At 58.5% G+C, this 57,671-nt stretch carries 47 protein-coding genes and 1 pseudogene (2 of these 48 only partly in view); 22 read left to right on the top strand and 26 right to left on the bottom strand.

All coding sequences use genetic code 11. The features are described 5' to 3' along the window. Positions 1-140, bottom strand: partial view of a dipeptide/tripeptide permease DtpA gene (gene dtpA / locus F3I47_RS01910; protein ID WP_009090360.1) — the 5' end (the start) only. It extends 1,357 nt beyond the left edge of the window; only the first 140 of its 1,497 coding nucleotides appear in the window; the start codon lies at positions 138-140; its stop codon lies beyond the left edge, outside the window. Between the two features lie 578 nt (positions 141-718). Here dtpA and F3I47_RS01905 point away from each other — a divergent pair. Further along, complete coding sequence (locus tag F3I47_RS01905) at positions 719-1,420, top strand: CTP synthase (RefSeq protein WP_150029971.1); 702 nt, start codon at positions 719-721, stop codon at positions 1,418-1,420. A 38-nt stretch (positions 1,421-1,458) separates the two neighbouring features. Here F3I47_RS01905 and F3I47_RS01900 read toward each other — a convergent pair whose 3' ends face one another. From F3I47_RS01900 to ydgT, 10 genes are all read right to left on the bottom strand, one after another. After that, on the bottom strand, positions 1,459-2,145 hold the full coding sequence (locus F3I47_RS01900; RefSeq protein ID WP_150030056.1) for an HPP family protein: 687 nt from the start codon (positions 2,143-2,145) through the stop codon (positions 1,459-1,461). Between the two features lie 205 nt (positions 2,146-2,350). Continuing rightward, entirely contained in the window at positions 2,351-2,983 is a 633-nt protein-coding gene (gene nth, locus F3I47_RS01895; protein WP_009090357.1) for an endonuclease III, read from the bottom strand. Continuing rightward, a complete protein-coding gene (locus F3I47_RS01890; protein WP_009090356.1) occupies positions 2,980-3,684 on the bottom strand; it encodes an electron transport complex subunit E in 705 nt (234 codons plus the stop codon). The genes nth and F3I47_RS01890 overlap by 4 nt, the downstream gene beginning before the upstream one ends. Further along, positions 3,677-4,309, bottom strand: a complete 633-nt coding sequence (rsxG, locus tag F3I47_RS01885; protein WP_058956538.1) for an electron transport complex subunit RsxG — start codon at positions 4,307-4,309, stop codon at positions 3,677-3,679. Before rsxG ends, F3I47_RS01890 begins: the two co-directional genes overlap by 8 nt. Positions 4,310-4,312: 3 nt before the next feature. Beyond that, positions 4,313-5,371: an electron transport complex subunit RsxD gene (gene rsxD / locus F3I47_RS01880; protein ID WP_058956537.1), complete on the bottom strand. Its 1,059-nt coding sequence runs from the start codon at positions 5,369-5,371 to the stop codon at positions 4,313-4,315. Continuing rightward, positions 5,372-7,864 (bottom strand): electron transport complex subunit RsxC, encoded by a 2,493-nt coding sequence (gene rsxC / locus F3I47_RS01875; protein WP_150042049.1) that lies wholly within the window; start codon positions 7,862-7,864, stop codon positions 5,372-5,374. After that, complete coding sequence (gene rsxB, locus F3I47_RS01870; protein WP_009090345.1) at positions 7,857-8,435, bottom strand: electron transport complex subunit RsxB; 579 nt, start codon at positions 8,433-8,435, stop codon at positions 7,857-7,859. Before rsxB ends, rsxC begins: the two co-directional genes overlap by 8 nt. Beyond that, a complete protein-coding gene (rsxA, locus tag F3I47_RS01865) occupies positions 8,435-9,016 on the bottom strand; it encodes an electron transport complex subunit RsxA (protein WP_003853423.1) in 582 nt (193 codons plus the stop codon). Before rsxA ends, rsxB begins: the two co-directional genes overlap by 1 nt. A 123-nt stretch (positions 9,017-9,139) precedes the next feature. Then, positions 9,140-9,583, bottom strand: coding sequence for a DUF2569 domain-containing protein (locus tag F3I47_RS01860; RefSeq protein WP_009090340.1), 444 nt, complete (start codon positions 9,581-9,583; stop codon positions 9,140-9,142). Between the two features lie 109 nt (positions 9,584-9,692). Next, a complete protein-coding gene (gene ydgT / locus F3I47_RS01855) occupies positions 9,693-9,908 on the bottom strand; it encodes a transcription modulator YdgT (protein ID WP_046101771.1) in 216 nt (71 codons plus the stop codon). 685 nt (positions 9,909-10,593) lie between these two features. On the opposite strand from ydgT, the gene ytfQ reads away from it, so the two are divergent. The 4 genes from ytfQ (at position 10,594) to yjfF (ending at position 15,126) form a co-directional block, all read left to right on the top strand. Then, a complete protein-coding gene (ytfQ, locus tag F3I47_RS01850; RefSeq protein WP_046101772.1) occupies positions 10,594-11,550 on the top strand; it encodes a galactofuranose ABC transporter, galactofuranose-binding protein YtfQ in 957 nt (318 codons plus the stop codon). A 63-nt stretch (positions 11,551-11,613) separates the two neighbouring features. Next, on the top strand, positions 11,614-13,134 hold the full coding sequence (locus tag F3I47_RS01845) for a sugar ABC transporter ATP-binding protein (RefSeq protein WP_046101773.1): 1,521 nt from the start codon (positions 11,614-11,616) through the stop codon (positions 13,132-13,134). Then, positions 13,127-14,143 (top strand): galactofuranose ABC transporter, ATP-binding protein YtfT, encoded by a 1,017-nt coding sequence (gene ytfT, locus F3I47_RS01840; RefSeq protein WP_150029623.1) that lies wholly within the window; start codon positions 13,127-13,129, stop codon positions 14,141-14,143. The genes F3I47_RS01845 and ytfT overlap by 8 nt, the downstream gene beginning before the upstream one ends. Beyond that, positions 14,140-15,126, top strand: coding sequence for a galactofuranose ABC transporter, permease protein YjfF (yjfF, locus tag F3I47_RS01835; protein ID WP_140028500.1), 987 nt, complete (start codon positions 14,140-14,142; stop codon positions 15,124-15,126). Before ytfT ends, yjfF begins: the two co-directional genes overlap by 4 nt. A gap of 30 nt (positions 15,127-15,156) precedes the next feature. On the opposite strand, the pseudogene F3I47_RS01830 reads toward yjfF, so the two are convergent. The 3 genes and pseudogenes from F3I47_RS01830 to F3I47_RS01820 form a co-directional block, all read right to left on the bottom strand. Then, positions 15,157-15,444 (bottom strand): annotated as a pseudogene (locus F3I47_RS01830) (GNAT family N-acetyltransferase); the annotation flags it as partial. Between the two features lie 1,048 nt (positions 15,445-16,492). Further along, the gene (gene araA / locus F3I47_RS01825) at positions 16,493-17,992 is read right to left on the bottom strand and encodes an L-arabinose isomerase (protein WP_150029621.1); all 1,500 of its coding nucleotides are present in this window, start codon (positions 17,990-17,992) and stop codon (positions 16,493-16,495) included. 202 nt (positions 17,993-18,194) lie between these two features. Continuing rightward, positions 18,195-19,898: a ribulokinase gene (locus F3I47_RS01820; protein WP_150029620.1), complete on the bottom strand. Its 1,704-nt coding sequence runs from the start codon at positions 19,896-19,898 to the stop codon at positions 18,195-18,197. A 365-nt stretch (positions 19,899-20,263) separates the two neighbouring features. Between F3I47_RS01820 and F3I47_RS01815 the strand changes: the two genes are divergently transcribed. From F3I47_RS01815 to F3I47_RS01795, 5 genes are all read left to right on the top strand, one after another. After that, on the top strand, positions 20,264-21,247 hold the full coding sequence (locus F3I47_RS01815) for an arabinose ABC transporter substrate-binding protein (RefSeq protein ID WP_009090326.1): 984 nt from the start codon (positions 20,264-20,266) through the stop codon (positions 21,245-21,247). Between the two features lie 99 nt (positions 21,248-21,346). Next, positions 21,347-22,867, top strand: coding sequence for an L-arabinose ABC transporter ATP-binding protein AraG (gene araG, locus F3I47_RS01810; RefSeq protein ID WP_150029619.1), 1,521 nt, complete (start codon positions 21,347-21,349; stop codon positions 22,865-22,867). 12 nt (positions 22,868-22,879) lie between these two features. Next, positions 22,880-23,863, top strand: coding sequence for an L-arabinose ABC transporter permease AraH (araH, locus tag F3I47_RS01805; protein WP_009090322.1), 984 nt, complete (start codon positions 22,880-22,882; stop codon positions 23,861-23,863). A gap of 76 nt (positions 23,864-23,939) precedes the next feature. Then, positions 23,940-24,857, top strand: coding sequence for an arabinose operon transcriptional regulator AraC (gene araC, locus F3I47_RS01800; RefSeq protein WP_009090320.1), 918 nt, complete (start codon positions 23,940-23,942; stop codon positions 24,855-24,857). 79 nt (positions 24,858-24,936) lie between these two features. Beyond that, positions 24,937-25,983 carry an oxidoreductase gene (locus F3I47_RS01795; RefSeq protein ID WP_150029618.1) on the top strand — a complete coding sequence of 349 codons (1,047 nt, stop codon included), beginning with the start codon at positions 24,937-24,939 and terminating at the stop codon, positions 25,981-25,983. 70 nt (positions 25,984-26,053) lie between these two features. On the opposite strand, the gene add is transcribed toward F3I47_RS01795, so the two are convergent. The 3 genes from add to manA form a co-directional block, all read right to left on the bottom strand. Next, positions 26,054-27,049, bottom strand: a complete 996-nt coding sequence (gene add, locus F3I47_RS01790; protein ID WP_046101778.1) for an adenosine deaminase — start codon at positions 27,047-27,049, stop codon at positions 26,054-26,056. A 189-nt stretch (positions 27,050-27,238) separates the two neighbouring features. Next, a complete protein-coding gene (locus F3I47_RS01785; protein ID WP_150029617.1) occupies positions 27,239-28,738 on the bottom strand; it encodes a YdgA family protein in 1,500 nt (499 codons plus the stop codon). A gap of 131 nt (positions 28,739-28,869) precedes the next feature. Beyond that, a complete protein-coding gene (gene manA / locus F3I47_RS01780) occupies positions 28,870-30,045 on the bottom strand; it encodes a mannose-6-phosphate isomerase (protein ID WP_150029616.1) in 1,176 nt (391 codons plus the stop codon). 197 nt (positions 30,046-30,242) lie between these two features. On the opposite strand from manA, the gene fumC reads away from it, so the two are divergent. Continuing rightward, on the top strand, positions 30,243-31,640 hold the full coding sequence (fumC, locus tag F3I47_RS01775; RefSeq protein ID WP_009090312.1) for a class II fumarate hydratase: 1,398 nt from the start codon (positions 30,243-30,245) through the stop codon (positions 31,638-31,640). 39 nt (positions 31,641-31,679) lie between these two features. Here fumC and tus read toward each other — a convergent pair whose 3' ends face one another. Next, the gene (gene tus, locus F3I47_RS01770) at positions 31,680-32,609 is read right to left on the bottom strand and encodes a DNA replication terminus site-binding protein (protein WP_009090311.1); all 930 of its coding nucleotides are present in this window, start codon (positions 32,607-32,609) and stop codon (positions 31,680-31,682) included. 200 nt (positions 32,610-32,809) lie between these two features. On the opposite strand from tus, the gene F3I47_RS01765 reads away from it, so the two are divergent. The 4 genes from F3I47_RS01765 to F3I47_RS01750 all read left to right on the top strand — a co-directional run bounded on the left by F3I47_RS01765 (position 32,810) and on the right by F3I47_RS01750 (position 36,079). Beyond that, on the top strand, positions 32,810-33,994 hold the full coding sequence (locus F3I47_RS01765; RefSeq protein ID WP_150029615.1) for an MFS transporter: 1,185 nt from the start codon (positions 32,810-32,812) through the stop codon (positions 33,992-33,994). 207 nt (positions 33,995-34,201) lie between these two features. Then, positions 34,202-34,696: an Rrf2 family transcriptional regulator gene (locus F3I47_RS01760; RefSeq protein WP_046101782.1), complete on the top strand. Its 495-nt coding sequence runs from the start codon at positions 34,202-34,204 to the stop codon at positions 34,694-34,696. Positions 34,697-34,952: 256 nt separating this feature from the next. Continuing rightward, positions 34,953-35,771 (top strand): RNase A-like domain-containing protein, encoded by an 819-nt coding sequence (locus tag F3I47_RS01755; RefSeq protein ID WP_140925282.1) that lies wholly within the window; start codon positions 34,953-34,955, stop codon positions 35,769-35,771. 8 nt (positions 35,772-35,779) lie between these two features. Further along, the gene (locus F3I47_RS01750) at positions 35,780-36,079 is read left to right on the top strand and encodes a contact-dependent growth inhibition system immunity protein (protein WP_111208458.1); all 300 of its coding nucleotides are present in this window, start codon (positions 35,780-35,782) and stop codon (positions 36,077-36,079) included. Positions 36,080-36,222: 143 nt separating this feature from the next. Here the strand turns inward: F3I47_RS01750 and oqxB are convergent, their stop codons facing one another. Both oqxB and F3I47_RS01740 read right to left on the bottom strand, forming a co-directional pair. After that, positions 36,223-39,375: a multidrug efflux RND transporter permease subunit OqxB gene (gene oqxB, locus F3I47_RS01745; protein ID WP_150029614.1), complete on the bottom strand. Its 3,153-nt coding sequence runs from the start codon at positions 39,373-39,375 to the stop codon at positions 36,223-36,225. 12 nt (positions 39,376-39,387) lie between these two features. Beyond that, positions 39,388-40,542 carry an efflux RND transporter periplasmic adaptor subunit gene (locus F3I47_RS01740; protein WP_150029613.1) on the bottom strand — a complete coding sequence of 385 codons (1,155 nt, stop codon included), beginning with the start codon at positions 40,540-40,542 and terminating at the stop codon, positions 39,388-39,390. 302 nt (positions 40,543-40,844) lie between these two features. Here F3I47_RS01740 and F3I47_RS01735 point away from each other — a divergent pair, with 302 nt between their 5' ends. The 3 genes from F3I47_RS01735 to F3I47_RS01725 all read left to right on the top strand — a co-directional run bounded on the left by F3I47_RS01735 (position 40,845) and on the right by F3I47_RS01725 (position 41,970). Continuing rightward, positions 40,845-41,186: a helix-turn-helix domain-containing protein gene (locus F3I47_RS01735; RefSeq protein WP_009090299.1), complete on the top strand. Its 342-nt coding sequence runs from the start codon at positions 40,845-40,847 to the stop codon at positions 41,184-41,186. A gap of 86 nt (positions 41,187-41,272) precedes the next feature. Next, complete coding sequence (locus F3I47_RS01730) at positions 41,273-41,707, top strand: ribonuclease domain-containing protein (RefSeq protein WP_150029612.1); 435 nt, start codon at positions 41,273-41,275, stop codon at positions 41,705-41,707. Next, positions 41,707-41,970 carry a barstar family protein gene (locus F3I47_RS01725; protein ID WP_009090295.1) on the top strand — a complete coding sequence of 88 codons (264 nt, stop codon included), beginning with the start codon at positions 41,707-41,709 and terminating at the stop codon, positions 41,968-41,970. The genes F3I47_RS01730 and F3I47_RS01725 overlap by 1 nt, the downstream gene beginning before the upstream one ends. A 91-nt stretch (positions 41,971-42,061) precedes the next feature. On the opposite strand, the gene F3I47_RS01720 is transcribed toward F3I47_RS01725, so the two are convergent. The 4 genes from F3I47_RS01720 to F3I47_RS01705 all read right to left on the bottom strand — a co-directional run bounded on the left by F3I47_RS01720 (position 42,062) and on the right by F3I47_RS01705 (position 50,156). After that, positions 42,062-44,425 (bottom strand): virulence factor SrfC family protein, encoded by a 2,364-nt coding sequence (locus tag F3I47_RS01720; protein ID WP_150029611.1) that lies wholly within the window; start codon positions 44,423-44,425, stop codon positions 42,062-42,064. After that, a complete protein-coding gene (locus tag F3I47_RS01715; protein WP_150041126.1) occupies positions 44,422-47,385 on the bottom strand; it encodes a virulence factor SrfB in 2,964 nt (987 codons plus the stop codon). Before F3I47_RS01715 ends, F3I47_RS01720 begins: the two co-directional genes overlap by 4 nt. A gap of 2 nt (positions 47,386-47,387) precedes the next feature. Next, positions 47,388-48,809 (bottom strand): SrfA family protein, encoded by a 1,422-nt coding sequence (locus tag F3I47_RS01710; RefSeq protein WP_150029609.1) that lies wholly within the window; start codon positions 48,807-48,809, stop codon positions 47,388-47,390. 171 nt (positions 48,810-48,980) lie between these two features. Then, the gene (locus F3I47_RS01705; protein WP_009090288.1) at positions 48,981-50,156 is read right to left on the bottom strand and encodes a benzoate/H(+) symporter BenE family transporter; all 1,176 of its coding nucleotides are present in this window, start codon (positions 50,154-50,156) and stop codon (positions 48,981-48,983) included. A gap of 136 nt (positions 50,157-50,292) precedes the next feature. Here F3I47_RS01705 and F3I47_RS01700 point away from each other — a divergent pair, with 136 nt between their 5' ends. The 3 genes from F3I47_RS01700 (at position 50,293) to F3I47_RS01690 (ending at position 51,915) form a co-directional block, all read left to right on the top strand. Next, entirely contained in the window at positions 50,293-50,850 is a 558-nt protein-coding gene (locus F3I47_RS01700) for a helix-turn-helix domain-containing protein (RefSeq protein WP_150029608.1), read from the top strand. A 66-nt stretch (positions 50,851-50,916) separates the two neighbouring features. Continuing rightward, the gene (locus F3I47_RS01695) at positions 50,917-51,348 is read left to right on the top strand and encodes a MarR family winged helix-turn-helix transcriptional regulator (RefSeq protein WP_009090285.1); all 432 of its coding nucleotides are present in this window, start codon (positions 50,917-50,919) and stop codon (positions 51,346-51,348) included. A 9-nt stretch (positions 51,349-51,357) separates the two neighbouring features. Continuing rightward, complete coding sequence (locus F3I47_RS01690) at positions 51,358-51,915, top strand: isochorismatase family protein (protein WP_150029607.1); 558 nt, start codon at positions 51,358-51,360, stop codon at positions 51,913-51,915. Positions 51,916-51,988: 73 nt separating this feature from the next. Here F3I47_RS01690 and F3I47_RS01685 read toward each other — a convergent pair whose 3' ends face one another. After that, positions 51,989-54,814, bottom strand: coding sequence for an autotransporter outer membrane beta-barrel domain-containing protein (locus F3I47_RS01685; protein WP_150029606.1), 2,826 nt, complete (start codon positions 54,812-54,814; stop codon positions 51,989-51,991). 343 nt (positions 54,815-55,157) lie between these two features. Next, a complete protein-coding gene (gene pqqU, locus F3I47_RS01680; RefSeq protein WP_190311343.1) occupies positions 55,158-57,278 on the bottom strand; it encodes a TonB-dependent receptor PqqU in 2,121 nt (706 codons plus the stop codon). A gap of 195 nt (positions 57,279-57,473) precedes the next feature. Here pqqU and F3I47_RS01675 point away from each other — a divergent pair, with 195 nt between their 5' ends. Continuing rightward, positions 57,474-57,671, top strand: partial view of an NAD(P)-dependent oxidoreductase gene (locus F3I47_RS01675; RefSeq protein WP_150029605.1) — the 5' portion only. The gene runs 663 nt beyond the window's last position; the window shows 198 of its 861 coding nt (coding positions 1-198); the start codon lies at positions 57,474-57,476; its stop codon lies off the right edge, out of view.

Genomic DNA, 57,671 nt, shown 5'->3' with positions numbered 1-57,671 from the left:
TAAACCGCCATAATGGCCTGCAGGCCATAGAAGCCAAAACGTTCCCATAACTCAATCGAAAAGATTAAGTAGAACGCCTTTGGCTGTTTAAACGCATTGAGGCTGACAGCCTCATCAGTGTGTTTGTTTGCAGTTGACACTTGTACCTCAGTTTTGTCACATCCTGTTTCGGGACAGGAATTAAGTCTGCGTCATGTGAGTGTTCCATGCGCAAAATTGTTATCAGAAGGGAGGAGCGGCGACTAATTTGGCTGATTACGGGCAGCAGGGCAAGAGTTTTCTGACACCCCGTGTAACCTGATAATGTCAGGTTAAAAATCTTACAATAAACGATGAGGCAGATTTTAATATTGATCTGAAATATCAATTCAGTATAAAAATGCCAAATGAGGGCGGCTTACTGGATGAAATTAATATTAACTGCTAATGGCGCCTTATGCAGATTAAACGTTTGCCGGATGATAATTCAGCAGCACTAACCGGCAGAAGATGGCTACTTCCCAGGCGATCTGCCGAAAATTAAAACGTTAAGCCTGCCGCATTGATGAAAAAGCGTCCGGGTGACGATCCGGAACACAAAACGGCGATTTATTTCAGAAAGTAAAACAAGAAATCGATTGCGCGGGGCTGGCGGGTACGAAAACCCGTGTTGCTGAGCGCGCTCGACAGAATATTCACATTCCTGTAGCCTCTCAATTTCCCCTTACAGGAACCCGCTATGTCCTCCTCCCTGCGTTTATCACTGGTCGGTGATTACCGCGCCAGTGCGGTTGCCCATCAGGCTATTCCCCTTGCGATTGAACGTGCCGCCCGTCGGCTGAATATCACTGCGGAAGCAGAATGGATCCCCACAGAACAGCTTAGCGAGGCGCATCTGGCGCAGAGTGATGCTATCTGGGTCGTGCCGGGCAGTCCTTATCATAATGACGCGGGTGTCTTTGACACCATTCGCTGGGCGCGGGAAAGCGGCAAACCTTTCCTGGGCTCCTGCGGCGGATTTCAGTATGCGGTCATCGAATATGCGCGCAATGTGCTGGATTGGCAGGATGCGCGTCACGCCGAAACGGAGACGGGCGGGCGACAGGTGATTACGCCACTGAGTTGTTCGCTGGTGGAGAAGCGCGGCACAGTAAGATTTGAAGCGAACTCCCGTATCGCCCTGGCCTATGGGGCGCTCAGCAGCGATGAAGGCTACCACTGCAACTTTGGCGTCAACCCGGCATTCAGTACCGCACTGGGCGAGAACACGCTGCGCATTACCGCCTGGGACGAGGCGGGTGAGGTGCGCGGCGTAGAGCTGCCCGACCATCCCTTCTTTGTCGCGACGCTGTTTCAGTCAGAGCGCGCCGCCCTGCAGGAGAAGGACGCTCCGCTGGTGGTCGCGTGGATGCAGGCCGCGTTGGCGGGCTTCATCAGGTGACACCGTCACGGATAACCGGGCGGGCGCGATGATAACCGTCAGCGATTAAACTGGCGGCGCTGCGCGATCTGTTCAGCGCGCAGCAGCAGGGCCTGCAGATCCTCTTCATCGATATCCAGCAGTTCACCGCCCTGAATCGCCTGATGCAGATCGGCGCGGGTCAGCGGCACCGGCATCGCCACCGGCTCAGGATTACTCTCTGCGGGAGCCAGCGGATGCGGATAGCGGCGACCGGCCAGATTATTAAACAGCAGCGCCAGCAGCGCGAGCGTCAGAGAGTTGAGCAGAACCGGCGTCAGAACAAACTGATAGCCCAGCTGCTGCACCGCAGGTCCGCCCAGAATGGCGGTCAGCGCCACCGCGCCGCCGGGCGGATGCAGGCAGCGCAGCTGAAACATCAGCAGGATCGCCACACAGGCTGCCACGCCGCAGGCGATTGCCGGATCGGGGATCAGCAGGCTGACGGTCACGCCCGCCAGCGCTGACAGGCTGTTGCCGCCGACGATGGCCCACGGCTGCGCCAGCGGACTGGCGGGCACGCCAAACAGTAACACGGCCGAGGCGCCGACCGGCGCGACAAACCAGAGGTTCAGCTCACCCAGCATCCAGTGGCTCAGCAGGCTGGTCAGCATCAATCCGCAGCCGGCACCCAGCGCGGCGAACAGGATATGCTTTTGCGTGACCGCCAGCGGGTGCGGCCAGAATCGCGTCAGGAACTGGCGCAGAGGATGCCTCGCAGCAGGAGGCCGTTCATTCGTTGCTTTACTCACCGGGTCATAACATTTTCTTATCGTCAGGGGCGGCGATTTTCCATCATCAACAGCGAGGTAACAACCCGACAAACTGTGACGTTATTCAGAACGGCAGGAAGGGCGGTGGCTGAGAGAGACGCAGAGGGCAATCAGACGATAAAAAACCCGCCGCAGCGGGTCAGTCCGTTTTTTCAGGATACTCGCAGAGATCCTCAATCAGGCAGGAGCCACAGCGCGGTTTGCGCGCCACGCAGGTGTAGCGGCCGTGCAGAATCAGCCAGTGATGACAATCGACCTTATACGCCGCCGGAACCACTTTCAGCAGCTTCTGTTCGACCTCCTCCACGTTTTTACCGGGAGCAAACCGGGTGCGGTTGCTGACGCGAAAGATATGGGTGTCGACAGCGATGGTTGGCCAGCCAAAGGCGGTGTTGAGGACCACGTTGGCGGTTTTGCGGCCGACGCCTGGCAGCGCTTCCAGCGCCGCGCGATCTTCCGGCACCTCGCCGTTGTGCTGTTCCAGCAGAATGCGGCAGGTCTTGATGACGTTTTCCGCTTTGCTGTTAAACAGGCCGATGGTTTTGATATAGGACTTCACGCCATCCACTCCCAGCGCCAGCATGGCGGCAGGGGTGTTGGCCACCGGATAGAGTTTCGCGGTGGCTTTATTGACGCTGACATCGGTCGCCTGCGCGGAAAGCAGGACCGCAATCAGCAGTTCAAACGGCGAGCTGAAGTGAAGCTCGGTGGTCGGATGCGGATTATGTTCCTGCAGACGCCGCAGGATCTCGGTGCGTTTCGTCTGATTCACACGGCTTTCCCGGCTGCGCCCTGCGGTGCGGCGCTGGCCGCGGCTTCAGCACGCAGTGCCGCGCGCTGCTTCATCTTCTGATCGATCAGGTATTTGCCCGCCAGCATCATGCCGAGGCCAATAAACGCGCCAGGCGGCAGCATGGCCAGCAGCATCGGTGAATCAAAATGGACCACTTCAATGCGCAGCGATTTTGCCCACGGCCCCAGCAGCTGATCGGCGCCGTTAAACAGGGTGCCGCTGCCGATAATTTCGCGCAGCGAGCCCAGCACCACCATGGCGCAGGTCGCGCCCATGCCGATGGCGAAACCATCAAGCGCCGCCAGCGGAATGCTGCTTTTAGAGGCCACGGCTTCGGCACGGCCCACCACGATGCAGTTGGTCACGATCAGCGGGATAAAGATCCCCAGCGACTGATAGAGTCCATAGGCATAGGCGTTAATCAGCATCTGCACGCAGCTCACCACCGAAGCGATGATCATCACGTAGATCGGGATGCGGATTTCCGAAGGGACCCAGCGGCGCGAGGCGGAAATAAAACTGTTGGTCAGGGTCAGCACCAGCGTGGTCGCCAGCCCCAGACCGAGCGCATTGGTAGCCGTTGCGGTGACCGCCAGCAGCGGACAGAGGCCCAGCAGCTGCACCAGCGCCGAGTTGTTCTTCCACAATCCGCCAACCAGCAGACTTTTAGCTTCACTCATTTGCGTCTCCACATTGCGGTAACGAAGAAAGTTTCTCCGGCAGCGTTTTCATTAACAGCGCGGTGCGTTTGGTCGCATTGACCACCGCGCGCGGGGTAATGGTGGCGCCGGTAAACTGATCGAACTCGCCGCCATCTTTTTTCACAGCAAAGGCCTTATCGCCGGGTCCCTGAACCACTTTGCCGTTAAAGCTGTTGATCCAGTCAGAAATCCGCAGTTCGATCTTGTCGCCCAGGCCGGGCGTTTCATGATGTTCAATCACCCGCACGCCCAGTACTTTACCCTGGAAATCGGCACCGACCAGCATCTGTATGGCACCAGAATAGCCGTCAGGCGCGGTGGTCTCCAGTGCGGCAGCCACCGGCCGATCGCCTTTGCGCGCCAGATAGAGGTGATGGGGCGCGCTGTTACCCAGTGCCGGATCGGTGACAACGTAACAATCCTGCTGAATGTTATTGTCATAAAGCGTGGTCGGAACCACCTGATCCAGCAGGTTTTTCTGCTGTAACTGCGTCTGATGTTCAACCGTGGGTTTGGTCACGGTGTTTACTACGGCGGTCGCCGCGGTGGTGATCGCGGCAAACATCGCCAGCGTTACCCCATTTTTACGAATCGTCTCCAGCATCGCTTAATCCTTCTGATGGCCGTAAACGCGCGGCTGGGTATAGTAGTCGATAAGTGGCACGCAGATATTCGCCAGCAGCACGGCAAAGGCGACGCCATCGGGATAGCCGCCGAAGCTGCGGATCAGCCAGACCAGCAGGCCAATCAGCGCACCATAAATCAGGCGGCCCCGGTTAGTGGTTGAGGCTGTTACCGGATCGGTCGCAATAAAGAACGCGCCCAGCATGGTGGCACCGGAGAACAGGTGGATCAGCGGGCTGTTGAGCGAGTCCGGTGAGAAGAACCAGCCCAGCGTGGCGCAGACGGCCAGTGACAGCAGCATCGCCGCAGGAATATGCCAGCGGATAGCATTTTTCCACAGCAGGAACAGGCCGCCCGCCAGATAGCCGACGTTGACCCACTGCCAGCCAAGACCCGCCAGCACGCCGCTGTAAATCGGCTGGGCCAGCAGATGTTCAGCGCTGTGACCCGCGCGTAAGCCGGTTTTAAAAGTATCCAGCGGGGTCGCCTGGCTGATCCCATCCACACCCATCTGCAGCTGCTGCATGGTATCGCCCGCCAGGGTATGTCCGCGGAAAACCATGCTCAGGCTGTCGAGCAGGCTGGGTTTGATCGCCTGAAGGGTATCGGGCGGCAGCCAGCTGGTCATCTGCACCGGGAAGGAGATCAGCAGCACCACATAGCCAACCATTGCCGGATTAAAGGGGTTCTGACCCAGCCCGCCATACAGCTGTTTCGCAATGACCACGGCAAAAAGCGTACCGACGACCACCAGCCACCAGGGTGCCAGCGGCGGCAGGCTGATGCCGATCAGCACGGCGGTCAGCAGCGCTGAGTTATCTGCCAGCGTGCTGGCAACCGGCGCTTTGCGCAGCCGCAGAATCGCCGCTTCGGTCAGCCAGGCGGTGAGCGTCGCCAGTAAAACCTGTAACAGGGTGCCGTAGCCAAAGAAATAACACTGTGCGGCAAAACCGGGCAGCGCAGCCAGCACCACCAGCAGCATGATATTGCCGGTGCTGCGGCGGTTATGGGTGTAGGGAGAACTTGCGATACGAAAAGCCATTTAATCCTCAAGCGTCGTAGACGACTGCGCTTTACGCGCTTTGGCACGGGCGATGGCGGCAGCAATAGCGGCTTTGCGCGCATCATCGGGTTGATTCAGTTCAGGTGCCTGTTCAGGTTCGGCATTCGCATTGTTTGCCTGCTCCTGTGCCTGCTCCGCTTTCTCCACCGCAAAATGCGCGGCGGTCGCCAGCGCGGCGGCGTCGCGTGACGCGGCGTCCGCCTCCTGTTCCGCCTGTGAGGGCTCAGGGGCGCTGTCGGTGGCGGGCGTAGCGGGTTCAGCGTGCTGCGCCTGCGCGGCTTTCTTCGCTTTGGCACGGGCAATGGCGGCCTGCACGGCGGCCTTGCGCGGATCGCTTTCAGCCGGTGCGTCTGCGGTGCCGTCGGTGACAGCCTGCGTGGACGCTTCAGCATTCTCGGCCTGCGCGGCTTTCTTCGCTTTGGCGCGGGCAATGGCGGCCTGCACGGCGGCCTTGCGCGGATCGGTTTCAGCCGGTGCGTCTGCGGTGCCGTCGGTGACAGCCTGCGTGGACGCTTCCGCATTGTCCGCCTGCGCGGCTTTCTTCGCTTTGGCGCGGGCGATGGCGGCCTGCACGGCGGCTTTGCGCGGATCGGTTTCAGCCGGTGCGTCTGCGGTGCCGTCAGTGACAGCCTGCGTGGACGCTTCAGCATTCTCGGCCTGCGCGGCTTTCTTCGCTTTGGCGCGGGCGATGGCGGCCTGCACGGCGGCCTTGCGCGGGTCGGTTTCAGCCGGTACGTCTGGCGTGACTTCAGCAGCCGGTTGCGCTGTTTCCACCTCCGGCTGTGCCGCTTTCTTCGCTCTGGCGCGGGCAATCGCCGCTTCCACCGCCGCTTTACGCGGATCGGTGGTCTGACGCGTGACCGGCTGGGTTTCAGCCTGCGCCTCGGCCTGACGCAGACGCGCCTGCGCGTGGCGGGCTTCACGCTGCGCCTCAAGCGTCGCTTCATCCGGCTGGGCAGCCGGACGCGCGTTCACGCGCGCTTTTGCGGCGGCCAGTTCGCCGTTATCCGTACGAGCCACACGCTGCTTGGCCTCTTCGTGGCGTGCTTCGCGGGCCTGCTTTTCACGCTCCAGTCGCGCCTGACGCGCTTCAAAGCGCGCTTTCGCTTCGAGCGTGCGTTTGGCTTCCAGATCGATGGCGCGCAGTTCCGCTTTTTCCTGCCGGTAATATTGCACCAGCGGGATGTTACTCGGGCAGACATAGGCGCAGGCACCGCACTCAATGCAGTCATCGATATGGTGAGCGCGCGCTTTATCGTGATCGCCGCCCTGGCTGAACCAGTAGAGCTGCTGTGGCAGCAGCTTCGCCGGACAGGCATCGGCACAGGCTGAACAGCGAATGCAGGACTGCTCTTCGTCGTTGTTGCCCATCTCACTGGCAGAAGGCGCCAGAATACAGTTAGTAATCTTCACTACCGGCACATCCAGCGACGGCAGGGTAAAGCCCATCAGCGGACCGCCCATGATCACCATCTGGCGCGGCGCAGGGGTGAATCCCACCTGATGCAGCAGATGACTGATAGGCGTACCCAGACGGCTCCAGACGTTACGCGGCTGAGCAATCGCCTCACCGGTCAGGGTGACCACGCGTTCGGTAATCGGTTCGCCGTTGATAATGGCGCGCTTCACCGCCCACGCGGTGCCAACGTTCTGCATCAGCACGCCGATATCGGTTGAGCGCCCGCCGTGTGGCACTTCCTTGCCGGTCAGGATGCGGGTCAGCTGCTTGGCACCGCCCGAGGGGTATTTGGTCGGGATCACCCGGATTTGCAGATCACGCTCACTGCCCAGCGCCTGCTTCAGGGCGGCAATCGCTTCGGGTTTGTTATCTTCGATGCCGATCAGCACCCGCTCAGCCTGCAGCACCCAGCCGAGAATGCGGCTGCCTTCCAGAACCTCGGCGGCATAATCCTGCATCAGGCGATCGTCCGCGGTGATGTAAGGCTCGCACTCTGCCGCATTGATAATCAGGGTTTTTACCCCGCGCAGGCCACCTTTCAGTTTCGTGGCGGTCGGGAAGCCCGCGCCACCCAGGCCCGCCACGCCCGCATCGTGAATGCGCTGCACGATATCGGCGCGCGGATGCTGGCGATAGTCAGGCAGGGGATCGAGCGGCACCCAGCGATCTTCGCCATCGGGCGTCATAAAGATGCAGAGTTCGGACAGACCGGAAGGATGCGCGGTCATGTGCTGGCCAATCGCATCAATCACCCCGGAGGTGGGCGCATGAACCGGCAGCATACGGCCGGTTCCAAACGTCAGCGGCTGACCGCGCAGCACCTTATCGCCAGGCGCCACGCAGATCTCGCCTTCATGGCCGATATGCTGTTTTAACGGAATAACGAAACGGTCCGGCAGGGGCAGTTCGCTCAGCGGCGTGCCGTTGGACTGAGTTTTCATTTCGGGCGGATGAATGCCGCCCTGAAAATCCCAGACCCTCTCTTTTTTCAGGAAGTTAAACAGATTAAGCATGAGTTTCTACCGGGATCACCCGTACAGGAATGGTATTCAAATCCCACTTCCAGTTAGCTGGCGTGGTGGCAACCGGACGCATTTCGATGCAGTCAGTCGGGCAGGGGGCGACACAGAGATCGCAGCCGGTGCAGACATCGCTCAGCACGGTGTGCATGGCGCGGGTGGCCCCGACAATCGCATCCACCGGACAGGCCTGAATACATTTGGTGCAGCCAATACAGTTGGCTTCATCAATAAAGGCCACGGTGCGCACCGGCTCTTTCGCCGTTTCGTCGCCATCGATGGGCTGCGGTTCAACGTTAAGCAGGGCCGCCAGCTTGAGCATGGTCTGCTCACCGCCCGGCGCGCACTTGTTGATCGCTTCACCGTTGTTACCGACCGCATCGGCATAGGGACGGCAGCCAGGATAGCCGCACTGGCCGCACTGGCTCTGCGGCAGAACGGCATCAATCTGCTCAACAATGGGATCTTCTTCCACCTCAAAGCGGCGCGAGGCGTAACCCAGCAGGCCGCCGAACACCAGGCTCAGCGCACTCAGTACAGCAATAGCAATCCAGATCGCGGTCATCAGAATTTCACCAGCCCGCTGAAGCCCATAAAGGCCAGTGCCATCAGGCCCGCGGTAATCAGGGCGATGGAGTTACCTTTAAACGGGGCGGGAACATTGGCCAGCACCAGCCGCTCACGCATACCGGCGAACAGCACCATGACCAGCGAGAAGCCGATAGAAGCGCTGAAGCCATAGAGCGCGGCCTGCATAAAGGTGTGGTTGAGGTTGACGCTCAGCAGGGGCACGCCCAGTACCGCACAGTTGGTGGTGATGAGCGGCAGAAAGATCCCCAGCAGACGATAGAGCGACGGGCTGGTTTTACGCACCACCATCTCGGTGAACTGCACAACGACGGCGATCACCAGGATATAGGCCATAGTACGTAGATAGACCAGATCCAGCGGCAGCAGGATCAGATGGTTGACCAGCCAGGCGCAGATCGAGGCCAGCGTGATCACGAAAGTCGTGGCGAGGCCCATGCCAATCGCCGTTTCCAGTTTTTTGGAAACGCCCATAAAGGGACAGAGGCCGAGAAACTTCACTAAAACGAAGTTATTTACCAGCACGGTGCCAACAAAGAGAAGCAGATAATCGGTCATTTTTTCGCCTGGGAGCCAGAAAGCGGCTTATTATCATTGATAGCGCGGCGTATCTCAACACCCGCGCCATCGGCAGAGCGGCAGACCGCACTCAGAATTAAATTCCTGACATAACTCACAGCGTTACGGCGCAATGAAGGTCGCTTTCACCCGCTTTGAACGTTTGAAATAGGGCGCGAAAACCGCAGCGGCCAGCAGCGACAACAGCAGCGTCTGCAGCGCACGGCTGTCGGCAACCGGCGTGAACGCAAAGGTTTTCAGCGCTAACAGCACCGTAATCAGCAGCCAGAGCAGGTAGTGACGCGGCAGGCGATGCGATCGCTTAAAGAACAGCCAGCTGATCCAGAGGCTGTAGGCCCAGACCGCGACGGCCGTAAGCAGGGAAATGGCCCAGTAGGAGAAGAGTGTGCTGCCGTGCGAAAACAGCGCCACACGCCATTCAGCATTGAACAGCGGGGTGAGATACATCGCCAGCACCAGAACGGTGGTTAACAGAGTCATTATCAGCCAGGCCAGCGGCAGCAAAAGCCAGCCGCCAATACGTGGCGCAGCAACCTGTTCATTCATCGGGAGTTATTCCTGTCTCGGAGAGTCGAAGCGCAGCAGGATAACATGTCCGGAAGGGCTCGCCCATCCGGACAGGTCAGGGGGTAAAAGAGCGGTTAACAGCAGAAAGTCAGACCACGTAACGCCACACTGTTTTCGGGACACAGCCGAGATCGTACAGGCGTCCGCCGGAGACCAGCTCAGCACGCCGGTGGTCGGCAGCCCGATACATGTTGATGATCTCGATATCATTCGTCAGTGAGTAGTTGAGGTGGTCGAAAAGCTTTTCCAGACTGTCTGAATTATTTACTTTGCGGAATTTAAGCAGGTAATCGTGCGCAGTCATCATTGCCATAACAGATAGAAGTAACAAAGGAGTGCTCAGTATAGGGGGCGGGCCTTGCCTGTCCAGATCGGGCAGGTAAGAAAAGGTGAAAATCAGACTAACGCACCGTAAACGTAATGAAAATTCGTAGTTTTATTTTTTTACCACTGTCCACAGCCATTACCCCGTCTCTGGCTGCGCGTGAATGTTTCATCCTCAACGGCAGAAGCGGCAAAAAACCGCTTTGCCTGCCACGATAAAAGCCGGTTTTTGCGCTCCCGGGGCGAATCGCCTGTCAGTGGCTTTTTTTTGTGGTTTTTACTCCAGCGTTATCCTGAACCTTTTCGTTGTCGTCAGAGAAACGTTTCGCTCCCGGACAGTGTCACCAGGCGACTGTGCGGGCAGTCACAAAACCTGTTTTTTGTTGCGGCTCAGCGTCATAACCCGTTTTGTACGCCTTGCTGTAATCGTTTCCAGCACCATTACACATAAGCGATTCTGTTTATTACAATTATTTAACCGCAAAGTTTTTATTTCTCAGCAGTTCTCTCCATAACGCCACGGCCAGCAACCCCCTCTCGTTACACGTAACTCCTTTAAATTGCTCTGTTTTGTGAGGCACGTCGCCATTATGCACCCTTTTTTAGTCCAGGCTAAGCGTGCTCTCTACCCTAAACAGCAAACGCCCTTCAGAGGAATGAAAACTATGTGGAAACGTTTACTTCTGACCACGCTGGTCAGCGCCGCATTAACCGGCCCGGTGCTCGCGGCAGACATGACGGTCGGCTTCTCGCAGGTCGGTTCAGAATCTGGCTGGCGCTCGGCGGAAACCAATGTGGCGAAAAGCGAAGCGAAAAAACGCGGCATCACCCTGAAAATCGCCGACGGACAGCAGAAGCAGGAGAATCAGATCAAGGCCGTACGTTCATTCATCGCGCAGGGCGTGGATGCCATCTTCATCGCGCCAGTGGTGCAGACGGGCTGGGAACCGGTGCTGGAAGAAGCCAAAGACGCCAAAATTCCGGTCTATCTGCTGGACCGGGCCATCGTTGTGAAAGACAAGTCGCTTTATCAGGCGGTGGTTACGGCGGATAACGTGCTGGAGGGCAAGCTGATCGGTGACTGGCTGGTGAAAACCGTCGGCGACAAGCAGTGTAACGTGGTGGAACTGCAGGGCACCGTCGGGGCCAGCGTCGCGATCGATCGCAAGAAAGGTTTTGCTGAAGCGATCAGCAACCATCCAAACATTAAAGTGATCCGTTCTCAGTCCGGTGACTTTACCCGCAGTAAAGGTAAAGAGGTGATGGAGAGCTTCATCAAGGCGGAGAACAACGGCAAGAATATCTGCATGGTCTATGCGCACAACGATGATATGGCGATCGGTGCCATTCAGGCTATTAAAGAGGCGGGTCTGAAACCGGGCAAAGATATCCTGACCGGCTCGATTGACGGGGTGCCGGATATCTACAAAGCGATGCTGGCGGGTGAGGCAAATGCCAACGTGGAGCTGACGCCGAACATGGCTGGCCCGGCGTTTGATGCGCTGGAGAAATTCAAAAAAGATGGCACGCTGCCGCCAAAAGTGATCAAGACCGAGTCGAAACTGTTCCTGCCTGCTGACGCTGAGAAGGAGCTGGAGAGGAAAAAAGGCATGGGCTACTGATCCGCAGACCAGCCGCAGACCGCCCTGTGGGGCGGTTTTTTATGACCAGGCGGAGTGAGCAGAATGACCACGCAAAATGAAGCACCGCTGCTGTCCATCAGCGGCGTCAGCAAAGGGTTTCCCGGCGTCAAAGCACTGAACAACGTCTCCTTCGATATCCGCAAAGGGGAGATTATGGCGCTGCTGGGTGAGAATGGTGCCGGTAAATCGACCCTGATCAAAGTGCTGACGGGTGTCTACAGCCGGGATGCCGGCACCATCATCCTGAATGGCGAGGCGATTACGCCGCACAACACCGCGCAGGCGCAGGAGATGGGCATCGGCACCGTCTATCAGGAAGTGAATATGCTGCCGAACATGTCGGTGGCGGATAACCTCTATATTGGCCGTGAACCACGGCGTTTCGGTATGATCGATCGCCGCCGGATGGTGCGTGATGCCGATGCGCTGATGCGCAATTACGGTTTTTCGCTCGATGTCACCCGTCCGCTGGGCCACTATTCGGTGGCGATGCAGCAGATTATCGCGATCTGTCGGGCGGTCGATCTCTCGGCGCAGGTGCTGATCCTGGATGAGCCAACGGCCAGCCTGGACGCCAGCGAGGTGGAGATGCTTTTTACCCTGATGGCGCAGCTGAAAGCCCGCGGGATGAGCCTGATTTTTGTTACCCACTTTCTCGATCAGGTTTACCGCATCACCGATCGGATTACCGTGCTGCGCAACGGGCAGTTTATTGCCACCCGCGACACCGCCACGCTGCCGCAGATTGAGCTGATCAAGCTGATGCTGGGACGCGAACTGCTGGAGACGGCGCTGCAGCGGCAGGGCAGCACGCTGCGCAGCAATCAGCCGGTCGTCTCGTTTGAAGATTACGGCAGAAAAGGCACCATTGAACCCTTTAACCTGGCGGTCCGCCCTGGCGAAGTGGTCGGGCTGGCGGGGCTGTTAGGATCCGGACGCACCGAAACCGCTGAAGTGCTGTTTGGCATCCGGCGCGCCGATCGCGGCACGGCGAAGATCAAAGGTAAAGTGCAGCGCATTACCAACCCGGCCAGAGCCTCACAGCTGGGAATGGGTTTTTGCCCGGAGGATCGGAAGACCGACGGGATTATTGGCGCGGCCTCGGTTCGCGAAAACATCATCCTGGCGTTGCAGGCGCAGCGTGGCTGGCTACGCCCGATTAAAAAGCGCGAGCAGCAGGCGATTGCCGACCGTTTCATTAAAAGTCTGGGCATCCGCACACCGCACGCGGAGCAGCCGGTAGAGCTGTTATCGGGCGGCAACCAGCAGAAGGTGCTGCTGTCGCGCTGGCTGGTGACGAAACCGCAGTTTTTGATCCTCGACGAGCCGACGCGCGGCATTGATGTGGGCGCGCACGCCGAGATTATCCGTTTAATCGAATCCCTGTGCGCCGACGGTCTGGCGCTGCTGGTGATCTCCTCTGAACTCGAAGAGCTGGTGGGCTATGCCGATCGGGTGTTGATCATGCGCGATCTGAAGCAGGTGGCAGAAATCCCCCTGGAGCAGCTTTCGGTCGCGTCGATTGTCAATGCCATCGCTGACGGAGGAGTAAAACATGCTTGAGTCTCCTATGACTTCTGAAAAAACGCCGCGTCGCAAACTGAAGCTGCCGCAGGGGATGCCGCAGATTGCGGCGCTGCTGCTGGTGCTGTTGATTGACAGTCTGGTGGCGAATAACTTCTTTGCCGTGCATCTGCAGGACGGGCGTCTGTTCGGCAGCCCGATCGATATCCTGAACCGCGCGGCGCCCGTCGCCTTGCTGGCGATTGGTATGACGCTGGTGATCGCTACCGGCGGCATCGATCTTTCCGTGGGTGCGGTGATGGCGATAGCCGGCGCAACCGCCGCGACGCTGACCGTAGCCGGTCACGGGGTGCCGTTTATCATCCTTGCCACGCTGGGAACCGGGCTGGCCTGCGGCGTGTGGAACGGAGTGCTGGTAGCGCTGCTGCGCATTCAGCCGTTTGTCGCCACGCTGATCCTGATGGTGGCCGGACGGGGTATCGCCCAGTTGATTACCCAGGGGCAGATTGTGACCTTCGACAGCGACAGTCTGGGCTGGTTTGGCAACGGCGCACTGTGGATGTTGCCGGTGCCGGTCTGGATTACGCTGGTCGTGGCGCTGGCGGTGTGGCTGCTGACGCGCAAGACCGCGCTAGGTCTGTTTATCGAAGCGGTCGGGATCAACCTGCGCGCGGCCCGCAATGCCGGGGTGACAGGCTGGCTGGTGGTGATGTCGACCTACGCGATCAGCGGTGTCTGTGCCGCCGTGGCGGGGCTGATTGTGGCGGCGGATATTCGCGGAGCGGATGCGAACAACGCCGGTTTATGGCTGGAGCTGGATGCGATTCTGGCCGTGGTGATCGGCGGAGCCTCGCTGATGGGCGGTCGTTTTAATCTGGTGCTGTCGCTGATTGGGGCGCTGATCATTCAGTCGATGAATACCGGGATTCTGCTCTCCGGTTTCCCGCCTGAGCTGAACCAGGTGGTGAAAGCGGTGGTGGTGATGTGCGTGCTGTTGCTGCAGTCACTGCGGTTTATTGCGATGTTGAAAAGGAGACGGCCGACATGATCAAACGTCATCTTCCGCTGATGATCACCTTGCTGGTGTTTGTGGCGGGTTACCTGTTTTGCCTGACGCAGTTTCCGGGCTTTGCCTCAACCCGGGTGATTTGCAACATTCTGACCGACAATGCGTTTCTGGGCATTATCGCGGTGGGAATGACCTTCGTGATTTTATCGGGGGGTATCGATCTGTCGGTCGGCGCGGTGATCGCCTTTACCGGCGTATTTCTGGCGCGGGCAATTGGCGATTTTCATCTCAATCCGCTGCTGGCGTTTGCGCTGATTCTGGCGCTGGGGGCGCTGTTTGGTGCCATGATGGGCTGGCTGATCGATGCGCTGAAGATCCCGGCGTTTATTATTACGTTAGCAGGGATGTTTTTCCTGCGCGGATGCAGCTATCTGGTGTCCGAGAATTCGATTCCCATCGATCATCCGTTTTATACGACGCTGTCGGGTCTGGCGTGGAAAATACCGGGCGGCGGGCGGCTGAGTCTGCTGGCGGTGATTATGCTGTTGGTAGTGGTGGGCGGGATTATTCTGGCGCACCGCACCCGCTTTGGTAATCGGGTTTACGCCATCGGCGGCAATCTGACATCGGCGCAGCTGATGGGGGTGTCGACGCGCGCCACCACCATTAAGATCTATATGCTTTCCACCACGCTGGCCACGCTGGCCGGGATTGTGTTTTCGATCTATACCTCAGCAGGCTATGCGCTGGCCGGGCTGGGGGTAGAGCTGGATGCAATCGCGTCGGTAGTGATTGGCGGCACGCTGTTGTCAGGCGGTGTCGGCACGGTGTTAGGCACGCTGTTTGGTGTGTTGATTCAGGGGCTGATTCAGACATGGATAAATTTCGACGGCACGCTGAGTTCCTGGTGGACCAAAATCGCCATCGGGATTCTGCTGTTTGCCTTTATCGCCCTGCAGCGGTTACTGACGGTGATCTGGGATCGTCAGCAGAACGCGCCGGTTAAGCGATTGAGTTCCTGAGATGAGAGGGCGGCTCACAGGAGCCGCCCGTTACTGCGCAAGGTTAAGCCCCATCACGGTCACCTCTTCTCCGGCTATGTGCCGCTGCTCCACCGCCTGCCATCCTGAACGCTGATAGTACGCCTGCTGGTCGGGGGTATAGAGCCAGAGTTTAGCGATCTGCTGTTGTCTGGCGCGTGCAATCGCCCGCTGAATCAGCGCCTTTGCCACGCCCTGGCCGCGGAATTTTTTGTCTGTCACGACCTCACCCAGCCAGTATTCCCTTGCCGCAATGTCATCCAGTTCATAACGAATAACGCTACAGAATGCGGCCCTGGTATTTAGCTTTTAAAGACAAGCTCAAATACCACATAGAGGAGGGAATGATGGGCAGTGGAGTAAAGCGTCCGCCGCATGGATGCGGCGGCCGAGCCTACAGGGAGGTATTTACGGCGACTTTACGGAATGCCCGCCATTCCCGACTGAAAAGCACGGGCTTGTGTGCTAATTGCACAAAAAGGCGTCGCTGTTGATGGCAGGTGCAAGGTCAGGAAAGGTATGCCTGATCGCAAAGGATTCCCGCATCCATGCGGATCGGCCGCGCCATCCCTGGCGCGGACGCTTTGCTCTTCAGGCATACCATTCCTTCCCGGTCGGGCTTAATCATTGCTGTAATAAAATCGAGCGGAATGTGAGGCAGGAGGAACGGGTCGGAGGCGGATCTGACTCGGTGTTTTATTCACAGTTGTTGATGCACTGGGTGTCTGAACATTCGCTCAGGCGCTACAAAAAGGAGGGGATGGCGGGCAGTGGAGTAAAGCGTCCGCCGCATGGACAAAAACGCCCGGAGCGTTTTTGAACAATGCGAAGCGTTGGCCCGCTTGCGGGCGAGCCTCAGGGATGAGGCGAGTCGTCCGGCGGCCGAGCCTACAGGGAGGTATTTACGGCGACTTTACGGAACGCCCGTCATTCCCGACTGAAAAGCACGGGCTTGTGCGTTTATTGCACAAAAAAGGCGTCGCTGTTGGTAGCAGGTGAAAGGTCAGGAAAGGTATGCCTGATCGCAAAGGGTTCCCGCATCCATGCGGATCGGCCGCGCCATCCCTGGCGCGGACGCTTTGCTCTTCAGGCATACCATTCCTTCCCGGTTGGGTTCGATCATTGCTGTACAAAATTCGAGCGGAATTATGAGGCGTTAGGGGATGCCGGGCAGTGAAGTAAAGCGTCCGCCGCATGGATGCGGCGGACGAGCCTACAGGGATGTATTTACGGCAACTTTACGGAACGCCCGCGATTCCCGACTGAATAGCACTGGTTTTTGACATACGGCGGCTTCCGGGCCCTGCATCTCTTTTTTAAAGAGATGCAAAGCGCCAGGAATCACCCATTAACGTTTTAACCGGTAGTACGCCTCGTTCCAGCGCAGCGCGTCTTTAAACGCGGGCAGGCGGGTGTGCTCATCAATCACCAGCACCTCGATATCGTTCATCTCGCCGTACAGATACATGTCGTCGAGCGTCAGTGCCTGGCTGAAGACCGTATGGTGTGCGCCACCCCCGAGAATCCACGCTTCGGATGCGGTCGCCAGTGACGGCTGCGCTTTCCAGAGGGCACGGGCAACCGGCAATTTCGGCAGCGGTTTCGGCTGTTCAATCGCATCGACCACATTCACCAGCAGACGGAAACGGTCGCCCATATCGATCACGCTGGCATTAATCGCACGACCGGCCGGGGTGGAGAAGATCATCCTCGCCGGGTCAGCTTTATTACCAATGCCCAGGAACTGCACATCGATCAGCGGTTTCTCTTCAATGGCGATCGACGGGCAGACCTCCAGCATGTGCGAGCCGAGCACCAGGTCGTTGCCGGGTGAGAAGTGATAGGTGTAATCCTCCATAAATGAGGTGCCACCTTTGCGATCGCCTGCCAGCACTTTGAAAATACGCAGCAGTGCAGCGGTCTTCCAGTCGCCTTCACCCGCAAAACCATACCCCTGACCCATCAAACGCTGCACCGCCAGACCCGGTAACTGGGTCATGCCATGCAGGGTCTGGAAGTTGGTGGTAAAGGCGTGGCAGCCTTCCGCTTCAAGGAACTGCTTCAGACCCAGTTCGATACGAGCCGCATCCAGCACGTTCTGACGCTTTTCACCACCAGAGGCGGCGACATCGGAAAAGCGGTAGAGGCTTTCGTACTCGTCGATCAGCGCATTCACATCGCCATCGCTGACGCCATTGATCACCTCAACCAGATCGCCCACGCCCCAGCCATTCACCGAATAGCCGAACTGAATCTGTGCAGCGACCTTATCACCTTCGGTTACGGCCACTTCACGCATGTTGTCGCCAAAACGCGCCACTTTCAGCTGCTGACTGGCCTGTTTCGCCAGGGCCGCACGCATCCAGTTGCCCAGACGCTGCTGGCTGGCGCTATCCTGCCAGTGTCCGGTCACCACGCTGTGCTGCAGACCCATGCGGGCACCGATAAAACCGAACTCACGACCGCCGTGCGCCGTCTGGTTCAGGTTCATAAAATCCATGTCCATGCTGTCCCACGGGATCTCCGCATTGAACTGGGTGTGAAATTGCAGCAGAGGCTTATTCAGCACGCTCAGGCCGCCAATCCACATTTTGGCCGGAGAGAACGTGTGCAGCCAGGTAATGATGCCGGCGCACTGCTGGTCATAGTTAGCGTCGCGACACAGGGACAGCGCTTCATCCGGTGATTTCACCAGCGGCTTAAGCTCAAGGCGCAGCGGTAACCCGGACTGATTCAGGCCCTCGACGACCTGACGCGCATGCTGTTCAACCTGGCGTAACGTCTCCGGCCCGTAGAGGTGCTGCGTGCCGATGACAAACCACACGCTGTAGCTGTTTGACTGTTCCATAAAACCACTCCTTTACTTTGCGCCTATCTAATAGGCTAATTTATTTGTCATTCTGAACCCGGGCAGTGCTCACACAGGCTGCTTTAGCAACCTGAACGCCCTGAAGGGCGGCCCTGAAGGGGCGAGCACAGCGAGTAATCCTCACGTACTCCGTGTACGGCTGCTTGTTCTGCGCTGTCCGGGTACAGACTGCCTGCAACAATTACGCCTGCTGGGCCAGGCTCGTAGCGGAAGCGGGGCGGGCGGCGTACTGCGGTTCAGCCGTCACGCACCATTGTTGATAGCGTTGATAGAGTTGCTGATAGCGGGCGACACGCGCCGGATCGGGTTGCAGCGTGACGGCGATCGGGCTGGCCATCACCTGCTGCGCCTCGGCAACGCTGGCGTGAACACCGGCAGCGACCGCGGCGAAAATGGCCGCACCCAGCGCACAGCACTCATCAGAGGCGACAATATCCAGTGGGCGGTTCATCACGTCACAGCAGGCCTGCATAATCGCCGGAGATTTCCGCGCGATGCCGCCCAGCGTCAGAATGCTCTCGACGGGGATCTGCTGCTGCTCGAAGCACTCCATAATGGCGCGCGCACCAAATGCCGTCGCCGCGACCAGACCGCCAAACAGCGCCGGGGCATCGGTACCCAGATTCAGATCGGTAATCACCCCTTTCAGCCGCTGATTGGCATTCGGCGTGCGGCGACCGTTGAACCAGTCCAGCACCACCGGCAGATGGTCGAGCTGCGGATTAGCAGCCCAGGCATCGGTCAGATCTTTAATCAGACTCTTTTGCATCTCCGCCAGCTGAGGTTTCAGCTCAGGGTGACGCTCAGCCGCCTGTTGCAGCGGCCAGCCCAGTAACCGGCTGAACCAGGCGTAGATATCACCAAAGGCGGACTGACCCGCCTCCAGCCCAATCGCTCCCGGTATCACGCTGCCATCCACCTGACCACAGATGCCTTTAATATCGCGATCGCCGACCTTTACGCTGTCAGCGATCAGGATGTCGCAGGTTGATGTGCCGATCACTTTCACCAGGGTGTAAGGTCTGGCGCCGCCTCCGACCGCGCCCATATGGCAGTCAAACGCGCCACCGGAGAGCGTAACGGTCTGCGTCAGCCCCAGACGCTGCGCCCATTCCGGGCTGAGCGTGCCGACCGGCAGATCGGCGGTCCAGGTCTCAGTGAAGAGAGGCGAGTCCAGCTGTTGCGTTAACAGCGGATCCAGCGCGTTGAGGAAATCCACATCCGGCAGGCCGTTCCAGTCGCCATGCCACAGGGCTTTATGCCCGGCTGCGCAGCGGCCACGCCGCAGTCTGTCGGGCGCGGTCGTGCCGCTTAACAGGGCAGGCACCCAGTCACACAGCTCCACCCAGGAGACCGCCGCGTCACGCACCGCCGCATCTTCCCGCGACACGTGCAGAATCTTTGCCCAGAACCATTCAGAGGAGTAGATGCCGCCGATATAGCGGCTGTAATCCGTGAAACGGCCGCTGTGACAGAGCTGATTGATCTCTTCCGCTTCTTCTATTGCAGTGTGATCTTTCCACAGCACAAACATTGCGTTGGGGTTGTCAGCGAACTCCGGGCGCAGCGCCAGTACATTGCCGTCGCGATCGATGGGCGCCGGGGTCGAACCGGTGCTGTCGACGCCAATGCCGACGACGGCGTTGCGCTGATCTTCGCTCAGGGCGTTCAGTACGCCGAGCAGCGCCTGCTCCATGGCGTCGATGTAATCCTGTGGATGGTGACGAAAACGGTTGGTGTGCGGATCGCTGTACAGACCCTGCTGCCAGCGCGGGTAGCTGCACACCGCACTCTGCAGCTCGCTGCCGCTGTGACAATCGACGGCCAGCGCACGCACCGAATCACTACCAAAGTCCAGCCCAAGGGTGATGGCTCCAGCACGCATCGGAATCTCCTGTAGTTAGTTAACTCCTGTATCCTGGGTTCGGCGCGCCGGAACAGTTAGTCATGGCTGGCTGACAATATGCACTTTCCTGCCATCGGCAGTGATTTTGTGATCCATTGCAAAAGTTAAGCTCCGGTTAAATTTGCTGAATATATGGATCATTTTGTCGTGATTTTAAGATGTGATACCGCTCTACATTTTTCTCCGCCAATACCGCTAAAACTAGCCCAGCGTCTGGACAGGCTGACAACACATAGCAATCTAACGCACTGATTTATGGCTGTACCCTCAAAACAAGACCAACTGGTAGCGCTTACACCGATTCGTTATGAGCAGCGAAAAATAACCTGGTACCGGAGAGCATCATGCATAAATTCACTAAAGCATTCGCGGCCATCGGCCTGGCAGCGGTTATGTCACAATCCGCTATCGCCGAGACCATGAAGCTGGGTTTTTTAGTCAAGCAACCAGAAGAACCCTGGTTCCAGACGGAATGGAAATTTGCCGATAAAGCCGGCAAAGATCTCGGCTTCGACGTCATCAAAATTGCCGTCCCGGATGGTGAAAAAACCCTGAATGCTATCGACAGCCTTGCCGCAAACGGCGCGAAAGGCTTCGTCATCTGTACGCCCGATCCCAAGCTGGGCTCCGCCATCATGGCGAAAGCGCGGGGCTACGGCCTGAAAGTCATTGCCGTAGACGATCAGTTTGTGACCGCCAAAGGCAAACCGATGGATACCGTGCCGCTGGTGATGATGGCCGCCACCAAAATCGGCGAACGTCAGGGGCAGGAGCTTTATAAAGAGATGCAGAAGCGCGGCTGGGATGTGAAAACCACCGGCGTGATGGCGATTACCGCCAACGAACTGGATACCGCACGCCGTCGTACCGGTGGATCGATGGACGCCATCAAAGCTGCGGGCTTCCCGGCCGCTCAGATCTATCAGGTTCCGACCAAATCCAACGACATCCCTGGCGCCTTTGACGCCGGTAACTCCCTGCTGGTGCAGCATCCTGAAGTCAAACACTGGCTGATTGTTGGCATGAACGACAACACCGTGCTGGGCGGCGTGCGCGCGACGGAAGGTCAGGGCTTTAAAGCGGCTGACGTCATCGGCATCGGTATCAACGGCGTGGATGCGGTCAGTGAACTGTCGAAAGACAAAGCGACCGGCTTCTACGGCTCGCTGCTGCCAAGCCCGGATATCCATGGTTATAAGAGCAGCCAGATGCTCTACAACTGGGTGAGCAAAGGCGAAGAGCCGGCGAAATTCACTGAGGTCACCGATGTGGTGCTGATCACCCGTGACAACTTCAAAACTGAACTGGCGAAAAAAGGACTGATGTAACCCTGAGCCTGCCAGGCGTTTCGCCGCCTGGCATCCTGCATAGCCTGCTTCACGTCGCCCGCCCGCACAGGCCGGCGACGTGCAAGAGTGAGGATAAACATGAACACTGATTCAGCTTTTCTGTCGTTTCATGGCATCAGTAAAACCTTTCCTGGCGTGAAAGCGCTGCAGGATATCTCCTTCGACTGCCGGGGCGGTGAAGTCCATGCGCTGATGGGCGAGAACGGCGCAGGCAAATCGACGCTGTTAAAAATACTCAGCGGCAGTTATCAGCCGAGCGGCGGTGAGATTCGGATCAAAGGCCAGCCGATGAACTTTCAGCGTACCACCGATGCGCTGGATGCGGGCGTGGCCATTATTTACCAGGAGCTCCATCTGGTGCCGGAAATGAGCGTGGCGGAGAACATCTATCTCGGTCAGATCCCGCACAAACATGGGCTGGTCAACCGCCGGCTGATGCGTTACGAAGCCGGCCTGCAACTGAAAAATCTCGGCATGGATATCGACCCCGATATGCCGCTGAAATATCTGTCGCTGGGACAGTGGCAGATGGTGGAGATTGCCAAAGCGCTGGCGCGCAACGCGCGCATTATCGCCTTTGATGAGCCGACCAGTTCACTGTCGGCGCGTGAAATCGACAACCTGTTCCGCGTCATCCGCCAGCTCCGCCAGGAGGGCCGGGTGGTGCTCTATGTGTCGCATCGCATGGAGGAAATTTTTGCCCTCAGCGACGCCATCACCGTCTTCAAAGATGGCCGTTATGTGCGCACCTTTACGGATATGGCCAATACCCATCACGACGATCTGGTGCAGGCGATGGTGGGCCGTAACCTCGGCGATATCTATGGCTATGCGCCACGGCCTGTGGGGGCGGTGCGGCTGGAACTGGATCGGGTCGAAGCGAAGGGCGTGCGGACGCCGATTTCACTGAAAGTCCATGCCGGGGAAATTGTCGGGCTGTTTGGTCTGGTTGGCGCGGGACGCAGCGAACTGCTGAAAGGCTTGTTTGGCGGCACCCGTCTGCGCGGTGGTCAGGTGATTCTGGACGGCAAACTGCTGCCGCTGCGCGAGCCGATCGACGCCATCCGGGCGGGGATCATGCTCTGTCCGGAAGATCGCAAAGCCGAAGGCATCATCCCGGTGCACTCGGTGCGTGACAACATCAACATCAGCGCCCGTCGCCACAACCTCACCGCCGGATGCCTGATTAAAAATGGCTGGGAAAGCAAAAACGCCGACAGCCATATCCGCTCACTCAACATTAAAACGCCCAGCGCCGATCAGCTGATCATGAACCTTTCCGGCGGCAACCAGCAGAAGGCGATCCTGGGGCGCTGGCTCTCGGAGGAGATGAAAGTGATCCTGCTCGATGAGCCGACGCGCGGTATCGATGTCGGCGCCAAGCATGAAATCTATAACCTGATTTATCAGCTGGCCAACCGGGGCATTGCGGTGCTGTTTGCCTCCAGTGACCTGCCGGAGGTGATGGGCCTGGCCGACCGGATTGTGGTGATGCGCGAAGGTGCTATCGCCGGTGAACTGCTGCACGACGACGCCACGGAGCAGCAGACGCTGAGCCTGGCCATGCCCAAAACCACTCAAGCGGCCGCCGTGGCCTGACAGGAGATCATCATGGCTTCATCCACGACCTCAAATACGCCGCAGCCTGCATCACGCGGCGGCCTGCAGTTAGGTCGCATCTGGGACAACTTCGGCATGCTGGTGGTATTTGCACTGCTGTTTATTGTCTGTGCGATCTTTGTGCCGAACTTCGGCTCATTTATCAATATGAAAGGCCTGGGCCTGGCGATGTCGATGTCCGGCATGGTCGCCTGCGGCATGCTCTTCTGTCTGGCTTCCGGCGATTTTGATCTCTCGGTCGCCTCGGTGATCGCCTGCGCAGGGGTGGTTACCGCGGTGGTGATCAACATGACCGAAAGCCTGTGGATTGGCGTTGCCGCCGGTCTGGTGCTCGGCATGATCACCGGCTTTATCAACGGTTTTGTGATTGCCCGTCTTAAAATCAATGCGCTGATCACCACGCTGGCCACCATGCAGATCGTGCGCGGTCTGGCCTACATCTTCTCTGACGGCAAGGCGGTCGGCATTGAAGATGAGCGCTTCTTTGAACTGGGCTTTGCGAACTGGTTTGGCGTGCCGGCCCCGATCTGGCTGACCCTGGCCACGATGCTGATCTTCGGCTTCCTGCTCAACAAAACCACCTTTGGTCGCAACACCCTGGCGATCGGTGGCAATGAAGAGGCGGCGCGGCTGGCGGGTGTGCCGGTAGTGCGGACCCGCATCATCATCTTTGTTCTCTCCGGCCTGGTGTCGGCGGCGGCGGGCATCATCCTGGCGTCGCGTATGACCAGCGGCCAGCCCATGACCTCCATCGGCTATGAGCTGGTGGTGATCTCCGCCTGTGTTCTGGGTGGCGTATCGCTGAAGGGCGGCATCGGTAAAATTTCCTACGTGGTGGCGGGCGTCCTGATCCTCGGCACCGTTGAGAATGCGATGAATTTACTGAATATCTCGCCATTCTCACAGTATGTGGTGCGCGGTCTGATACTGTTAGCTGCGGTGATATTCGACCGTTACAAACAGAAAAAAGCCTGATTGCGCGAGCCGTTGGCCCGCAGACGCTGACGCCTCTGCGGGCTATCTGAACAATAACAGACTGAGTGAGGACGCTATGTATCACCGTGAATTACCGGCCGGGCAGCAAAACCCCCTGTTGCCCGGCTATTCATTCAATGCCTGGCTGGTGGCAGGGCTGACGCCCATCACCGCAGAAGGACCGCTCGACTTCTTTATCGATCGCCCGCACGGCATGAAAGGTTACATTCTGAATCTCACCATTAAAGGAAAAGGGCGGGTGTTTGATGGCGAGCGGGCCTTTGACTGCGAGCCCGGCGAAATGCTGCTGTTTCAGCCTAAGACCGCCCACTATTATGGCCGCGCACCGGACAGCCCGCAGTGGTTCCATCGCTGGGTTTACTTCCGTCCTCGCGCCTACTGGCACGACTGGCTGCGCTGGCAGGATGAGCAGGAGGGCGTCGGCCGCCTGCTGCTGCCGGAATCGCTGCGCGGTGAGTTCGACCGCCTGTTTGCCAGTATCGAACAGACACATAACTCCGGCCGCCGCTTTGCTGAAGAGCTGGCGATGAACCTGCTGGAACGGCTGCTGCTGCGTGCGGTAGAAGAAGATCCGCGCAGCCATCAGTTAATCCGCGATCCGCGCGTCATTGAAGCCTGCCAGTATGTCACCAACCATCTCGCCAGCGAGGTCAGGATAGAGGAGGTGGCGCGCCACGTCTGTCTGTCACCGTCGCGGCTGGCGCACCTGTTCCGCGAGCAGATGGGCGTTAACCTGCTGCGCTGGCGTGAAGATCAGCGGGTCATCCGTGCAAAACTGCTGCTGCAGACCACTCAGGAGCCCATTGCTTCGGTCGGCCGTGAAGTGGGCTATGACGACCAGCTTTACTTCTCCCGGGTATTCCGCAAGCGGGTCGGCGTCAGTCCCAGCGATTTCCGCCGCCGCAATCAGGATGCACACGACAGTCTGGCCGCCCAGACCGCCTGGCCGCTGGCCCGAAGTGCTATCTCTTAGTTTTTTCGGGGAATTCCGCCTTGTTCTCACCTGGTTAATGGTCTTAAATCATTCAGGTTAGCGACAACGAGGAACCAAAATGAGCGATAAATTACGTGTTGGTCTGATCGGCTACGGCTTTGCCAGTAAAACGTTTCACGCCCCGCTGATCGCGGGAACACCGGACGTTGAGCTGGCCGCCATCTCCAGTAGCGACGCCAGCAAAGTCCACGCCGACTGGCCCGCCGTTCAGGTCGTGTCCGATCCTCAGGCACTGCTGGACGACCCGACCCTGCAGTTAATTGTGATTCCTACCCCGAACGACACACATTTTCCACTGGCGAAAGCGGCGCTGAATGCCGGTAAGCATGTCGTCGTCGATAAGCCTTTTACCGTGACGTTGTCACAGGCGCGCGAGCTGGATGCGCTGGCTAAAGCCAAAGGGCTGCTGCTTTCCGTGTTCCACAACCGCCGCTGGGACAGCGACTTTCTGACGCTGAAATCCCTGCTGGAGGCAGGCACGCTGGGCGAGGTGCGCTACTTCGAGTCACACTTTGACCGCTTCCGTCTTGAAGTGCGCAACCGCTGGCGCGAAATGAAAGGCGCAGGCAGCGGCATCTGGTATGACCTGGGGCCGCATCTGCTGGATCAGGCGCTGCAGCTGTTTGGTCCGCCGGTCGCCATCAACGTTGACCTGGCGGAGATGCGTCCGGGCGCGCAGACCACAGACTATTTCCACGCCACGCTGACCTATCCGCAGCGTCGGGTGGTGTTACACGCCAGCATGCTGGTGGCAGCGGAATCCGCCCGCTACACCGTTCACGGCACGCGCGGCAGTTACATCAAATATGGTCTGGACCCGCAGGAAGATCGTCTGAAGTCGGGGAACTTCCCGCCACAGGAGGATTGGGGCTACGACATGCGCGATGGCACCCTGACGCTGGTCGAGGGCGATGCTCTGACGGAAACCACTCAGCTGACTCAGCCGGGTAATTATCCGGCCTATTATGCGGCCATCCGGGATGCGATTGCCGGACGCGGAAACAATCCGGTCACCGCGGAAGAGGCGATTCAGGTGATGGAGTTGATCGAACTGGGTCTGCAATCCGCCGAGAAGCGCCAGACGATGTCGCTGAAGCGCGTCTGATTCGCAGCGTGTGACGCAGCACTGAAAACGGGCCGGATTACCGGCCCGTTTTTTATGGCTTACAGGCAGATTACTGCACGCGGGCGCGGATGGCCGCTTTCTCTGCTTCGCTGAGAAACGCAATCGTCAGACCGTTTTCCTGTGCCTGACGGATCTGTGCGGCGCTCAGTCCCGCTGCCGGGGCGGCATGATGATACTCGTGGGCGAGTTCAATCCCCTGAACCGCCGGGTCATCGGTGTTGATGGTCGCCAGAATGCCATGCTCCAGGAACGTCTTCAGCGGATGCTGTGCCAGTGACGACACGGTGCTGGTCTGAATATTGGAGGTCAGGCAGGATTCAATGCCGATATGATGCTCCGCGAGGAAATCCATCAGCGCGCGATCTTCAATGGCTTTCACGCCGTGGCCGATACGCTCCGCGCCCAGCTCCCGAATCGCCTGCCAGATGCTCTCCGGGCCGGCCGCTTCACCGGCATGCACCGTGACGCGGAAACCGGCGTCGCGCGCCTGATTAAAGTGGCTCAGAAACTCACTGCCCGGGAAGCCCAGCTCATCACCCGCCAGATCGACCGCCGTGATGTGATCGCGATGGGCCAGCAGACCATCCAGTTCACTCAGGCAGGCCTCTTCGCCAAAGGTACGGCTCATGATGCCAATCAGGCGCACATCAACATCATGCTGCTGACGGCCTGCACGCACGCCGTCGATCACCGCTTCAACCACGCCGGCAATCGGCAGATTGTGGGTCATCGCCATATAGCCTGGCGAGAAGCGCAGTTCCGCATAATGAATGCCTGCACGGGCCGCATCTTCCACATTCTCCTGCGCAATCCGGCGGCAGGCATCCAGGTCGCCCAGCACTTTCACGCCCCAGTCGAGCTTTTGCAGAAAGCTCACCAGATCGGGTTCATTCTCGCCAACCTGCACATGCGGGCGCAGGGTCTCCAGCGTTGAGGCGGGCAGGGCAAGGTTAAACTGGCGGCCTAAATCGAGAATGGTTTGTGCACGAATGTTGCCATCAAGGTGGCGATGAATGTCAGTCAGAGGAATTTTAGAATCGATCATGGCGCACTCGCTGAGTTGTCGGTGAAGTGCAGAGCATTATAAAAATATCTTGCGCAACCACGCCAGTTATTTGCGCAACAGCGGCACCGGATGCTGCTTAATTACGCACTACCGGCGTTAAACAGGGGGGCCGCGGCCTTCAGGCATAAAAAAGGCGACCCGAAGGTCGCCTCAGAGGGGCTCAGAAAATTACTGTGGCATCCCTTCGCTGGTTGGCATGCCCAGCATATAGCGGGAGAGGAACTGTTCCAGCGTCATCTTATCGCCGTTCATGTTCACCTGGCCGTTAGCGTACTGCAGGCTGGTCACGATATTGTTATCCTGCTGCTGCGTAAGACGGAACATCTGCCCCATGGCTGCCAGACCTTTCACCTGCTGATCGGCCAGCTTCTGCGCGTCATCCGCCTGATAACCTTCGGCCAGACCGACTTTATGCATGGTTTCAGTCGCCATTGGCATATTGATGGTCAGCTTGCTGTCCAGGGTTTTCAGCACCCGATCCACCATCGCGCTGAGACTCTGCGCTTCGCCGGTCACGGTCGACGGATCGTTGAAATTCGCCGTCAGGTTAAAGGTGCTCTCGCCTTTATCATTTTTCCAGCTCAGTGGCGCGATGCTGACAGAGGGCGAGCCCTTCAGCAGCAGGGGCAGATTGCTCATCAGAATCTGATGGACGCCCGCCTGATAACGCATCGGGTCCTCGGTAATCCCCGGCTGATTCAGCAACGTCTGCATCTGCGCATTGTAACGATCGGAGAAGGCTTTCACCGCCTGCGCATCAAACTGTGACAGCTTCATCTTCAGCGCCGCCTGACCAAAGTCCTGCTTCTGGAGCTGCACGCTTTCCACTTTATAGTCGATATTGCCGCCAATCTTGCCGTTGCTGTTATCGAAAGAGGAGCTGCCTTTCATCCTGTGAAGCGTCAGAGCGTCCTGACCGTTGATGCTGGCATTGACCTTCTCAATATCCACCGCCTGGTCACCGATCCGCACGCCTTCCGGGCTGAGGTGCGTATTCCCGCTCAGTTTCAGTCCATTGACGGTAAACAGAACCGGCTGGCCCATCTCATTTTTAGTGGTCAGTGCCAGGCTATCGACGTCACTGTCCAGCGAGACTTTATTGCCTTTGTTGTCCGCGCTGACATTAAAGGTTCCGCCATTGGTCGCCAGACGCTCACCGGTTTGTGCATTCTGATAATCCACGGGCAGTATGCGCAGCGCCGTGTCGGTGGCACCGCTGTAGCCAATGCGGGTGTCTGCATTAATCAGCGACTTATTGCCGGTCAGCTCAAACAGCTTCTTCACCGCATCGGTGTTAGCCAGTTCGGTATGCACCGACGCCATGCTCGGGATCAGGTTGAAGTGCTTCAGCTGAGCGAACGGGAAGGGGCCATGGTCGATGGTTTCATTCAGGATAACGCTCTGACCCGGCTTCAGCAGGGGATTATCTTCCGTCTGCGAGTCAGCCTGCACCACCAGGTTTACTTTGCTGCTGAACACGCCGCGCTGGTAATCCTGATAGCTGATCTTCAGTCGGCTGTTTGGGGCATAAGCATTCAGCTGAGCATTGGCATTCTGTACCAGCTCATCCCTGTGACTTTCGATTTGCTTGCCGGTGAACCATGCCGCGCCTGTCCAGATCACGCCCAGTGCGATGATGACACCTACGGCAACATTGGTCTTTTTCATTGCTGATTCGTCCTTATCCTTGAGTCCGCTTATGCCGCAGGTTAACCCCGACGACCGAAGAAAAACGCCCGCAGGCGTTTAGCGCTAATAGATTGAAATAATAGCAGTTAACCGCGATGCCGTCAGCCGCTTCACCCCAACTCGTTAAATACCCGCGCCAGCCGGCCCGTTCCGGCGACCGTAACCGGCGATTCGCTGGCCGCAATAAAGCATGATTCGCCCGGCTTCAGGGTCAGCTGCTGCGCCTCGCTGGCGATCACGGCCTGACCTTCAATACAGAACAGCACCGCGGCGCTCTGCTGGGCCAGCGGCTGCGGTTCTGCATTCAGGGTATGAATGGCAAAGGCAAAATCTTCCACCGGGATTGGGAAGCGCAGCGCGTTACCCTGCTGGACCGGCTGGGTCAGTAGCGCGCTGGCAGGCTTCTCCTCAAATTTCAGGTTCGCCATCAGCTCAGCAATATCAATATATTTCGGGGTCAACCCGGCGCGTAAAACGTTATCCGAGTTCGCCATCACCTCCAGCGCCACGCCGTTAAGATAGGCATGCGGAGTTTCGGCATAGAGGAACATCGCTTCGCCCGGCTGCAGGGTAATCACATTCAGCAGCAACGGGGAAAACAGTCCGCTGTCGTCCGGGTATTCCGCCGCGATAACGCGGATGGTCTGCCAGGGCTCACCCTGTTGAGCATCAAGTGCGGATTTCAGCACGCCCAGCGCCAGCGATTTGGCGTCCCCCTCCAGAGAGAGCAGCGTCCGGAAGAGGGTGGCCAGCGTCTCCCTGTCGGGATGCTGCAGGAAATGGGCAATCTGCGGATGTGCGCCCGCCACAGGCTCCAGCAGGGAAACCATCTCCGTCATCGGACGAAAAGCGTTCATCGCCTGAAACGGGGTCAGCGCATAGACCAGCTCCGGCTTATGGTTAGCATCCTTGTAATTGCGCTCGGCGGCCGTCAGTGGAATACCCGCCGCGTTCTCACGGGCAAAACCCGCTTCCGCGACGTGTTTGCTGGGATGAACCTGAATGGAGAGCGGCAGGTCGGCGCACAGCACCTTGAACAGGAAGGGTAACTCACCAAAACGCTGTGCCACCGCCTCGCCCAGCATAGCGTCAGGCGCAGCATCAATCACGTCGCGCAGCGAACGTTCGCGGCCCTGATCCATGACGGCAGAGGGGCTTTTCGGGTGTGCACCCATCCAGAGTTCCGCCATCGGCAGACCCTCAGGATTCGCGATACCGTAGAGCGCCGTCAGCGCCGTTTTACTGCCCCACGCGTAATTCTGCAGCGAGTTGTTCATTTTTTGCATCGTTTAACCCTTTCTCACGCGAAATGATTGCCGGTATTAAAGCAGAAACCGCCGGTAAAAATACATATCCAGCGCAAAAGGACGCTAAGCTCTGATAATGTTAAATTATTGTGTATTACTATCCTGAACGCCCCGGTGCCAGACGCGAAGCGCGACCGGGCGGTCATTTTTAAAACCAAAGCTAAGGAGACGTATTCATGGCAGCCAACCGCATTGAGAAAGATTCAATGGGTCCCATCGACGTACCGGCAGACAAACTGTGGGGCGCGCAGACGCAGCGCTCGCTGGAACACTTTCGCATCTCAACAGAAAAGATGCCGACGGCACTGGTTCATGCTCTGGCGCTGACCAAGCGCGCCGCGGCGAGCGTTAACCGGGATCTGGGGCTGCTGCCTGCTGACCGCGCAGACGCGATTGTCAGCGCGGCAGATGAGGTACTGGCTGACAAACATGGTGATGAGTTCCCGCTGGCAATCTGGCAGACCGGGTCCGGCACCCAGACCAATATGAACATGAATGAAGTGCTGGCGAATCGCGCCAGTGAGATCCTCGGCGGGGAGCGGGGGATGTCGCGTCTGGTCCATCCCAATGATGATGTGAACAAGAGCCAGAGCTCCAACGACGTTTTCCCGACCGCCATGCACGTTGCCGCCGTGATCGCCCTGCGCGAACAGCTGATCCCACAGATCCACGTGCTCAAAGCTACCCTGAGCCAGAAGTCCGACGCCTTCAAAGATATCGTTAAGATTGGCCGTACCCATCTGCAGGATGCCACGCCGCTGACCCTGGGGCAGGAGATCTCTGGCTGGGTAGCGATGCTGGAGCACAACCTGAAGCATATCGAGCAGAGTATTCCGCACGTGGCAGAACTGGCGCTGGGCGGAACCGCCGTCGGCACCGGGCTCAACACGCACCCGGAATATGCGGTGCGCGTGGCGAAGGCGCTGGCCGAACTGACGCAGCAGCCGTTTGTTACGGCCCCTAACAAGTTCGAGGCACTGGCCACCTGTGATGCGCTGGTGCATGCGCACGGCGCGCTGAAAGGTCTGGCCGCGTCCCTGATGAAAATCGCCAACGACGTTCGCTGGCTCTCATCCGGCCCGCGCTGCGGCATCGGGGAAATTGCCATTCCGGAAAATGAACCTGGCAGCTCAATTATGCCGGGCAAAGTGAACCCGACGCAGTGTGAAGCGATGACCATGCTCTGCTGTCAGGTGATGGGGAATGACGTCGCGATCAACATGGGCGGCGCATCCGGTAACTTCGAGCTGAACGTTTTCCGTCCAATGGTTATCCATAACTTCCTGCAGTCGATTCGCCTGCTGGCGGATGGCATGGACAGCTTCAACCATCACTGTGCGATCGGCATTGAACCGGTGCGCGAGCGAATCGATCAGCTGCTCAACGAGTCACTGATGCTGGTGACCGCGCTCAATACCCATATCGGGTATGACAAAGCGGCCGAAATTGCCAAAAAGGCGCATAAAGAGGGGCTGACCCTGAAAGGCTCAGCGCTGAAGCTCGGCTATCTCACCGAAGAGGAGTTTGACGCCTGGGTGCGGCCGGAAGAGATGGTTGGCAGCATGAAGTCGTAACGTGATGCGCGATGAGGCCGGTTCGTTCCGGCCTCTCTGTTAAACCGGGCAGTCAACCCAGAGGTGCAGCCGGGGGATCAGCAGATTGAGCGGCTCAGCGGCCGGTTTATGACGATAGGTAATGTTATCGGCGTCATAGTTGAGCAACTCGCCCAGTACCGGAACCTGACTGCGATCGCGGCAGATCACCAGAATCGGTGACGGGCAGGCCAGCTGAGTCTGCTTTTTCTCCTCTGCGCGCCAGACGCGCGCCACCGGCTGGACTTTAACCGGACGCTTGATCTTCAGGCGGGCTGAAGCGGGCAGGGCGCGCACGCTGGCCAGCTCCTCCTGCACTTTCTCCGCCCACTGTTCGCGCGACCACGGAGCCTGCGCGCGTCCCGCCTTCAGGCTTTTTTCCAGCTGGGCAATGACCTCTTCGCGCTTAAGATTTTTGATGATGTGTTTGTTGGCCCAGCCAAACCGCAGACTGTCCGGGGCGCTGAGCAGGGTGATGGTGCGATAGGCATTCAGGGTAATCAGCCCGCGCAGATGCTGGTGAACGAACTCGAATCGCGCTTCACTCGGCAGGCCGGACTCCACCGTAATCAGCTGCTCCAGCCGGGCTTTCAGCTGGTTAATGAGATCGACCAGCGCGCCGATCTCCGCTTCCCGTTCTGCATCGCATTCAATGCAGAGGGCACCGGGCAGACGCACGGCGGCCTTGGTACTCAGTTGCTCTGACTGATGCTGCATAAAGAGGCGGCAGTAGTGGTCGAGCGCCATCTTCCGCGCGCTGTCGCCCAGATGCTGCTCAACGGCAATGCGGGTTATCGCGTCATGCTCGCGACCTTTCACCACCGGCGGCAGGCTGAAAACGCGGGCGATCAGCAGCGGCTGCGCTTCAATCTGCTCCCGCAGTTCACCCAGCGCCTGCTCCAGGTCGTTAACACATTGATGCATATCAGCCACTAAGTCGTAGCGCGTCATGATGAGCCTCCATAGTTACAACGTCCACAATGTGGCAGAAGCCTGCGGCAGTTGCAAGTACCTTATAGTTACAACATACTATAAATCTGTTATGCAAAAACGTGCAGGCTGCCGGTCACCAGGTCAGAAGTGCGTGATACATGCAGGCTGCCTGCGGAACATGATATAAAACGGTTTGCCTGCTAACGAAGAGAGTCTATGTGAATCAGAACATTAAACCGGGCATCGCCGCCATTTTTACCCTGGGCTGTGTACAGATACTTTCCTGGGGAGGATCGTTCTACCTGATGGCGGTGATGGCGAATCCCATCGCAGCTGAGACGGGCTGGTCCCAGCAGTGGATTTATGGTGCGCTGTCGCTCGGGATTCTGGTGTCGGGCCTGCTGTCACCGCTGGCAGGCAGAATAATAGCCCGTACCGGTGGCCGTCTTCTGCTGGCACTCAGTGGGCTGGTGATGGCGGTGGGGCTGGTCATCATGGCGCTCAGCCACGCGTTGCCACTGTTTCTGTTTGCCTGGGTCATTATCGGCGTGGGTATGGCGATGGGCCTGTATGATGCACTGTTTGCCACGCTGGGCACCTGCTATGGCGGTCAGGCTCGGGCTGCCATCACCGGGATCACGCTGATTTCCGGTTTCTGCACCACGCTGGCCTGGCCGGGAACGGCTCTGCTTATCCACGGTTTTGGCTGGCGTGACGCCTCGCTGATCGTTGCTGTGCTGATGGTGGCATGCGTGCTGCCTGCTTATCTGTTTGCCTTGCCTGCTGGTCATCTCACCCGGTCATTAAAAAAGCGTCCGGCACAGCCGGCCACGACAGAGATCGCGCCAGCGCTGTTCTGGCTGCTCTGCGCCATTTTTACCCTGGCTTCGGTGATCATGACCGCCGTTTCAGTGCAGCTTATTACGCTGTTGCAGGCGAGTGGTCACACGCTGGCTTCGGCGCTGGCGATCAGCGCCGTAATCGGCCCGTGTCAGGTGGGCTCCCGTATTGTCGATGTCGCTTTTAAACGCAGCCATCCTATCCGTACCGCCTTTTTTTCTGTCGGGCTGGTGGCGCTGGGCCTGCTGTTGCTGGCATTAATGCCGCAGATGGCGCTGATGAGTATGGTGCTTTATGGCGCAGGAAATGGCCTACGTGCCATCGTGCGTGGAACTTTACCGCTGGCGATGGTCAAACCAGAGTCTTACGCCATCGTGATGGGTAAAATGGCGCGCCCGGCATTGATGGGGCAGGCACTGACGCCGCTGATTGGCGGATATGTCTTTGAAAGTATGGGCGCTACGGCGACGCTGTGGTTGCTTTGCGGCCTGGCAATCTTTAACGTGGTACTGGTGATAGCGCTGAAGCAGCAATTATCGGCGGCATCGACCCGTTCTGCGTGAAGGCGTCCGGCTCCAGATTCCGCCGGAACAGGGCAGTGAACAGGCTAAGCAGCTTGTGCTATCGGGCCTCTGCCTTTGGTGAATACGTGCCTTGTGACTGCCGGTTTGCTTCAAAAAAGCAACAGTGTTTGTTATATTTATTGCTCATTGATTGTTCATTTATGCGGCAATAAAACAAGAAGATGCACCGCAACTCAGGATAAATAAATGCTTGATTACCGCTTCCCGACAGCTTTGCAAATGGTTCTGAGCGTAGCGATGGCGGAGCAAATGGGAAAACGCTCTACCAGCGCGATTCTGGCCTACGGGCTGGAAGCGAATCCCAGTTTCATACGAAAATTGATGGTCCCGCTGACCCGTGATGGCATTATCGTCTCCACGCTGGGACGTACCGGCTCGATTCATCTGGGCCGTCCGGCTGCGGAGATTACCCTCAAGGATATCTATGTCTCCGTCATTGAGGATAAAAAAATCTGGGCTGCGCGTCCCGACGTCGCTCCGCGCTGTCTGGTCAGTGCTAACCTCTGCTGGTACTTTAAATCGATAGCCGATGAAGCCGAGCAGGCGTCACTGGATGTGCTGGCAAAACGCACCGTTGCCGATGCGCTGAATGAGCTGAAAAAGCGCGATACCAGCAACTGCACCGCTGTACCGGAACCTGAACCCGAAGAGATTGACGATCTCTGCAAAAAGAGCCGCTGATGAGCGGCTTTTTTTATGCCAGTAAATAGTGATGCCTGCCTCAAAAACACTTAAAGCTGATAGCTCTCTGCCTGACACCGTTCTTCACGATCAATAATTTAAGGTTATGAAAATTATGAAATATTATTTTTACCCGTCATCCGAAATCATTTATGAATAGTTTTATGTCAATATGTTTTCTGACTTTGGTTGGATCTGAAACCTGAAAGATCGATACAATCTGGCTGTGTATCTAATGGTCAAATGAGGTTTCATTATGGATGATGGCATAAAAATCATGATGTCCCCGGTTCAGCTCACCGCTGTTATTTCGGATAAAACGGTAACTGAAGGAGAAACGCTCAGTAACCGATTGTATGGTGGGCTGAATCTTGCATTAGGAACGCTGGAATTAACCGGAGCAACCGCGCTGTGTATCGCGCCAGATCCATCTGGATTGACAAAAGCGGCATGTGTTGTTGTTGGTGCACACAGCCTTGATAGTATTAATGCGGCTGCTAATCAGATACTGACTGGCAGAAATACGCGTACAGCAACTTTCCAGGTTGCATCAGCGACGGCTCAAAAGCTTGGCGCTGATGATAAAACTGCAATGAATATAGGTTTAACTGTAGATATTTCTGTACCTATGGCGTTTGCGTTTGCTGCCGGCGCAGCACGCGTCGCCTCTGTCCGATTCGGTAAGTTAAAGCTGGCGGAGCATGAAGCCGTCAGAGGTATTAAGGCTGGCGGACATACTATCGCTAAGCATGTAAACATTCCTGAAGCAGATTTACTCGCACGTCTTGCACGAAGTCCAAAGACACCTCTTGCGAGCTCGTTTGTTAATATAGAGCAAGCAGAACGATTCATCAGCGCTGGCTTGAAAGCGAACCGCTGGAAGATCATGTATTGGGCTGCAGCCAAAAGCGAAAGCATACTGGAATTAACCTGGCAGGCCCGGACCGTAGTCGGTTATGGTTTCAGGCAGAGTAGTACAACCCGTCTGGAAGCTTATGCTGTCAGGATTGTTTTGCACCGTAAAATGTTTAACGGCAAACCCTATTATCTTCTGACTGCATATCCGTCCTTTTGAGGCTATCAATGAATACAAGCTATAAAAATATTGGAACCCTCATTCGGGTGTTTTTTGGTCAGGATTATGATTTGTTTGGGGAAACGGTCGAAGAAGTGCTGGACAGTTATTTAGAAACTGAGAACCCAAAAACAGCGGAAAAAGTATGTCTGGAGGCAGAGTATTTGCTGTCGCTGAATGAACAATCACTTACTGAGACGTTTGAATCCATCAGCCAGGGAGAGTTCAATCCTGAACCCTGGGGAGAAACCGAACGAAGCTTCCTGGAAAAGATAAAAAATTATCTGAGTGCAAGACTTCAACGTTAAAGGTAAACGGCGTTTCATGACGTTAACCGGAGCTTTTGCCTGGTATCAGGGCAGCGTTGATTCGTGTGGCAGTGCTGCACTGGTCTGTGAATGACGGACAAAAAAGGGGCGATCATCCGATCGCCCCTTTTTACGTTGAGGGTTTACGCCGTCACGGTTTCGGCATCACCTGACCGGCGCGTCACCAGCTTACGCAGGGCGACGTAGAACACCGGGGTCAGGAACAGGCCGAACAGCGTCACGCCGAGCATCCCGGAGAAGACGGTAATACCGGTCACGCCGCGCACCTCTGCGCCCGCGCCTTCACCCAGAATCAGCGGCACCGTACCGGCGATAAAGGCGATGGAGGTCATCACAATCGGACGCAGACGCAGACGACAGGCTTCCAGCGCCGCCTCTACAATGCCTTTGCCCTGAATCTCCAGCTCGCGCGCAAACTCGACGATCAGTATCGCGTTCTTACAGGCCAGCCCCATCAGCACCACCAGTCCGACCTGAACAAACACGTTGTTATCTCCACCGGTCAGCCAGACGCCAAACAGGGCAGAGAGCAGGGTCATCGGCACAATCAGAATCACCGCCAGCGGCAGCGTCCAGCTCTCATACAGCGCGGCCAGCACCAGGAAGGCCAGCAGCACCGCCATCGGGAAGACAATCAGTGCGGTATTGCCCTGCGTTGACTGCTGATAACTCAGGTCGGTCCACTCGATGTTCATGCCGTTCGGTAACAGCTGACCGGACATCGTTTCCAGCTGACGCATCGCCTGCGCTGAAGAGAGCACGCGCGGATCGGCATCGCCAATCAGATCGGCCGCCGGGTAGCCGTTGTAGCGGATCACCGGATCGGGGCCGTAGGTGGTGGTGATGTTGACCATGCTCCCAATCGGCACCATCTCTCCGCGGTCATTGCGGGTGCGCAGGTTGGCGATATCCTCGACGCTGTCGCGGAATTCGCCGTCGGCCTGCGCCATCACCCGCCAGGTGCGGCCAAAGCGGTTAAAGTCATTCACGTAAGAGGAGCCGAGATAGGTCTGCAGCGTGCTGAACAGCGCCGTCAGTGACACCCCCTGCGCTTTGGCTTTATCCCGATCCACCTGCACATCCAGCTGAGGCACATTGGCCTGATAGGAGGAGATAGGGAAGTGCATCCCCGGCGTCTGCATGATGCTGCCCGACAGCGTATTAATCGCCGTCTGCAACGCACCGTAACCCAGACCCGCGCGGTCCTGCACATAGAGCGAATAGCCTGAGCCCTGACCCAGCCCCAGAATCGGCGGTGGCATAATCGAGAAGCCAAAGCCCTGCTGGATTTGGGCAATCTTCGCATTGATCTCCGCGTTAATCTCCGCCGCGGTGTGCTTACGCTCGCTGAACGGTTTCAGGCCGAAGAACACCGTGCCGCTGTTCGGCGTATTGGTGAACTGCAGGGCATTCAGGCCGGGGAACGCCACCGCATAGGCGACGCCTTCGGTCTGCATCCCGATTTCGCTCATCTTACGGATCACTTCATCGGTGCGCGCCAGCGAGGAGCCTTCCGGCATCTTCACGCCACCAATCAGGTAGAGCTTATCCTGAGTCGGAATAAAGCCGCCCGGCACGGTGTGGAACATAAATCCGGCACCGGCCAGCAGCAGCAGGTAAACCGCGAACACCGCGCCACGCCGACGCAGCGTCCGGCCAACCAGCGACTCATAGCCATGTGCGCTGCGCTGAAAGAAGCGGTTGAAGGGCCGGAACAGCCAGCCAAACAGCGCATCAATCATCCGCGTCAGCCGGTCTTTCGGCGCGTGGTGATCTTTCAGCAGCATCGCCGCCAGCGCCGGAGAGAGCGTCAGGGAGTTAATGGCGGAGATGACCGTGGAGATCGCGATAGTGGTAGCGAACTGCTTATAGAACTGTCCGGTCACGCCGGAGAGGAACGCCATCGGCACAAATACGGCACAGAGCACCAGCGCAATGGCGATAATCGGGCCGGAGACCTCACGCATCGCCTGATGGGCTGCCGCGCGCGGCGACAGGCCCATCTCGATGTTACGCTCAACGTTCTCCACCACCACAATGGCGTCATCCACCACGATCCCGATCGCCAGCACCAGCCCGAACAGGCTCAGGGTATTGAGCGAGAAGCCGAGCAGATAGAGCACGCTGAATGTTCCGACCACCGACACCGGCACCGCCAGCAGGGGAATGATGGAGGCGCGCCAGGTCTGCAGGAACAGAATGACGACCAGCACCACCAGGATCACCGCTTCCAGCAGGGTCTGCACTACCGCTTTGATCGAGTCACGAACAAACACCGTCGGATCGTAAGGAGCCGCCCATTTCACATCATTGGGGAAACGGGTTGCCAGCTCATCCATTTTGGCGCGCACCGCATTGGAGAGATCGATGGCGTTGGCACCCGGAGCCTGGAAAATACCGATGCCGACCGCATCTTTGTTGTTCAGCTGTGAGCGCAGGGCGTAACTGCCGGACCCCATCTCAATACGCGCCACATCACGCAGGCGCACCAGCGAACCATCTTCTGAGGTTTTCAGGATAATGTCGCCAAACTGCTGTTCGCTCTCCAGCCGTCCCTGCGTGTTGATCGACAGCAGAAAATCGCTCTGCTTTTTCAGCGGCTCGGCGCCGAGCTGACCGGCAGAAACCTGCACGTTCTGCTCCTGCATCGCGGTCACTACGTCTGAGGCGGTTAAGCCCCGCGCCGCCACCTTGTTCGGGTCCAGCCAGACGCGCATCGCATATTCGCCCGCGCCAAAAATCTGGATCTGACCGACGCCCGGCAGACGCGCCAGCTCATCTTTCACCTTCAGGGTGGCGTAGTTACGCAGGTAGAGTGAATCGTAGGTATTGTTGGGTGAGAACATGTGGACGACCAGCGTCAGGGTCGGCGACATCTTCTGGGTGGTGACACCCAGACGCCGCACATCTTCCGGCAGACGCGCTTCAGCCTGCGCGACGCGGTTCTGCACCTGAACCTGCGCCTGATCGGGATCGGTGCCGGGACGGAAGGTGACGGTCGTCACCAGCACGCCGTCAGAACCGGCCACAGATTTCATGTACATCATATTTTCGACGCCGTTGATCGCCTCTTCCAGCGGCGTCGCCACGGAATCTGCAATTACTTTCGGGTTAGCGCCGGGATACTCGGCGCGCACCTGCACGCTGGGTGGCACCACGTCGGGATATTCGCTGATCGGCAGCAGCGGGATAGCAATCACCCCGGTCACGAAGATCAGGATTGACAGCACCGCCGCAAAAATAGGCCGGTCGATAAAAAAGCGGGAAAAGTCCATAGCGGCCTCGAATTAGTGAGCGGCTGCCGCACGCATGGCGACCTGCTGAGCAGTGACCGGCATGCCGGGCATAAACACTTTCTGCAGTCCGGCGACGATCACCCGGTCGCCCGATTGCAGACCCGCTTTGACGATGCGCAGACCTTCCACCATCGCGCCGGGCTGAATATCGCGCCGCTGAGCTTTGCCTTCCCCATCCACCACGTAGACATATTTGCGATCCTGGTCGGTCAGCACCGCCTTATCATCGATCAGCATGGCCTCGAACTGCGCGCTGCCTGGCAGACGCACGCGGGCAAACAGACCGGGCGTAAACTGACGCGCCTGATTGTCGAGCAGGGCGCGCATACGAATGGTGCCGGTGCTGGCGGTCAGCTGGTTATCCAGGAAATCGACCTTGCCCTGATGCGGAAAACCCTGATCGCCGACCAGCGCAATCTCAACCGGCAGCGCATGACGCTGCTGGCCCTGACGCGCCATCGCCTGATAGTGAAGGAAGGTGTTTTCATCGACGTCGAAATAGACATACATCTGCTGCTGCGATACCAGCGTGGTCAATACACTGGCGCTGTCACCGGCGGTCACCAGATTGCCGGGGGTGATCATGGCGCGGCTGGCGCGACCGTCAATCGGCGCGGTGACGCGGGTAAAGTCCAGGTTCAGCTGCGCCATATCGACAGCGGCTTCGGCGGCCAGTACATCCGCCTGCGCCTGACTGGCGGCAGCGCGACGCTGTTCCCACACCTCACGCGAAATCGCCTGGGTGCCAATCAGCTTCTCGCTGCGACCCGATTCGCTGCGCGCCAGACTCGCCTGGCTGCGCGCCCGGGCCAGCTCCGCCCGGGCCTGTTCCAGCGCCGCACGGTAACTGCGGTCGTCGATGGTGAAGAGCACCTGACCTTTTTTAACCTCATCCCCTTCGCGATAGTTCACTGACTCGATGTAGCCAGAGACGCGCGGACGCAGCTGTACGCTCTGCACCGCTTCAACGCGACCATTAAAGTTGTCCCACTGGCTCACCGGCTTGATGAGCACCGGCGCGGCGCTCACTTCAGGCGGTGGCGGCGGGGCGTTCTGCGCCACACCCTTATCACAGCCGCTAAGCAGGCTGATAAATATGACCATCCCTGACAGGGTCAACCCCTGACGAACCCGGTTCGTAATCATTGTTGTTATTCCGCGATAAATAGAAAAGACGACCTGCAGGCCAATATTTGCAACTTTTAAGATTGCAATTAATCGCAGGGAGTGTAGGCTTGCGTCGCGGGCAACTGCAAGAATAACAGATACACTTTATGTGCGGTTTAGTGCGGGGCGATGAAAGCCTGAGCAATCCGGGAAAAAACCCTGAAAAAAGTGCGGCATTTAATGTACCAATAAAACTTGCATTAAATGGCATAGTCAGCCACCCTTAAGTGTAACTGCAACTGATACTAATACTTTTCGCTACAGCGACAGGAGAGACTGGAATGATGAGTGACGCCTTTATTCACGATTTAATCGACTGGATTGATAACAACATCGAAGCACGTCTGGATCTGGATACCGTTTCAGAGCGCGCGGGCTACTCCAAGTGGCACCTGCAGCGCATGTTCAAAGAGCACACCGGCTATCCACTGGGTGAGTACATCCGGGTGAAGAAGCTGAAAAAGTCTGCCGATCGCCTGACCAGCACCGATGAACCGATTTTGAACGTCGCGATTTCTTTGGGCTTTGACTCTCAGCAGTCTTTCAACCGCAGCTTTAAACGCCAGTATGGTGTGGCACCGGGTGCATGGCGTCGTCACAGCGGTGATTCGCACGCTGCATAACTTCGCCAGGGCCAGCCTGTCTGGCCCGCGCTTTCCTCCGGGCGCAAAACTGGTATCATCTGCATCCTGTCGTCACGGATGCCATCATGTCAAAAAAACTCTGGATTGGACTTTTCTTTGTCCTCGCGGCCTGCTTTTACGGCCTTAAACCTTATCTCAACACCGTTTCTGTGCCGGCTCAGGCCGATATCGCCACCCTGACCGATGCCCACACCGTGGCGCGCTGGGTGCTGCAGCATCAGCAGTTACCGGACTACTACCTGACCAAAAACGAAGCGCGGCAACGCGGCTGGAATCCGGCCAAAGGTAACCTGTGTGAGGTTCTTCCTGGCAGGGCCATCGGCGGTGACCGTTTTGCTAACCGCGAAAAGCGGCTGCCCCCGCGTGCGGGTCGCCAGTGGTATGAAGCGGATGTGAATTACCGCTGCGGACATCGCGACGCCGATCGTCTGGTCTACTCCTCTGACGGGCTGGTGTTTCTCTCCACCGATCACTACCGCAGCTTCAGACAGGTGCCCTGATGCTTGAACTGAACTTTGATCTGCGCGAACTCACCACGCGCGCGGCTTTTTATCGCGAGTTTGCCGGGCAGAGCGGCTGTCCGCCGACCTTTGGTCATAACCTGGATGCGTTGTGGGACTGGCTGACGGGCGGCATGGCGCTGCCTGCCACACTGCGGTTGCAGCATTACGCGGCGCATCAGGCTGATTTAGCGCCGGTGCTGGCGCTGCTGGAAGAGGCGGCGCAGTCGCTGGAAGGCGAACTGCACCTGATCGTGGAGTAAGCCGGCAACGGTTTTTTATTGCCGTCTCAGACTCAGGTCGGCCGGGAAGCAGGGTGCAGTCGCACAGAGGCGAACTGCACCCGATTATCGATTACGTGCGCAGCGGCTTAAGCAGGGCAATCAGCGCCTCGCGGGCCGCCAGCGGCAGATCGCCACCGCCGGTAAAGCCGTTGTTCTCAACGATCACCTGATTCAGTCCCACCAGCCAGTCGTAGATGTAATAGGCGGTGTGATTCGCCGGTGCCGCTGAGAGTCGGGTCAGGCGCTGACCGGCACCGAAGCTGACGCTGGGAGCGGGCGGGCGCGAGAAAATCACCTGACCGCGGTTGACGCGGCTGGCGGGACGTTCTGATTCCGGGCGCTGTAAAAAGCCGAGCCAGGCCACAAAATCGCCCAGCACCGTCATCGCCCGCGTCACCTGCCGGTCGGCGCGGGATTCGTGCGTCACGCTTTGCGTGTCAGGTTCGTGCAGCGCCTGCTGCAGTTTTTGCGCAATATCGGTGCGGAACCCGGCGGTGATCAGCTCTTCTACCAGCCACTCCATCGTCGCCTTATCCACGTTAAGTAACGCCAGCAGGCTGCGGTTTTCCGGCAGCTGACGCAGGTGATCCAGCCACAGCAGCAGCACCTGGCGCGGAAACTGCTGGCTGCTGTGCAGGCTCTGACGCGGCTGAGCCGGTACGTCAGCGGGGGCGTCACTGAACAGGTCAAATTCAAACCCGATGCCGAACTGATTCTCCGGCGCCTGATGGGCCGGTTTGCTGCCCGGCAGGGTCGCCTGATTGAGCCACAGCTGACGCAGGGCTTCACGCGGCGGCTGCAGACGCTCCAGCAGCTCGCCATGCAGGCCGGTGCGATGCTGTAAACATTTCAGCAGCGTGTCGGCGATGTTCTGCTTGCGTGCCGCCTGTTCCGGGCTGGCACCCGCCTCGGTCCACGGCAGTAAACGCCGCTCTACGACGGTGTGCTGAATCTGCGCGAGCTGGGCCAGCAGCATGTCGCGGCGGGCGTCAGGCTGCATCTCATCCTGCAGCCAGCTCGCCATGCGATCGACGCCCGCGCGATCCAGGGCCAGCATGGAGCCCCAGTGCTGACCGGGCTGTCCCATCTGCCGCTGCACCGCCTCATCCACATTAATCTGCTGATGACGGGCGTCGAAGGGGGTGATGGCCCAGATGAGGCGCGGTTTCTCTGCGGCTTCCTGAGCAGGCTGCTGGCGCTGCCATTCGCGTAGCGTTTCGCTGACCCGATCTGCATCCTGACGCTGGCTGGCCGCCGTGCAGACCAGCAGCAGATCGATCGCCTGTCGCGCGGCATAAAAGCCCGGCAGCAGGGCGCGTTTCTTTTCCAGCAGCTGTGCGCGCAGCGGGTCCTGCTGCTGCAGGCGCTGACGATCTTCCTGGGTCGCCACATCACTGGCGTGACCGGGCGCAGGCAGATCCAGCATATCAGCATCATCATAGAGCGCGGTGCGCGGGGTGGAGCTCAGCGGCACCAGCACTTCCAGCGTCAGCAGGGCCAGCAGGCCCAGCGGGACGCGCTGGGCCTTGCCGATGCGGTTGCCGTTCAGCGGGCAGACTTCCACCGGCTGCTGCTGATCCTGTTCGCTAGCTGGCACAATCAGCTGTCCGGCAGGCAGCAGGGCATTATCGACCAGCAGGCTCAAGGGGGCGAGCACCCGGCTGCTGTTACGCAGCTGATGGCGCAGATGCAGCAGCGTGCGCAGCATCTCGCTGAGCGCCGGTTCAGCGGGCCAGAGCAGGGAGAAAAGCTGTACCCGATCGTCGACGCTCAGCCAGGGAGCCAGCTCGACCGCCTGTGGCCAGAAGTGGCGATCCAGGCGCGCATCGTAGTGCGGACGGCGACGGCACCATGACCAGAGCGTGACCAGCGCATCAGTGTCCAGACCGGCCAGCGGCGAGGCGAGGCGATGGCGCTGCAGACGCTGCAGCCCGCTGTCGATCTGCGCCACGTCGGGTGTGCCCGCAGCGGAACAGGCGAGCATCAGACGGATAACTTCCGCGTCATTCAGCAGGGTCAGTTCAACCGGCCACTCAGTCGAGAGCGGCTCGCGCTGATGGCTGAAGCGGGTGGCGGTGGCAAAATCCAGGTTGCCGGGATTGACATGCTGGAACCAGTAGAGCTGTTTGTCGCCCATGCGGGTCACCAGCTGGCCCTGTGCATCGGCCACCATCTCATTAAGCAGCCAGGCTTTGCCGGCCTGCGACTGACCAAACAGGGCCAGCGTCACCGGACGGGCGACCTGCTGTGCCAGCGCCTGGGTCTGCACGCGTGCCTGACGCAGTTGCAGTGTCAGCGTTTCCGCCTCCAGCGCCAGACGCGGCGACTGCTCACGGCTGTTCTCAATCCATTCCAGACTGTTGTTCAGGGCGTCCTGTAACAGGCCCAGACGTTTTGCCAGCGTCTGAGGCTGGCGGGGTTTCAGGGCTTTCATCGTTTACACACGCTCCCGCTGTCAATCCAGTATTGCGCATTGGCGTTGCCGGTCGCCGATAGGGTATTCAGCTTCAGACTCAACTGCTCCAGCGGCACTCGGGTGCCATCATCCAGCTGCGCATCGCTCAGCACCAGGTTTTCCGGGCCGGACGCACCGGGGCCGGCTTTGACCGCCAGGCGGATGCGCAGCACGCTTTCGCCCGCGACTTTACGCGCCAGCGTCGGGTCGTTCAGCGTCAGGCTGTAAAGCGGTGAGGCGGGCCAGCGGTCGTTATCGAGCTGGCGGAAGCCCAGACAGACGTTACCCCGGATACGGAAACTGCGTTTCCGGTCCAGCGCAAAGCCGGGATCGTCGAGGTCAATGTCGCTGTAGCAGAGATTCTCATCCGTCAGGGCCTGGTTTTCATCCAGCATACCCAGATAGCGGATGGTCGAGTAAGGTTCAAAATCGCCCGCGCGGAACCAGAAGCTGCTGAGGCGCAGATCCAGCGCCAGCAGGCAGAGCATCGCGCCGACGGCGGCGGTCGATTTCGGGTTGTCGATGCGGCCATGCTTGTTAAACGGATACCAGTCGCTGGTGTGATAGCCTTCCAGTGACAGAATGCGGCTGCCCGGCAGCGGCTGCAGATGGCGCACCAGCGCCTGAATGCCAGGGAAGCGTGACGGACGCCCGGTCAGCAGCAGCACATCGCACTGGTAGAGCGAGACCACCTCACACATGGAGCGCAGCGCCGGGATGATGGCCATCCGGTGCTGCATAAACTCGCCGTGCAGCTGCGCGAGGCTCACGACCAGCGGCACCTGCAGCAGATCAAAGCGGCTGTTGCCGCCCAGCTCGCGCTGGATCTCGCCGTTGACAAAGGCGAGCACCGCCTCGCCAGGCGTCTGCTCAACCAGTTCGCCGAACAGGGCGTTGATTTCTGCGTGACTCTCCAGCGGATCCCAGTTCTCATAGCGTTCCAGCACCGCCTGCGCCAGCGGAATAAACAGCTGCAGCGTAACCTGCTGACGCAGCGTGGCCTGACCGTCCATGCGGCTGTCGTGACCAAACAGCTTGTTCATCAGCGGTTCCGCCAGCGTCAGGCCCGCTTTCTGCAGGTGCTGCTGCAGCGCCGGTAAGATCCACAGCTGAATCACATCCAGCAGGATGTCATCGCCCGCCACCTTAAAGCCTTCGCGAAACAGCAGGCGCGGCGTGATTTTAACGTTGTTGCCCTGACCATCATCCAGACGATACTGGGTAATCGCCAGGTCGGTGGTGCCGCCGCCGATGTCAATCGAGGCGATGCGCAGGCTTTTACCTGGCAGTTCGCCCTCATCGCGCGGCCGATCCGGACGCGCCATGCTGCTGAAAAAGTCTTCAGCGCGACCGGCAAAGTTGACCTGCGTCTCATTGAACAGCCAGACCATCTGTCCACAGGTGGCTTCATCCCACTCCATCTGCACATCCGGCAGCGGTTTCGGGTTCTGACGCGAGACGGCCGGCGCCAGGTCATCCTCATCCGCGAGCCAGCCTTCGGCTTTCCAGACCAGCGCCAGCGCCTCCTGCATCCGGCGACGGAAGATTTCACGCTCCGGCTTGGGCATCGCGGACGGCAGCGTCAGGATCACATGGCGCAGCTGACGCGGCGCGTGACTCTGCGGCATACGCTGACGCTGAGCCGCGCTATTCATCTGCATCAGCGCCTGAGCCAGCAGCTCACAGAGCATAAAGGTCATCAGCGAACTGCGGCTGTAGTGAGGTGAAAAGACCGGCAGACGATCGTCCGGCGCCAGCGTCGACAGCGGCTGGCCTTCATCGTTCAGCAGCGTGGTAAAGGGGGCACCATAAGCCAGCGGTTCCGCCTGCTCGCCCGGCGTATTAAAGCGCCAGCCCGGCTGATAGCGTGCCTCATCCCACAGATAACGGCGCGGGCTGGAGAGGCCGGTGCTGCCTTCCAGTCCCGCACGCTGCAGGGCCAGACGGCTCGCCTCACGACCGACACGCGTCAGCGACGGCCACATAAAGGCCTGTTCGCGCCCGCTCTCCAGCGAAAAGTTCGCTTTACCAAAGCGGGTTTCGGCAAATTCCAGACGGCTGTCAAACAGCTCGTTGTAGACCTGATGCGGCTGAGAAAGGTCGCGCAGCTGCAATTCATAGGTCTGCTTCAGGCCGTTGCTCTCTTCCGGGTGATCTTCCACCAGGATGCCGCAGGTGTGGGAGTTGCCCACATCAAGGATGATATCGACGTTGACTGCCGGGGTCTGCAGTGTGGCGGCCTGAATGTGGATCTCGCTGAGGTCGAGCTGCTGGCCCAGCAGTTCCAGCAGATTCAGGTAGTGCGCCTGATACTCAAATTCACGCAGCGCCTGTTTGATCGCCTGCTCGCGGCGGTCGCTGACGCGGTCGGTAAAGGATTCGCGCAGCCAGCCATCGACCCAGGTCAGATCGAGAAAGTCGCCCAGCTCGTAGTTGTGCCAGGCGAGGGCAAAGGTGACCCCATTCTGCGCATCCGCCGGGGTAAGGCCCAGCTGCTCGCCGCCATCCTCTTCCGCCACGCAGCGGGTATCAAAGGCAAGGGTAACGCGATGGGTATTGCCCGCCGCGTCCGGTGCGGGCAGGGCAACCAGACGCATCCGCGCCCAGTTTTCAGGGCCACCGATAAAACGACGTCCGCTGGCACAGCGCAGCATGGGCAGCGGCAGCCAGCAGGCTGACAGCAGCGTCAGGGAGTCCGCCAGCGCGATATCGGATTCCGGGCGCACCACTTCGGCAGCGCCGCCATCTTCCGGATAGAGCAGGAACTTTCCGCTGTTGCCATCGACGTTCAGGCGCAGCAGCGGGCCGTTGGCCGTCTGGCGCACAAACTGACGGCGCGCCGGGGTATCTGAGAGTTGCAGGCCAAAATCCAGAAACTGCACGCCGCTGTTTTCAATCAGCGAAATTTTTTGTTTGTCATCGATCAGGGGAGCCAGCATCGTTATTTACTCTCACGCTTAATCGTCATCGGGAAGACCCGGTCTTCAGCAAACTGCGCTTCGCACTGCGCTGCGCCAATGCTGGCGTGGCAGACAAGCAGCGGCATACGGTAGCGCGAATTGTTCTGACACTTCGCGGTGTAACGGCTCTCAATCACCAGATTACCGGCGCTGGTCATGGCGGCGCTGACATCGGCTTTACAGCTGGTATTACCCTGAGTGACCTGCACGCTGCCTTTACCATTCTTAAACTGGAAACGCATCACGGGTGGCTTACCGGTTGGCGTCGGCATCTGGTTGATGGTGACCCGCCAGCGGCCATCGATCACCTGCACCTGCCCGTCACGCACCGCATCCGGCGTCACAATCAGATCGTCTGGCTTCGCCGGTACCGTCGGGGTCGCCTCACTGGCAAGGGTAGCAGACGCGGCGGCAGGCGGCGTCTCTGTGGTGCTGGCCGCTGTCTGCGGCTGTGTGTCGGGGCGCGCTTCAGCCGTGGCCGTCACCGCTGGCGGGGTGAGGGTGGCTGGCGTCGTCACCGCGGGCGCGCTGGAGGCCTCGGTCGGTGCAGCAGCTACCGGAGGCTGGCTCGCCGTGACTGCCGGCGTGGCGGGAGCCGGCACCGTCGCCGGGGTCGCCGCTGGCTTCGCCGTTGCCACCGGGGTGGACTCAGAGGGTTGACGATGCAGCAGCACGGCCACCATGACGGCGGCGGCAATCGCGACCGGTGGGAGCAGATACCAGACGCGGAAACGCCGACGCGCCGGGAGAGGCGCAACGGGCTGAGTGTCGACGGGCGCAGCAGGCTGGGGTTCCGGTTCAGGCAGAATCTCAGGTTCCGGAACCGGTGGCGGCGCGAGGGTCTCCGGCTCTGCCACGACAGGCGCGGCAGGCAACACAGCCGGTGGCGGTTCAACCAGCGCCACCGGCAGATTCTCTTCCAGGGTGTCACGCAGGCAGGCCAGTGCGTCATCGCGGCTGCGCGCCTGGGCATCGACAAAGCCCCAGAACGTGATCACCGGTTTACCATCGACCAGATAAACATACTGCTGGTCGGGAAATTGCAGAGTTTTGCTCAGCAGCGCGCCAAACAGGCGCATCGACGGGTTCTCTGCCGCGCGCGCGCGCGTACTGAGATCCTGCATATCCTGCTGGCAGGCGGTAAGGTGCTGCAGCGCCGCGCGACGCTCATGATCGCTGGCACCCAGCCAGGATTTCACCCGGCCGCTGAAAGGGGCATACCAGTCGAGGCGGTCGCCCCGGTCGTTGGCCTGGGGAATGGCCAGGCAATCTGCCAGCGCGCTTTGACGGCGCAGGCGCAGGGTTTCACGAATTTGCAGTGCTGAGGCGTAGACCGGCTGGCCATTTTCACCTAATGCCAGAACTGCATCTAAATTACCGCTGCGCAGAAAAGTTTTTGCCACCTGTTGGGCCCTTATCGGTCGTTGTCTGAGGCAGAAAATCGCGTGTTATCGACGATTACGTTGATTTTACGCGGGGCAATGACAAATCAAACGGCAGAAAAGGGGCTAAATCCAGCGTTTTTTTCACTGGCTGGCGGAAAAACAACCGCCAGTTCAGTGAGATCAGCAGATTCAGGCGCGTCTGCGCACCAGCAGCAGATGGGCGATAATGCCGCCCACCAGGCCCCAGAAGGCCGGACCAATACCCAGAAGCGAGACGCCGGAAGCGGTGATCAGAAAAGTGATCAGCGCGCTGTCGCGTTCAGCAGGCTGTTCGAGCGCGCGCTGCAGGCTGCCGCCCAGCGTGGCAAGCAGAGCCAGTCCCGCCAGCGCTTCAATCAGTACTCCTGGCAGGGCGCTGAACAGCACGGCGATCAACGCCCCGGACGCACCCGCCAGCAGATAGAAAATTCCCGCCAGCACCGCCGCGCGCCAGCGTTGCTGCGGATCGGGGTCGACCTCATCACTCATGCAGATCGCCGCGGTAATGGCCGCCACACAGACGGAAAAACCGCCAAACGGTGATAACAGCAGCGCCGTCAGGCCAGTCCAGCTCATCAGGGCAGACACAGGCGCACGATAACCGTGCGCCTGTAAGGTCGCGATACCAGGAGCGTTCTGCGACGCCATCGTGACCAGGAAATAGGGCACACCGATCCCCAGCAGGGTGGTCAGGGTAAAGTGCGGCATCACCGGTTCGGGCAGCATTACGCTTAAGGGCTGCGGCGGAAAGTGAATGGCGTGCTGCGCCAGCGCGACGGCGATACCGATCAGCAGGGTGACCAGAATGGCATAGCGGGCCAGCCAGCGGCGGGCCAGCAGCCAGGCGAGACACATGCTGCCGCAGAGCACAAAGTTGGTCTGCAAATCGGCAAAGGTCTGCAGTCCGAAGCGCAGCAGAATCCCGGCCAGCATCGCCGCCGCCAGCGAGGCGGGAATGTGATTCATCAGTCGGGCAAACAGTCCGGTGACCCCGCACAGGACGATGAGAAGATTGGAGAACACAAAGACGCCCACTGCCTCGTTCAGCGAAATGCCATGAAAGCTGGTGGCCAGCAGCGCCGCGCCGGGTGTTGACCAGGCGGCCAGCACCGGCATGCGGTAGCGCAGCGACAATCCCAGCGAGGCGATCCCCATCGCGATGCCCAGTACGGAGAGCCAGCCGCCGATCTGCGCCGGTGTGGCGCCCGCCGCCTGAAACATCTGATAAATAATGGCGCCGCTGCTGCTGTAGCCCACCAGCACGGCGACAAAGCCGGAAACCACCATCGGCAGGGTAAAACGGGGATGTCCCACTCTTTTCATCATCGCTCTCTCTCACCCTCAGCGAAGGTGAATCTGAATTGTGCGTTATAGCGCACATGATTGCATGATACGCTATAACGCACAAGTGCTACACTGGCAGCATAACGTCAGCTCATTGACGAAAAATGCAGGAGAAAAAATGGCAGATTTTCAGCAACACCTGAGCGCCGCGCTCAGACAGTTGCGCCAGGCCAACGGCTGGAGCCTGACGCTCACGGCGGAGCGAACCGGCGTCAGTAAAGCGATGCTGGGGCAGATTGAGCGCGGCGAATCGAGTCCGACCGTGGCCACGCTGTGGAAGATCGCCACCGGTTTCAGCGTTCCCTTTTCCTTTTTTATCGACGGACGGGTGCTTCCCTCTGGCGCGGTCGCCGGGTTCAGCCAGGCCAACGCCGAGATGACGGTTCATCCGCTGCTGCCTTACGATCCGCAGCTGCGTTTTGACCTGCTGGCGGTTGAGCTGGCAGCGGGCGCGCAGAGCCAGTCGTCCCCTCATGACGCGGGCTGTGTCGAGCAGGTGGTGGTGATTGAAGGCGAGTTGCTGCTGGGCGTCGGTGATATCTGGCGACGACTGGTGGCGGGAGAGGCGTTTCAGTTCAGGGCGGATGTGGCACACAGCTACCGTAATCCGCTGGCGACGCCACTGCGTTTTCACAGTCTGATCCACTATCTGCAGCGGCCGGACGTTACAAATTGATACCTGAGCAAACTACACAGTTTACCTTCGTATCTCTATACTTTCGCCTGGCTATGGAGACCGGCAATGAGCGATCTGACTGAATCGGCAGCCCTGCTGCGCATGCTGGTGGGTAAGCTGAGTCGCCGCCTGCGCGAATCGGCCCCACCCGGTGAGTTAACCTGGTCACAGGTGGCGGTACTGGGCCATCTGGTGCGGGACGGGGCGATGACGGTGACGCAGCTGGCCGCGGCGGAAGGCGTGCGCAGCCAGTCGATGGGCAGCACCGTTGCGGGGTTACTGGCGGCGGATCTGGTGACAGGGGAACCCGACCCGCACGATGGCCGCAAGACCCGCTACCTGCCGACCGCGGCCAGCCTGGCGGTGATTGCTTCCAGCCGCGCGATGCGTGACGACTGGCTGGTACGGACGCTTGAGGCCCGGCTGACACCGGCTGAACAGCAGCAACTGACCGACGTTCTCCCTTTACTGCAGCGACTCGCTGACCATTCACTTTAAGGATTTAATATGGCTGTAACCACACTTGATGCAAAAACGGCGCTGATTGTTATCGACCTGCAGCATGGCATTGTGGCGCTGCCACTGGTCCATGAGCCGCAGCTGGTGATCGAACGCTGTGCCGCGCTGGCGGCGGCATTCCGCCAGCATAATCTGCCGGTTGTGCTGGTTAACGTGGCCGGTGGTGCGCCAGGCCGCACTGAGCAGGCCCGTCACAGCGGTGAACTGCCTGCCGACTGGGCGACGCTGGTTCCGGCAATGACGCCGCAGCAGAATGACATCACCATCACCAAAAAGAGCTGGGGCGCGTTTCAGGCCACGGCGCTGCACGAGGAATTGCAGCAGCGCGGCATCACCCAGGTGGTGATCTGCGGGATCGCGACCAGTATCGGCGTGGAGTCCACGGCACGACAGGCCTATGAGTCAGGTTACAACGTCACACTGGCGACCGATGCGATGACCGATCTCAACATTGATACGCACAACAACAGCATCAATCTGATCTTCCCGCGCCTGGGTGAAACCGGCAGCAGTGAGGAGATTGTTGCGCTGCTGCCGCAGGCCTGATCTGACTGAGTATCAGGCAAAAAAGTCCTGCCACGGAGGGCAGGACAGGGATGGCTGAACGTTAACTCTTCAGTTAAAAGCTAAAACGGTAACCGGCATTGAGCTGGCGTTGATCAAAGCGCTGACCGGTCGTTAAATCGGCTTCCAGATAAAGATGATGTGCGGTGTCTATATCGGCACTGACTCCCAGTCCGTTGCGCAAGGCATTTCCGCTGAAATCCGCTTTCTCCGTTGAACCGTTCAGAGCATATTGCATGCTGGCTGAAAACTCGCGTTCCACGCCGGTTTTGAAATAGACATTGTAATTCGTTGCTCCACTTTTCTGACTGTATCCTGCCAGCGCGCCTGCCCGACCGTTAACGGAATGATAATCTTTAAACGCAATAACCAGACCGTTGCTGGCCCGGGTCTGCGACCCTTTCTGCCGGCCTGCGGTAATCTGAGCCTGAGGTTCGAGATAAAAGCCCTGGTCATCAGGAGAGAAGTGAAAACGCCTGCCCGCCTCAACGGAAAATGTGAATCCATTTGATTTGGCCTGACCGGAGACCGGATTCTGCTGGCTATCTTTCACCATGAACTGATTGCGGATGCGGTTGATCTTAACGACCTGATCAACGTAAAAACCGTTGTCAGCGACCCAGGTCAGATAGCCCCCCACATGTTCTGATTTGGCCGTACCCTCGCCCCCGCGGTAGTGAGGTGAGGCGTGGGTGGTCCCCATAAACAGGCCGCCTGACACGTTTATATCGTCGGCCAGATGCTTATCTGCGCCAAACTGATAGCCGCTGTAGCCCATTTCAAAGTCACTCAGTCTGCCGCCTGAGAAGGCGTTCAGTTTACCGCCGAAGCCCCGCAACCAGACATTCCCTTTCGCATGGTCCTGACGGATGTCGCCCAGGCGCTGAAACAGGGTTTGCGTTTCGACATAGTTCATCAGGTAACTGACATGCAGGAAATTACCGCCTGCATCTGCCGTGGTGGTAATCGGGGGCGCTGGCGTCGGCGCCGGTTCAGGTTCTGGTTCAGGTTCAGGTTCAGGTTCTGGCGCAGGCTGCGGAGCAGGGGCTGGATCTGGTGCCGGATCCGGAGCGGGTTCTGGTTCCGGTGCTGATGCGGCGCCGGAAGAGTAGAGTTCCCAGTTCGTGCCGGTTTTACGCACTGAGTAGAGATAGCCGCCCAGTTCAATATCTGATGCTGTGGTAAAATTTGCTATCCCGTCAGGAGTTTCTGCCACGGTTAATAACTCATGGCCTGTTGTCGCCAGACTGCCCTGATTAACAAATGACAATGTGAAGTCACCCTGGCTGCTGTTTGTGACAACCAGCTTATCGCCACGGTTATTAACGCCATCACCTTCACCCACCGGATCAACACGCATATTGAAATTACCGCTACCTGACAGATCGGCAACGGTTAAGGTGGAATAATCGGATGCAGAGATTGACCGGGTAAAATCAATCCGCCCCTTATTCATGTTTAACCGATCCACATTTGAATTTGCGCTGACATACCAGTCACTTTTATCTAAGGTCGTATTCAGATACCCCTTATTTACACCGTCGCTGATGGCTGCGCCTTGCCAGACCGAGCCGGGCTGCAGCGCTAAATCAACGAAGCCGCCGCGGGAATAAACGGAACCTGTCATATTCAGTTTGCCGTCGATATTAACCACGCCCTGTGCGTAACCTGCATCATATTGCGTGGCGATGGCGAACTGATCTGGCGAGGCCATGGTGATATCGATATTACCGGTCAGATTGATCTCGCCGCCTTTCATTGCGTAAAGCGCCGCTACGGGGTTGACTGCACTCATGATAGAAACATTATTACCCGAGATATGACCCTCGTTCAGCGCCCACAGCGCCATGCTGGCGCCGGTAATATCGGTCTCATCAAGCGTAACAGAGGAGCCAGGCGTCTGGGCAGAAGCGGCATAATAACCGCCTGAATGAAGGCTGTTTCGCTGTTCTGCTGTTCCTTTGTAGTTAATGATTGCTGACGTGCCGCTGGCGACGATGCTGCCAGCCTGTTCAGACGTTACATGGCTGCCGGGACCAATATCAGCAACGCCATTCTGACGCACCTCAAGACCAACAGAGCCGCTTCCTGTCGTATTAATGGTCAGATTATCAGCGGCAAGTTCACCAAAGTTCCAGATACCAAAGGCGTTCGCGCCAGTTGTCGTGATGGTGCTTCCGGATCCCAGATTCGCGAGCGAATCGGCCTGCAGATTGAGGCCATAAGCAGAATCGCCTGTCGTGTTGAGCGTCAGTTGATTTGCGGTCAGTGATGTGCGGCGGGATGACTCTCTCCCATTCAGGGCATGGACCCTGATAGCGTGGCTTCCTCTACCCTGAGTCGATAGGGTGCTGCCACTCCCCAGGTCCACGCGGGTGCCCGCATTGCTGACGCTGAGGCCAAAACCACTGTCTCCTGTCAGATTCACCGTAAGGGCTTCCGCTTTCAGCGATGACGCTCCCCGAATCAGGATACCGGAAGCGGTAGCGGTTCCGGTCACATTGACAGTGGTTCCCGTCCCCAGATCGGCAGTAATATCCTGACCCGTAATATTAATGCCCAGGGCACTATTTCCACTGATATTGAGAGTAAGTCCTTCCGCAGACAGCTGGCTCTCATTCCCCCAGATGACTACGCCGCGTGCATAATTATCGGCATCAGTAACGTTTATAAAAGCGCGACGACCCAGATTAACAATTCCGGTCTGATTGTAGGGATTGACGACGCCATATAGCCCGCCTGAATAGGTGGCGTCTCCGGTCAGAATGTCGCCATCATTCAGGGTTATATTGGCCCCTGTCTGGCTTCCGATATTCTCACCCGCCACGTTACCGCTCATCATAAATCCTGTCAGTAACGCCAGCGGCGTTAAACGACTCATTATCTTATTCATCAGCAAAACATTCCCTGTGTGGCACGAAAAATCAACGCGCACACAGAAAGATTAATTATTCAATGTGCGGCTAAGCAGATACGTTTGAGCTGAGAATAATTTATCAGGGAAGGCGGGTTCTATTTTTGATTTATCCCAAATGCGCCCCGGTTTCTATTATCAAAAGAGGGTTCTGGTTGCAATAAGGTTACGGGGGTGGGTAAATAAGGGGCTTTTTTTATGAGTGCGGGCTTGTGTGGGTTATTAATTAACTAAGAAGGTAACGGATATTATTAATTGGTAATTCAGGGTTTGACGGTAATAAGTGGCTTTATAAAAGCCACTTATTAAATTAGTTAAATGCGTAACTCACCGTGAATCCAGCGCTGTAATTACGACCGGGCGCAGACTCGAAATAACGGCCATTACTCTCGTTCACAATCACCGACCCCACGTAATGCCGGTCAAACAGGTTATCGACCCGCCCAAACAGATCCAGCGTCCACGCGTCCAGTTTCCATTTATAGCCACTGTTCAGTGCGGCCACCGTGTAGGAAGGGGTGTTAACGCTATTCTGATCTTCAGCGGCAATCTGGCTCAGGTAGCGCACTTCGCTTCCCGCATAGAAACCCTCTTCCGGCAGGTAGCCCAGGCCTGCGTAGGCCATGTTGCGGACAATGCCCGGAATACGGTTGCCGTCACAGCTGTCACTGCCGCAGGCGTTGCTGCGATAGCGCGCATCCAGCAGGGTGTAAGCCATCTTCAGCCGCCAGTCCCAGGCAAACTGCTGGTCCAGGCTCAGCTCAAGACCGCGACGGCGTGTCTGACCGGCGTTTTTATAGGTGGTACGACCGCCGCTGCTGGCATCTGCCACAATCTCATCGCGGGTGTCAGTCTGGAACAGCGCCGCGCTCAGCAGGCCATTGCCGATGCGTTTTTTGGTGCCTGCCTCCAGCGTGTCGCTGGTGGCGGGTTTCAGTCCCAGGTTCAGGCCGGTCGCATTATCCGAACGATAGGAAAGCTCATTGATGGTCGGGGTTTCAAAGCCGCGCCCGGCAGAGATCCACACGTTCCAGCCGGGATCAACGGCATACTTCAGCGCCGCCGCGGGCAGCCACTTGTGATAGCGCGCATTCCCGCTGTCGTCGCCGTTGCCGGGGCGAATGTAGAAGTCATTCGAGTCAAAGTTGACGGTGCTGAAGCGCACGCCCGCATCGAGCGAAAGCTTATCCGTCAGTTGCCAGGCAGTCTGCAGGTAGGGATCGAGCGTCCACATCAGGTTGCGCTCGTTGCGTCGCAGATTGCCCTGTTCGCCCAGGTGCGTAACGCCGTCACTGACGGTGAAGTTCTCGTAGCCCTTACGGCGCTCGCTCATGGTTTCATAGTCAAGGCCACCGGTCAGCGCTACCGGAATGGACAGCAGGGTATCGCGATGAGTCCAGCGGGTGTCTGCACCCTGATAATGGCGGGTCAGGGCGATCACGCCACCGGGATGGGTAGGTTTAAGCTGCACCGTGGCGGGAATCGACTGGAACTGGGTCGTTTCGCGCATGCCCGCATAGAGCATGACGCTGAGGTCGTCATTTTCACTCATCTGGCGCTGATAGCGCAGACCGCCCTGGGTCTGATCGACCGTTTTGCGGGTGTTATAGAGCGAGACATTGTTCACCACCTGACGCGGATTGTCGCGCCACTGTGCCGCGGTCAGGCCGCCCGGGTCCTGTGCGTCGATGTGAACGCTGTTAAACAGCAGCGTCAGGGTACTGACATCATCAATGCGCACGCCGAGTCTGGCGTTTCCGAGGTTTTTCTGGGCGGAGCTGTGGTCGCGATAGCCGTGGGTGGTAAAGCGGGAGGCAGAAACGGTGTAGTTCACATCGCCGGCATGCGTGCCGTCACCGGTCGCGCCGCTGGCTTTAACACTGTTGCGCCAGCTGCCGTAACTGCCGTACCAGCTGCCGGCTTCCAGCGTCGCCGGCTGCTGCCCCTGCTGTGTCGTGACGTTGATGACCCCGCCTGACGCATTGCCATAGAGTGCTGAGAAGGGGCCGCGCAGCACTTCAACATGGTCAACCGAGCCGATATCGATATTTGAGGTCTGTGACTGCCCATCCGGCATGGTCGCCGGAATGCCATCCACATAAATGCGCAGGCCGCGCACGCCATAGGTGGAGCGGGAGCCAAAGCCACGCATCGAAATCTGCAGGTCCTGGGCGTAATTTTGTCGGTTCTGGATCTGCAGACCGGGCACGCTGCCGAGGTTTTCCGACAGGTTCACGCGCGGGGCGGCCTGGCGCATATCGTCGCCGCTGACCACGCTCAGGGCCGCGGGGGTATCGAGTTCGTTGAGCCCCTGTTCTGACGGTGCGGCGGTGACGACCAAGGTCGCGTCGTTATCCGCCGCCAGCAGCGGCAGCGGCAGCATGGCGGGCAACATGACCAGCGTCATCTGACGCAGAGAAATTATTTTCATTATAAGTCGCCTGGAAAAGAGAAGAGGTATTGAACCAGATGGAACAATTGTCGCGTATGGTAAGGGTTTGCCCGGTTGGGGTACACCGTTTCGGGCTGGATTTTTTCTCTGTTTACCGCCAGGCTGAAACGCAACTTTACTGGTCACGGGCATCCACCGTTGTGGGGTGCCGTCAGATAACTCAAGGGAGTCAGCATGAAACAACCTGAAGTGGCGGTTCTGGGATTAGGCGCAATGGGGCATGCATTTGCCGCTAATCTGCTGAAGAAAGGCTTTACCGTGCACGGCTGGAATCGCACCCGCGCACGCGGCGAAGATTTGCTGGACGCGGGGTTGCAGCTGGCTGACTCGCCGGACGAGGCGGTGCGGCAGGCGGATGTCGTGATCGCTATG

The organism is Pantoea sp. M_10, assembly GCF_008631515.1.
In the GTDB taxonomy this organism is placed as follows: Bacteria; Pseudomonadota; Gammaproteobacteria; order Enterobacterales; family Enterobacteriaceae; genus Pantoea; species Pantoea anthophila.
The sequence above is the reverse complement of the archived record's forward strand: the minus strand, read 5'-3'. Positions and strand labels throughout refer to the sequence as shown.

What these genes read in the sequence shown, in the direction of transcription:
- F3I47_RS01755 (WP_140925282.1), top strand. Translation starts at nt 34,953, where the DNA reads ATGGATGATGGCATAAAAATCATGATGTCCCCGGTTCAGCTCACCGCT.
- araG (WP_150029619.1), top strand. Translation starts at nt 21,347, where the DNA reads ATGAACACTGATTCAGCTTTTCTGTCGTTTCATGGCATCAGTAAAACC.
- ytfT (WP_150029623.1), top strand. Translation starts at nt 13,127, where the DNA reads ATGCTTGAGTCTCCTATGACTTCTGAAAAAACGCCGCGTCGCAAACTG.
- F3I47_RS01795 (WP_150029618.1), top strand. Translation starts at nt 24,937, where the DNA reads ATGAGCGATAAATTACGTGTTGGTCTGATCGGCTACGGCTTTGCCAGT.
- pqqU (WP_190311343.1), bottom strand. Translation starts at nt 57,278, where the DNA reads ATGAAAATAATTTCTCTGCGTCAGATGACGCTGGTCATGTTGCCCGCC.
- F3I47_RS01820 (WP_150029620.1), bottom strand. Translation starts at nt 19,898, where the DNA reads ATGCGTGCTGGAGCCATCACCCTTGGGCTGGACTTTGGTAGTGATTCG.
- F3I47_RS01815 (WP_009090326.1), top strand. Translation starts at nt 20,264, where the DNA reads ATGCATAAATTCACTAAAGCATTCGCGGCCATCGGCCTGGCAGCGGTT.
- F3I47_RS01845 (WP_046101773.1), top strand. Translation starts at nt 11,614, where the DNA reads ATGACCACGCAAAATGAAGCACCGCTGCTGTCCATCAGCGGCGTCAGC.
- araA (WP_150029621.1), bottom strand. Translation starts at nt 17,992, where the DNA reads ATGGAACAGTCAAACAGCTACAGCGTGTGGTTTGTCATCGGCACGCAG.
- araH (WP_009090322.1), top strand. Translation starts at nt 22,880, where the DNA reads ATGGCTTCATCCACGACCTCAAATACGCCGCAGCCTGCATCACGCGGC.
- F3I47_RS01695 (WP_009090285.1), top strand. Translation starts at nt 50,917, where the DNA reads ATGAGCGATCTGACTGAATCGGCAGCCCTGCTGCGCATGCTGGTGGGT.
- F3I47_RS01735 (WP_009090299.1), top strand. Translation starts at nt 40,845, where the DNA reads ATGATGAGTGACGCCTTTATTCACGATTTAATCGACTGGATTGATAAC.
- ytfQ (WP_046101772.1), top strand. Translation starts at nt 10,594, where the DNA reads ATGTGGAAACGTTTACTTCTGACCACGCTGGTCAGCGCCGCATTAACC.
- F3I47_RS01705 (WP_009090288.1), bottom strand. Translation starts at nt 50,156, where the DNA reads ATGATGAAAAGAGTGGGACATCCCCGTTTTACCCTGCCGATGGTGGTT.
- rsxB (WP_009090345.1), bottom strand. Translation starts at nt 8,435, where the DNA reads ATGACCGCGATCTGGATTGCTATTGCTGTACTGAGTGCGCTGAGCCTG.
- rsxC (WP_150042049.1), bottom strand. Translation starts at nt 7,864, where the DNA reads ATGCTTAATCTGTTTAACTTCCTGAAAAAAGAGAGGGTCTGGGATTTT.
- F3I47_RS01785 (WP_150029617.1), bottom strand. Translation starts at nt 28,738, where the DNA reads ATGAAAAAGACCAATGTTGCCGTAGGTGTCATCATCGCACTGGGCGTG.
- F3I47_RS01760 (WP_046101782.1), top strand. Translation starts at nt 34,202, where the DNA reads ATGCTTGATTACCGCTTCCCGACAGCTTTGCAAATGGTTCTGAGCGTA.
- manA (WP_150029616.1), bottom strand. Translation starts at nt 30,045, where the DNA reads ATGCAAAAAATGAACAACTCGCTGCAGAATTACGCGTGGGGCAGTAAA.
- fumC (WP_009090312.1), top strand. Translation starts at nt 30,243, where the DNA reads ATGGCAGCCAACCGCATTGAGAAAGATTCAATGGGTCCCATCGACGTA.
- F3I47_RS01740 (WP_150029613.1), bottom strand. Translation starts at nt 40,542, where the DNA reads ATGATTACGAACCGGGTTCGTCAGGGGTTGACCCTGTCAGGGATGGTC.
- F3I47_RS01720 (WP_150029611.1), bottom strand. Translation starts at nt 44,425, where the DNA reads ATGAAAGCCCTGAAACCCCGCCAGCCTCAGACGCTGGCAAAACGTCTG.
- F3I47_RS01905 (WP_150029971.1), top strand. Translation starts at nt 719, where the DNA reads ATGTCCTCCTCCCTGCGTTTATCACTGGTCGGTGATTACCGCGCCAGT.
- F3I47_RS01690 (WP_150029607.1), top strand. Translation starts at nt 51,358, where the DNA reads ATGGCTGTAACCACACTTGATGCAAAAACGGCGCTGATTGTTATCGAC.
- F3I47_RS01860 (WP_009090340.1), bottom strand. Translation starts at nt 9,583, where the DNA reads ATGAATGAACAGGTTGCTGCGCCACGTATTGGCGGCTGGCTTTTGCTG.
- F3I47_RS01715 (WP_150041126.1), bottom strand. Translation starts at nt 47,385, where the DNA reads ATGCTGGCTCCCCTGATCGATGACAAACAAAAAATTTCGCTGATTGAA.
- F3I47_RS01890 (WP_009090356.1), bottom strand. Translation starts at nt 3,684, where the DNA reads ATGAGTGAAGCTAAAAGTCTGCTGGTTGGCGGATTGTGGAAGAACAAC.
- ydgT (WP_046101771.1), bottom strand. Translation starts at nt 9,908, where the DNA reads ATGACTGCGCACGATTACCTGCTTAAATTCCGCAAAGTAAATAATTCA.
- add (WP_046101778.1), bottom strand. Translation starts at nt 27,049, where the DNA reads ATGATCGATTCTAAAATTCCTCTGACTGACATTCATCGCCACCTTGAT.
- rsxG (WP_058956538.1), bottom strand. Translation starts at nt 4,309, where the DNA reads ATGCTGGAGACGATTCGTAAAAATGGGGTAACGCTGGCGATGTTTGCC.
- F3I47_RS01725 (WP_009090295.1), top strand. Translation starts at nt 41,707, where the DNA reads ATGCTTGAACTGAACTTTGATCTGCGCGAACTCACCACGCGCGCGGCT.
- F3I47_RS01685 (WP_150029606.1), bottom strand. Translation starts at nt 54,814, where the DNA reads ATGAGTCGTTTAACGCCGCTGGCGTTACTGACAGGATTTATGATGAGC.
- F3I47_RS01700 (WP_150029608.1), top strand. Translation starts at nt 50,293, where the DNA reads ATGGCAGATTTTCAGCAACACCTGAGCGCCGCGCTCAGACAGTTGCGC.
- rsxD (WP_058956537.1), bottom strand. Translation starts at nt 5,371, where the DNA reads ATGGCTTTTCGTATCGCAAGTTCTCCCTACACCCATAACCGCCGCAGC.
- F3I47_RS01750 (WP_111208458.1), top strand. Translation starts at nt 35,780, where the DNA reads ATGAATACAAGCTATAAAAATATTGGAACCCTCATTCGGGTGTTTTTT.
- yjfF (WP_140028500.1), top strand. Translation starts at nt 14,140, where the DNA reads ATGATCAAACGTCATCTTCCGCTGATGATCACCTTGCTGGTGTTTGTG.
- rsxA (WP_003853423.1), bottom strand. Translation starts at nt 9,016, where the DNA reads ATGACCGATTATCTGCTTCTCTTTGTTGGCACCGTGCTGGTAAATAAC.
- tus (WP_009090311.1), bottom strand. Translation starts at nt 32,609, where the DNA reads ATGACGCGCTACGACTTAGTGGCTGATATGCATCAATGTGTTAACGAC.
- araC (WP_009090320.1), top strand. Translation starts at nt 23,940, where the DNA reads ATGTATCACCGTGAATTACCGGCCGGGCAGCAAAACCCCCTGTTGCCC.
- oqxB (WP_150029614.1), bottom strand. Translation starts at nt 39,375, where the DNA reads ATGGACTTTTCCCGCTTTTTTATCGACCGGCCTATTTTTGCGGCGGTG.
- F3I47_RS01730 (WP_150029612.1), top strand. Translation starts at nt 41,273, where the DNA reads ATGTCAAAAAAACTCTGGATTGGACTTTTCTTTGTCCTCGCGGCCTGC.